Origin of the sequence: Kibdelosporangium aridum (genome assembly GCF_900176515.1) — a bacterium.
Taxonomy (GTDB): domain Bacteria; phylum Actinomycetota; class Actinomycetes; order Mycobacteriales; family Pseudonocardiaceae; genus Kibdelosporangium; species Kibdelosporangium aridum.
Map to the genome: position 1 here is coordinate 1 of NZ_FWXV01000008.1, position 57,671 is coordinate 57,671.

Below are 57,671 nucleotides of genomic sequence, written 5' to 3' on the forward strand. Positions count from 1 at the left end.
GCAAGGACTCGGCGGGGGTGAAGGCCGAGGACATGGGTGTGTCGTTCATGCAGGGCAAGCATCCGATCATGATCAGTGGCAGTTGGTGGTACGGCAGGCTGGCTTCGGGGATCAAGGATTTCCAGTGGGGGTCGTTCCTGTGGCCGGGGCTGACGGCGGGGTCCGCGGGCAACATGTGGGTGGTTCCGGCGGGGTCGAAGAACAAGGAATTGGCGTACGACTTCATTCAGATCACGATGTCGCCGCAGATTCAGGACAAGTTGCGTGATGCGGGTGGTGTGCCGCTTGTGGACACTGGTTCGGCGTCGAGTGCGGCGCCGCAGTTGAAGGAAGTGGCGGAGAATTTCAAGACGTTGGCCGCGCAGGATCGGTTGGCGTTCTATCCGGACTGGCCGGCGCCGGGTTATTACGATGTGCAGGTTTCGGCGGTGCAGAAGCTGATCACCGGCACGGCGACGCCGCATCAGGTGATGGACGAGATAGCCAAGCCCTACCAGGAGAACCTGGCGAACGTCGGCAAATGATCGCGCGGACATTCCGGGAACGCGGATCGTACCTGCTGTTCCTGATCCCCGGCGGGCTGCTGCTCGCCGGGGTGATCCTGGTGCCGTTCGTGATGAACATCGGCATCAGCTTCACCCAGTGGCAGGGCGTCGGAGATCCGAAGTGGACAGGGCTGGACAACTACACGCGGCTGTTCGGCGACGAGACGTTCTGGGCGTCGTTCCGCAACAACGTCGGGCTCGTCGTGGCGATGGCCATTCTGCCGACGATGGCTGGACTGGTCATCGCGGCCGCGTTGTTCGACGTCATCGGCAAGCGGTTCGGGTCGAGGGCGGCGAGCGTCCTGCGGGCGTGCATCTATCTGCCGCAGGTGTTGCCGATCGCGGTGGCGGGGATCGTGTGGAGCTGGATCCTGGCTCCGCAGGGCGCGTTGAACGAGTTCCTCGGCGTCGTGGGACTGGGTTCGCTGGGGCAGAACTGGCTCGGTGACCCGGATGTCGCGCTGTGGAGCGTGATGGGGGTGCTGTTGTGGATCCAGGTCGGCTATCCGGTGGTGATCTTCATGGCCGGGATGCAGCGGGCGGATCCGTCGCTGTACGAGGCGGCGGAGCTGGATGGTGCGTCCTGGTGGGGCCGGTTCTGGCACGTGACCGTGCCGCAGATCCGGCCGGAGATCTTCGTGGTGTTGCTGACGTGCACGATCGCCGCGCTGAAGGTGTTCGGGCCGATCTACGTACTGACCCGGGGCGGACCCGCCGGCGCGACCAACGTGCCGTCGTACTTCTCGTTCCAGAACTTCTTCGAGAAGACCCAGGTCGGCTACGGCGCCGCGATCGCGACTGTGCTCACCGTGCTGATCCTCATTCTCACCACGGTGTTCCTGCGAGTGCAGAACCGGGGTGAGCGCGGATGAAACGGCATGCGGTGTTCTGGTCGTTGATCGTGCTCGCGGTCGTGATGCTCGCGCCGTTCGTGATCGTGGCGATGAACGCGCTGAAATCGCCCGCGGAGTACGCGGCCGACGGGCCGCTGGCGTTGCCGAGCGACATCACCTTCCAGGGAATTGTCGACTTCTGGGAACGGGTCGACTTCGGGCAGAAGCTGCTCAACAGCCTGGTGATCAGCGGATCGGTCGCGGTGCTCGCGGTGATCATCTCGGTGTTCAACGCCTACGCGCTTGGCATCGGCCGGGTCCGGGGCAGGCTGTGGATCCTGATCGCCTTCCTCGTGGCCAACACGCTGCCGCAGGAGGCCTTGGTCTATCCGTTGTACTACCTGGCCAAGGAGACCGGGCTGTACGACACGCAGCTCAGCGTGATCATCGTCTTCACGATCATCCAGGCCGCGTTCGGCACCTATCTGCTGTCGTCGACGTTCGTCGGGTTCCCGGCCGAACTGCTGGAGGCGGCCCGGATCGACGGCGCGAACAAGTGGCAGACGCTGGTGCGGATCGTGGTTCCGGTCAGCAGGCCCACCTTGGCGGTGCTGTTCGTGTTCTTCTTCATCTGGACCTGGAACGAGTTCTTCCTCCCGCTGGTCCTGCTGATCTCCAATGACACCCAGACCGTCCCGGTGGCCTTGGGTGTCCTGCAAGGCCAACGGTTGATGGACGCGACGATGACCAGCGCGTCGGCGCTGCTCGGCGTGATCCCGGCGATCGCGTTCTTCCTGATCTTCCAACGGACATTGACACGTGGCATCACGGCGGGAGCGGTCAAATGAAGTTCAGCAACGGGTACTGGCTGCTGCGCGACGGCGTGCAGGCGGCCCATCCGGTCGAGGTGTACGACATCACCTCCGCGGCCGGGCAGATCGTCGTCCACGCGCCCACCCACCCGATCCGCCATCGAGGCGACCTGTTGAAAGGCCCGGTGGCGACGGTCCGGTTCTCCTCGCCGATGCCGGACGTGATCGGGGTGAGCCTGACGCACTTCGAAGGCGAGCGGCCGAAGCAGCCGCAGTTCGGGCTGTCGACCGTGCCGCGTGACGTGCTGCTCAGCGAGGACACCCTGACCTCCGGTGCCCTGTCGGTCCGGGTCAGCCGGGACTGGCGGATCGACTTCGTCGTCGACGGCAAGGTGCTGACCACCAGTGGTGCCAAGGGAATGGGCTTCATGAGCCTCGACGGCAAGCACTACGTCCGCGAACAGCTGAACCTGGGCGTCGGGAACGTGGCGTACGGGCTGGGCGAGCGGTTCGGGCCACTGGTGCGCAACGGCCAGGTCGTCGACATCTGGAACGCCGACGCGGGTACAAGCAGCGAGCAGGCGTACAAGAACGTCCCGTTCTACCTGACCAACGCCGGATACGGGGTGTTCGTCAACCACCCGGGACACGTGTCGTTCGAGGTCGCCTCCGAGGCAGTGTCCCGGGTGCAGTTCAGTGTCGAAGGCCAGTCGCTGGAGTACTTCGTCATCTACGGACCCAGCCCGAAGGAGATCCTGCGCAAGTACACCAAGCTCACTGGCAGGCCCGCCATTCCGCCGGCCTGGTCCTTCGGCCTATGGCTGTCGACTTCGTTCACCACCTCCTATGACGAGCGGACGGTGTCCGGCTTCATCGACGGCATGATCGAACGGGACCTGCCGTTGAGCGTGTTCCACTTCGACTGCTTCTGGATGCGCGAGTACAACTGGTGCGACTTCGAATGGGACCCGAGGACGTTCCCCGACCCGGTCGGCATGCTCGACCGGCTGAAGTCCCGCGATCTGCGGATCTCGGTGTGGATCAACCCCTATGTGGGGCAACGGTCCCCGCTGTTCGCCGAAGGTGTCGACGGCGGGTACCTGCTGCGCAAACCGAACGGTGACGTGTGGCAATGGGATCTCTGGCAGCCGGGAATGGCACTGGTCGACTTCACCAACCCGGCCGCCCGGGAGTGGTACGCGTCCAAACTGGAGGCTCTGCTCGATCAGGGCGTGGACTGCTTCAAGACCGACTTCGGCGAGCGCGTGCCCACCGACGTGGTGTACTTCGACGGCTCCGACCCCGAACGGATGCACAACTACTACACGTACCTGTACAACCAGACGGTCTTCGAAGTGCTGCGCAAGCGACGCGGCGACGGCGAGGCCGTGGTTTTCGCCCGGTCGGCCACCGCCGGATCGCAGCAGTTCCCGGTGCACTGGGGCGGGGACTGCGAATCGACCTACGAGTCCATGGCCGAGAGCCTGCGCGGCGGGCTTTCCCTTGGCATGTCCGGATTCGGGTATTGGAGCCACGACATCGGCGGCTTCGAGGGCACGCCGGATCCCGCGTTGTTCAAGCGGTGGATCGCCTTCGGCCTGCTGTCCTCGCACAGCCGCCTGCACGGCAGCTCGTCGTATCGCGTGCCGTGGCTGTTCGACGAGGAAGCCGTCGACGTGCTGCGGATCTTCGCGAAGCTCAAGGCACGGCTGATGCCGTACCTGCATCACGCGGCGCTGCAGGCCAGCACCGAGGGAACGCCGATGATGCGCGCGATGGCGCTGGAGTTCCCGGACGACCCGGCGTGCACGCACCTGGAACGGCAGTACATGCTCGGCGACAGTCTCCTTGTCGCCCCGGTGTTCTCCGACGACGGCGAAGTCTCGTTCTACGTGCCGGACGGGGTCTGGACCGACTTCTTCACCGGCACGGAGATCGAGGGCGGTCGTTGGGTCACGATGACCTGCGACTTCCGCACCGTGCCGTTGCTGGTCCGGCCGAACACGGTCCTCCCGGTCGGAGCTGTCGACAACCGCCCGGACTACGACTACGCCGAAGGTGTGACGCTGCAGGTCTACCAGCTCGCTGACGGGGCCCGGATCACCACGGAGGTCGCTGGTTCCACGTTCTACGTCCGCCGCAGCGGCAACCGGATCCACGTCGACGTGGACTCGCCGCCGTCGGCTTGGCAGGTCGCGTTCCCCGACGGTGAGGACCCGATTTCGGGGAACGACAACGGGTGCACGATCGAGGATGTCCAATGAGGATTTTGGTGGCCGTGCTCATGTTACTCGGGTTGATCGCCGCGCCTGCCGCCGCCGACCAGGCGCGCGGCCACACGGTGGCGTACGACAAGTATTCGCTCACTGTGGACGGTCGCCGGGTGGTGCTGTGGTCCGGCGAATTCCACTACTTCCGGCTGCCCAGCCCGGAGCTCTGGCGGGACGTGCTGGAGAAAATCCGGGCGGCCGGGTTCAACGGCGTCTCGCTCTACTTTCACTGGGGATACCACTCACCCGCCCCCGGTGTGTACGACTTCAGCGGTATCCGTGACGTCGAGCGGTTGCTGCGGATGACAGAAGAGCTCGGGCTGTACGTGGTCGCCAGGCCTGGGCCGTACATCAACGCCGAGACAACCGGCGGTGGCCTGCCCGCTTGGCTGAAGACCGTCGAGGGCCGGGCGCGGTCCAGCGATGCTGGGTACACCGCCGCGTACCGCGAATGGCTCAGCCGGATCAACCCGATCCTGGCGCGGCACCAAGTTACCCGCGGCGGCTCGGTGATCGCCTACAACGTGGAGAACGAGTACGCCGTCAATGTCGATCCGCTCTACATGGAACAGTTGCAGCAGAAGGCAAGGGCGGACGGGATCGACGTCCCGATCGTGCACAACAACTGCTGCAACGGGGATCTGGCGAACTGGTCGTCCGGCCAGGGAGCCGTGCAGATCCCCGGTGTGGACGACTACCCACAGGCCTTCAACTGCCAGGACCCCGGCACGTGGGGCACATGGGGAGAAGGCGTCACGCGGCGGTTGCGCGACGACGCCCCGGTCTACGCGGCGGAGTACCAGGCCGGTGCGATCGACCTGAACAACGCCGGGTACGAGAAGTGCCGGGAGTTGACCGGCCCTGACTACATGAAGGTGTACTACAAGTCGAACATCATCGGCAGCGGTGCCACGATGTACGGCTACTACATGCTCCACGGTGGAACGTCGTGGGGTTGGCTGCCGCAGCCCAACGACGTCTACACGTCGTACGACTACGGCGCCGCGATCACCGAATCCCGTGGCCTGACAACGAAGTACGACGAGTTCAAACGCCAGGGATACTTCCTCACCACGGTCAAACCCCTTGCCAAGACCGACTCCAGCCCAGCGCCCGGGCCGGCCGATCCGGCTGTGTTCACCCAGGCACGCACCAATCCGGACACGGGCACGCAGTTCGTGCTCGTCCGGCATGCGGACCGGCGGACATCGGCCGACGTGTCGACGGTCCTCGACTGGTCCACACCGGACGGTTCCTACTCGGTGCCGGTGCGGGTCAACGGCCGCGACGCCAAGATCCTGGTGGCCGGGTACGACCTCGGCGGGCAGCGTCTGGTGTGGTCTAACTCCGAGATCCTGACCCATGTCACCGTGCAGGGCCGCGATGTCGCCGTACTGTACGGGCGCGAAGGCGAGCAGGGATCCACTGTCCTGCGGTACAACTCTGCGCCGCAGGTACGAGTGCTTGAAGGCGCGGTGCGAAGTTCCTTCGACGGCAAGGACCTGCGGCTGGACTACACCCACTCCGGACTGGCGCGGGTGCTCGTCGAGGGTGGCGGACGGCCGCCGATGCTGCTGATGCTCGGCACTGACCAGACCGCCGCCCAGTTCTGGCGGCTGGACACCGCAGCCGGGCCGGTACTCGTCCGCGGCCCCTCGCTGACACGCTCGGCGGCCGTCGCCGGTGACTGGCTCGTGCTCAAGGCCGACATGGACCAGGCAGGCGAGGTGGAAACCTTCGCACCCACCCGCAGACTGGTCGTGGACGGAAAGCTCGTCCCTGCCCGCCGGACCCCGAGCGGTTCCCTCGTCGGCAGGCTTCCCGGGCCACGTCCGGTCAGTCTGTCCGCGTTGTCGTCATGGCAGTACCGGGCCGAGCCGCCCGCGTTCGGAGATTCGGGGTGGACGGTCGCCGACAAGACGACGACAGCGAGCCCGATCAAGCCGAAGACGTTACCGGTGCTGTACGCGGACGAGTACGGCTACCACTACGGGAATGTCTGGTATCGCGGCGCGTTCACCGCGGGCGGCGATGAGAAGACCGTGTCGGTCAACGCGATCACCGGCAAGCGTGGGAACTACCTCGTGTGGCTCAACGGTCACTACTTGGGGTCCGCGCTTGGCGGCACACAAGCGGACTCCGAACCGGTCAACCCCGACCCAGGGCGAGGCGACTTCACGATCCCAGAGGGCCTGCTGGTCAAGGGGAGCGCAGCCACGTTGTCCGTGCTCGTCACGAACATGGGCCACAACGACAACTGGACGGCCGACGACACCAGGTTCAAGCAACCACGCGGCCTGTTCGGTGTCACCGTGGGCGATGCGAAGATCTCGTGGCAGATCCGGGGTGCGAGCAACAGCGATGTTGAACGCGGCCCGATGAACACAGGCGGTCTGTACGGCGAGCGCGCAGGATGGCATTTGCCAGACCGGCACAGCCGATGGTCGCCCGCGCCGGCGACGATGCCTGCCGGTGTTTCGTGGTACCGCAGCACGTTCCGGCTCGATCTGCCCGCGGATCAGGACGTGCCGGTGGCGTTGCGGTTCGGTGACCAGCCGGACCGCAAGTACCGGGCGTTCGTGTTCGTCAACGGCTGGAACATGGGCCAGTACATGCCCGGGGCGCCGCAGCGTGACTTCGTGGTTCCCGCCGGGGTGCTGGGCCGGTCGAACACGGTCACGCTGGCGGTGATCGCGACCGAACCTGGCGCGCTGGCACCAGTCAGCCTGGTGGCGCTAGGCAACCACTGGACCGGTACTGCCGCGGTCGATCAACTTGGGTGACAACAGGCGGACCTCCGACTGGCCGGCCCCGCCGTTGAGCTGGCGCATCGCCATCTCCACGGCGAGGCCGCCCAGTTCCGCCGTGGGCAGCGCGATGGACGTCAGCGGCAACGCGTGTGCCTCGGCCATGTCCTCCGGGCACACGGCGAGCACCGAGATGTCCTGCGGGACCTGCTTGCCCCTGCGGCTCAGTTCCGAGAGCAGGGACCCGAGGATGGCTTCGTTGTGCACGACTAGGCCGGTGACGCCGGGATGACGCGTGAACACTTCGTCGAGCCGGGTTCGCAACTCGTCGTACGACGGTGGGCAGGGGAACGACGACGCCCGGATCTTGCGTTTCGAAGCGGCTTGCCGGAAACCACGCAGGAAGCGGCCCGCGTAGCTGGTGCCGCGTTTGTAGACGGCGGGGGAGGGGCCGATCAGGGCGATCTCCCGGTGCCCGAGCTCGGCGAGGTGTGTCACGCAGGCCGAACCGGCCGCCGTGAAGTCGAGGTCGACACACGTGAGGCCGCCCGTTTCGTCCGGAACACCGATCAGCACGACCGGCCTGTCCAGTGCCCGGAGCACGGGCAGGCGCGGCTCGTTGGCCTCCACGTCCATCACGATCAACGCGTCGGCGATGGACGACGCGGCCACCCTGCGCAGGCCCTCCGGCCCTTCGTCCTTGGTCAACAGCAGGACGTCGTGGTCGTGCTTCCTGGCCTCGGTGACCGCGGCCGCGACGAACTGCATGACCACCGGGACATTCAGGTCGGTCCGCAACGGGATCACCACCGCGAGCACGTTGCTGCGGCTGCTCGCCAACGCCCGCGCGCCGGCGTTCGGGTGGTAGCCCAGCTTCTGGATGCTGCGCTGGACCCTTCGGCGCACCTCCTCGGAGATGGGCCGCTTGCCCGAAAGCACATAGGACACAGTGCTCGGCGAAACCCCGGCCGCACGGGCGACATCCGCGATGGTGACCACTTGACGATGATAGTCGCGGCCGTGTCGCAGTGTCATGACCGCGTCATGTTCGTCCTTATCGGACAGAAAGGCGAATCATTGTCCAGAAGCGCACGTTTTGTTGCCAGAGTTGTGATAATGGTGGTCGCGCTCGTCGCGGGTCTGGCCGGGCCCGCGATCGCCCAGCCGGCCGGCTATCCGTTCCGTGACCCGGCGTTGCCGCTGCAGGCCAGGGTCGACGATCTGCTCAAGCGCCTGACGTTACCGGAGAAGGTCTCGCTGCTGCACCAGTTCCAGCCGGCGATCCCACGGCTGGGCATCGGCGAGTTCAAGACCGGTACGGAAGCCTTGCACGGCCTGGCGTGGACGACCGAGCGGACGAACGGCAACGTCGTAACGGCCAACGCAACCGTGTTCCCGCAGGCGATCGGGCTGGCCTCGACGTGGAACCCGGCGCTGATCCGGCAGGTCGGCGCGGTGGTCGGCGACGAAGCCCGTGGCTACCACTCGCAGGACCCCGGGTTCTGGGGCCTGCAGCTGTGGGCCCCGGTGGTCAACCTGTTGCGTGATCCCCGCTGGGGGCGCAACGAGGAGGGCTACTCCGAGGATCCGGCGTTGACCGGCGCGATCTCGACGGCGTACGGCAAGGGCCTCATCGGTGATCACCCGACGTACCTCAAGACTGCGCCCGTGCTCAAGCACTACCTCGCGAACAACAACGAGGTCAATCGGACCACCGCGTCGTCCAACCTGCGGCCCCGGGTGCTGCGCGAGTACGACGAACTGGCGTTCAAGCCCGCGATCTCCGCGAACGCGGCGACCGGCGTGATGTCCTCGTACAACCTCGTCAACGGGCGGCCGGCCACCGTCAACCCGGACGTCAACGACGTCGTACGGACGTGGACCGACAAGACTCTCTACAACGTCAGCGACGCCTCCGGGCCGTACAACCTGACCGGTTCGCAGAAGTACTTCGCCACCAACGAGGAAGGCTTCGCGGCCACCCTCAAGGCGGGGATGGACAGCTTCACCGTCGACGACAACCGGTCCGGCCCGACCATCCAGATCATCAACTCCGCGTTGGCCAAGGGCTTGCTCACGGAAAAGGACATCGACACCTCGGCCCGCAACGTGTTGACCATCCGGTTCCGGCTGGGTGAGTTCGATCCGGATGGTGGCCCGTACGCCAAGATCCGCAAGGACATCGTCAACAGCCCTGCCCACAAGGCACTGGCGCGCAAGACGGCGACCGAAGCCATGGTGCTGTTGAAGAACGACCGCAACGCCTTGCCGCTGGACCCGAAGCGCAGCCTCGCTGTGATCGGGCCGCTCGAGCGGACCCTGTACACGGACTGGTACTCCGGCGGGCTGCCTTACAGCGTGACTCCGTTGGACGGCATCAAGTCCCGGCAGGCCAACGCGATCGACACCGAGGCCGTCGACCGGATCGCGTTGCGCGAGGCCAGCACTGGCCGGTACGTCACCGCGGGCTCCGATGAGGACGGCGATGTGCTGAAGGCAGCGGGCGCCAATGTCGGTGCGACAGAACAGTTCGATGCCTTCGACTGGGGACAGGGTGTGCTCACGCTGCGCAGCGCAGCCAACGGCAAGTACATCGAGCGCCAGAACCAGGGCCACCCCACCAGCCCGTTCGTCAACCAGGCGCCGCAGCCGCGGGGCTGGTTCGTCCACCAGCAGTTCAAGCTGGAGGACGCCGGGGACGGTACGGTCGTGATCAGGTACGCCGGGTACGAGACGCCGAACACCTGGGACGGGCCGAACAACTACCTCACCGTCGCGGCCGACGGAACGCTGGTTCTGGGTTCGCCGGACGCGGCGGGTGCGACGAAGTTCCGCAAGGAGCTGATCAGCTCGGGCATCGACAGCGCCGTGCGGGCGGCGAAGGCAGTGGACACCGCGGTGGTCGTGGTGGGCAGCATGCCGTTCATCAACGGCCGCGAAGACCACGACCGGACCTCGATGGCCCTCGCGGAAAGCCAGTCCGCGCTCATCAAGGCGGTCCGGCAGGCGAACCCGAACACCGTGGTCGTGGTGGAGAACAGCTATCCGACCACACTGACCTGGGAGCAGGAGAACATCCCGGCGATCGTGTGGACTTCGCACGCCGGTCAGGAGACCGGCAACGCGCTGGCTGACGTGCTGTACGGCGTGGCCAACCCGGCGGGCCGGCTCACGCAGACGTGGTACCGCTCGGACGCGGACGTGCCGGACATTTTCGACTACGACATCATCAAACGCGACCGTACGTACCAGTACTTCGACGGCAAACCGCTGTACGCCTTCGGACATGGCCTGTCATACACGTCGTTCCGCTACAGCGATCTCCGGATCTCCCCGTCGGGTCGTAACGGTAGCTTCACGGCGACGGTGCAGGTGACCAACACCGGTCAGCGTGCCGGGGACGAAGTGGTCCAGCTTTACACCCATCAGCGCACTTCTCGTGACACGCAACCGAACCAGCAGTTGCGCGCGTTCCAGCGCGTGAGTCTCAATCCGGGCGAGACCCGGATGGTGCGGCTGGCCGTGCCGGATCTCAGGCACTGGGACGTCACCCGCAACAAGTGGGTGCTGGAGTCGTCGGTCCACGACGTGCTCGTCGGCACGTCCGCATCGGACATCCGGCAGCGATCCGATGTACGAGTACACGGGGAGCAGATCCCGCCACGCAACCTCGGCCGGGAGACCAGGGCGATCGACTTCGACGACTACGCGGGCGTGGATCTGGTCGACGAGAGCAAGGCACGTGGTGAGGCGGTCGAGGTGACCTCCGGCGACTGGGTGCGCTTCAGCGATGTCGAGCTCGGTCGCGGTGTGCGGACGTTCACTGCGAAGACGGCCGGCATTGCACCGGCCACTGTGGAAATCCGCCTGGACGACCCGGTGAACGGCAGGCTGGCCGGCACGGCCCAGATCCCGGCCACCGGGGACAAGTACAGCTACACGACCACCACCGGTTCTCTGTCGGGCGCGAGCGGACGGCACGACGTCTACCTCGTGTTCAGCGGGGAATCGAGGATCAGCACCTTCTCCCTGCGTTAGTTCGTGTGTCCACAGTGGTCCGTCAGGTGCGACCTGGCGGACCACTGTGGACGGACTATCGTGGAACCGTCCTGAAGGCGGCCGAACCCGATCCGGTCCGGTAGATCGAATAACCCCCTTCCGATCGGAGGAACTCGGCTCGGTCAGGCTTCACGACGGTGTGCCCATCCCTCACCGGGACCCAGATCTCGGCAGTCGAGTTCGGTGGGACGTCCACCTCCAGCCGGAACGAGTGGTTCGTCCTTGACCATTCCGACCGCACCGCACCCTGTGCGGTCCGGAAGCTGCCTCGCACGTGGGTGAGGTCGCCGACCACCTTCGGCTGGATCACCACCGATCGGGGGCCGTCGACGCGGATGCCCGCGAGGCCAGTGTGGAACCACTCCTCGATCTGGGCCAGGATCATGTGGTTCTTGGAGTCGCCGCGGTTCCAGCGTTCGCCCATGGTGGTCATCCCGCCGGGGTTGGCGGTGGTCGGCTCGAGGAAGAAGCCGTAGCTCGGCTGCTCGTTGCGCTGCACCAGAGCCCACAGGACGTCGTCACGCCCACCTGAGCTCAGTGCCCGGACGGTCGGCGCCATGCCGATGGTCCCGCCGCTGAAGTGCGGACCCTCACCGTTGGGGTGGAAGGCGTAGACGAGCTCGACGAGTGCGTTGAGGACGGCCGGGCGTTCGGTGTCGGGTACGAGTCCGGCGTCCAGCGCGAGAGCCTGGGCCGTCTGTGTCGCGCCGGTGGTTCCGGCATTGCCGTCGCTGGTGTACCGGCGTAGTTGCGTGTTGTAGAAGTTCGCGTTGAAGGCCGCCTTGATGTCCTGCGCGAGTGCCCGGTACTTCTGGGCGTCGGACTGGTGACCGGTCAGCTCGGCCATGGTGGCCAGTTTGCTGATCATGACGTAGTAGCCCCACGTGCCGGTGATCCGGCCGGATGTCTGCTCCGCGGCGACCCAGTCGGCGAGGGCCGCGTCCACGATGTGGGCGTTGGCTTTCTGGCGTTGGATGTAGTCGGCGAAGTCCACCATCTGGTCGTAGTAGCGGGCCATGGTGGTGGTGTCGCCGTAGAGCTCGTGGAGCATCGCGGGCACTAGGATGATCGCGTTGCCCCAGTTGATCTCGTCCCCGAAGCGGCCGGAGTAGCCCCAGTCGTAGACCGGGGTTTTCAGCGCCACATTGCCGAACATAGGTGTGTCCGCGATGGACTGTCCCTCGACGAGGTGGCGCATGGTCGTGCGCAGGTACGCCGAGAGGTCGTAGTTCCGGTGGATGGCGCCCATGGGCATGGTGTAGTCGGCCGGGTACGACAGCTTCTCGCGTCCTGGGCAGTCGGTGAAGACCGACATGATGTTGCCCGCGAAGGAGTATCCGGCCATCGTGTGCAGGCGGTTGATCCGCGCGTTGGAGGTGGTCACCTCACCGGCGACCGGCGTTGCCGCCTGCAGCCGCAGACCCTCGATCAAGTCCTTGGCGGGAACGTATCCCTCGGGCAGTCCAGTCACCTGGATCCACTGCATTCCGAAGTAATTGAAGTCGGGATGCCAGGTCTCGCCCGGGATTCCGGCTGTGGTGTAGGTGTTGAACAGATCGCGGCCCCGGTTGCCGCCTCCGCCCATCAATGAGGCCTGGTCGACCGTGCCGTCGGCGGCCAGCGATTCGGCGGGAGCGAGCCGGATGACGGTCCCGGCTGGTACTGCCTTGGCCAGACGCAGCCGGGGCCAGCCGACGATGTTCTGGCCGAAGTCGAACACCCAGGTACCGGGCGCTGGGTTGGTCATCGAGACCGGGGTGAACCTCTCGACCACTTCGACGCCCGGCGCGGTACGGGCTACGAGCTTGGTGGCCAGGTTCGGCGGTGGTGCGATACCTGCCGCTGTCCAGGACATGTCGGTCCCGTCACGCCGCTTGGCGGTGGGCGTCAGGTTCGATCCGGGCTGGTCCCAGCCGATCTGCTCCCTGCGGGCGTCGTAGTCGGCGCCGGAGTACCACGCATCGGTCACGAGCGCGCCCAAGGCGCTGCGCCAATTGCGATCCGACACGATGACGTCACTGGATCCGTTGGTGTAGAAGACTTCCAACCGTGCGATCATGCGCGGTGTCACAGCGGCACCGGCACTCGGGTCACTCGCCGCGATGTTGTTGCCTGATCCGGTCACCACGGCGCCCGCGAGGTGAGGCTTTGACAGCCCTGGGGTGAACGTGATCTCTGCCGAGCCGATGGCTGTGATGGTCCGCGATTCGAGGTTGTCACCGCCGTTGCCGGTGTCGATGTTGATGGTGCCGCCGACGTGGTAGTTGATGACGTTGTCGAGTTTCACAGTCGTGGCGCCGGGTCCCGAGTCCGCGGCGAGAACGCTGTTGCCCTTCAGTTGGCTTTGCCACCACGAGTAGGGCGACGTCCTGCCGACCGCCGGGTTCGTGACGCTGCGACGGACGTAGGCCGGTCCGTTGCCCAGTCGCACACCCAGTGTGTTGTCGCCTCTGCGCAGCTCATCGGTGATGTCATACGTCCGGTACTCGCTGGAGAGCTGGTAGTTCGAGTTGCCGGGCGCGAGGACTTCGTCAGTCAGGCTCCGGCCGTTGAGGGTCGGCAGTTGCAGGCCGACCCCGGAGAGGTAGAGCCGAGCACGGCCGATCTGCTTGCGGGGGTCGACAGTGAACTGGCGGGCGAAGATCGGCATCGGCTGGTTCTCAGTGCGCCCTGGATACTCGATCCAGCGTGCCTGGCCCCAGTCGCTCTGGCTGAGCAGACCCATTTCCCAGGACGACGGCGTGCTCCAGGACGACGGTGTGGAGTCGGCGTCCCAGACCCGCACCCGCCATACCGGGCGTTCGCGTGAGCCGAGTTCTCGTCCGGAATAGCGGACACCGGACTGGTCAGCCGAGACCCGGCCGGTATCCCAGATCAGCTTGCCTTTCCGCAGATCCGGCTCGGTGGCCGCGACTTGGATCTGATAGGCCGTCTGCCTGTCAGCCGGACAGCGGGAGCGACGGCACGGACGGGCTTCCGCGATCTTCCAGCCCAGGGTGGGAGCGGTGTCGTCAATACCGAGTGGCTGGTCGTCCCGGCCGTTGACCTGCAGGTCGATCACGCGGACGTGGGGTTGCCCGGCGGCGGCCGAGTCAGGTGCGGCGATCATCGGCATGATGAGGATCAATCCTGTCAGGGCTCTTCTCACCCGGCTGGTCACCATCGTCAGGCACCCGCCCGGTAGTCGGCGTCCATCGCGGCGAGCACTTTGTCCGGAGTGGACTGTCCACTGAAGACCGCCTGTAGTCCGCTGAGCATCGTCTGCTGCACCTTGGCGTTGGGCCACAGCTGGTCCATGAACGGCACGGTCCGGTCGCCGCTGATGAACTGGGAGAGCTCGGTCAGAGCGGGGTCGACGGCGTAGCCGGTGTCCGGCAGCGACGGCAGGCCGCCCTGCTTCTGCACGTACAGGTTCATGCCTTGCGGTGACATGACGAAGTTGACGAACTTCAACGCCAGGTCACGGTTCTTGGCCTTGGCGTTCACCCCGTACCCCGCGCCTGCCGCGGCGGGCATGAGTGCCTTGGCAGGGTCGTCGGTCGCCGGAAGCGCCTTGAGCATGTAGGTCCCGGCCGGATTCTTCTTCTTGAGCAGCGCCACCACCCAGTTGCCCTGGATGATGCCGAGTGTCTTGCCTGTGGCGGCGAGTTCCTGACTGGCCTCGTAGCTGGTGCCGAGCGGGTTCTGCTGGAAGCACCCGGTCTTGTCCATCTCGAGGTACTTCGCCAGCGCGGTGGTCCACGCCGAACTGGCGAACGTGGCCTGACCGGCCTGCATCTTCTTGTCGAAGTCACGGTCGTCGCCGTAGACAGTCGTGGAGACCAGGGCGTACAGGGCGACCTGAGTCACCCAGTTGTCCTGATTGCCCAACGCGAAGGCCGGTGTTCCCTTGGCGGCCGCTGCCCGGCAGAAGGCCAGCAGTTCGGTCCACGTCGCCGGTGGGGTGAGTCCGGCTTTGGCCATCGCGTCTTGGTTGTACACCGCGCCGATCCCGCTGACCCCGAAGATCGCGTTGTAGGTCTTTCCCTCGTACTGGGCAACGGTCTTGACCGATGCGGGCAGCTTCGCGGCCCACGCTTGATCAGAAAGGTCAAGCAGGTAGCCGGGTTTGGCCAAGACGTAAGTCGCGCCCGGGTTTCCGTTGCCCGGCCAGACCGACATCACGTCGGGTGCGGTGCTGGAGGACAGCTGGGTGCGGATCTGCTGCTGGTACTGGTCGGCGCCGCTGGTCGTGAAGTTCACCTTCACACCGGGGTTGGCCGCCTCGAAAGCCTTGACGACGTCTTCGACAGAGCCCTGGTCGATCGAAGCGAGGGTCAGTGTGCTGGCGTCACCGCTGGAGCCTGCTGTGGTGCCGCCGCTGCACGCGGCCAGCATGGTCAATGCTGCCGTCGCGGCTGCCAGTCTGCGTATGGTCATGGCCTCTCCTTCGCGGATGGGGGAGTCATCCTTTGAGCCCTCCGGCAAAGCCGTTGATGATGCTGCGTTGCAGTACGAAGTAGACGATCAGGATCGGCACGGTGCTGATCACCAGTGCGGCGAAGACCAGGTTCCAGTCGGTGACGTACTGGCCGACGAAGCCGGCCAGCGCGACAGGCATGGTCTGCTGGGTGGTGCCGCTCAGGTACAGCAAAGGCGTGAAGAAGTCGTTCCACACCCCGATCGCGTTCAGCACCAGCGCGGTCACGGTGATCGGCTTGAGCATCGGGAACACCACGTACCGGAAGCTTTGCAGCGGCGAGCAACCGTCGATCAGGGCGGCGTCTTCGAAGTCCGGTGGCAGGGCCCGCAGGAAACCGACATAGAGAAACGTGGTGAACGGCACCTGCAGCCCGGAGTAGAACAGGATCAGGCCCCACACGCTGCCGAGCAGACCGAGGTCACGCATCGTCTGGTACAGCGGCAAAGCCGCGAGCTGGAACGGAAGCACCAGGCCCAGCATGATCAGCAGGAACATCCCGCGTGACCAGCGCGCGGTGACCCGGGCCAACGGATAAGCGGCGAGCGACGAGACAATCAGCACGATGACGACGCTTCCGGCGGTCACCAACGCGCTGTTGACCAAAGCGCCGCCCAACGCGCCCTGTTGCCAGGCCTGAACAAAGTTGTCCACTGTGGGCGACGTGGTCGGCGCGATCGGCGACGAGGTGTCCGATGGTGCCCGGACCGCCAGGTTGACCAGGACGTACACCGGGAATCCGACGACGAGGGCGACAGCGAGCATCACCAGCTCCAGGCCGAACGTGCGCCAGCGGTAGCGGTTCATGACACCGCTTTCTCGTTGCGGGACAGGAAGAAGTACTGCCCGGTGGACGCGATCGCCACGATGATCGTGAGAATGACCGCGAGCGCGATGCTGTATCCGAACTCGCCCAACGTGAAGGCGTCCTTGTAGATCAGCGTCGACAGCGTGTCGGTGGCGTGCCCCGGCCCGCCGCCGGTCAACGCGTAAACCTGGTCGAACAGCTTGATTCCGCCGATGATCGACAGCATTAGGTTGATCGTGAGCGCCGGGGCCAGCAACGGCCTGGTCACCGACCAGAACCGGCGCACCGGCCCTGCACCGTCGATGGCGGCGGCCTCGTGGATCTCCTGGGGGATGGACTGCAGCCCGGCCAGGAAGATGACCATGGAGTAGCCGCCGAACTGCCACACGATCACCGCGACGACCGACCAGAGGGCCAACTGTGGATCGCCCAGCCAGTCCTGCCGCCACGAGTCCAGTCCGACCGCGCCGAGCAGGGTGTTGACCGCGCCGTCCGGGCCGAGCAGGTTGCGCCACAGGTACGCGGTGACGATCGGGGTGATCACCGCCGGAGCGAACAGGAAGACCCGCAACACGTTGCGCGACTTGATGATGGTGTTGACCCCGAGTGCCAGCAGCAGGCCGAACCCGTTCTGGATCACGGTGATCGCGACCGCGATCAGCAGCGTGTGCCAGATCGCCTGCGTCGCCGCGGGATCGGCGGTCATCTCGACGAAGTTGCCCAGTCCGACGAACGAGTAGGCGGGATCCAGGCCGTCCCAGTCGGTGAAGGCGTAGTACACGCCACGGACGCTCGGCACGATGACGACAAACGCGAACAGCGCCATCGCCGGCAGCGCGAACCACCACGGCGGGCCCTGTTGGCGGCGGCGTGGTGCGGCCGTGGGCTCGGACCGGGGCATGGGCGGCTTCACGAGCTGCTCACTCGGGGCGACTGTCATCGGCGCCTCTCAATTGAAACGTTTCATCGCATGGACGGCCTGATCCTGATCGCCCCGGTCTCATCGCGATCCCGCCTGGACCGCATCGCGAGCATCGTGCCGACTGTCGTCGTCGGGCGACATGGCCACTCCGCCAGATACGACACCGTGGTCGACGACGACACCGCTGGCGCCGCTCTCGTCGTCAACCACCTGGCTGACTTGGGACACAAGCGAATCGCGCACGTCGAGCACTTCGAGACCGACCCCGACCGCCTGGCGGAAATGCCGAACGCGATCCGTGCGCAAGGCTACCGGCAGGCCATGCGTGCCCGCGGCCTCGCGGACGAGATCGACGTCGTGTCCACTGCGTACACCCAGGAAGGCGGATATCTCGGCGCGAAGGAACTACTCGCCCGGCCTCGGCTGCCCACGGCCATCTTCGCCGGTGCGGACATCGCCGCCATGGGCGTTCTGCACGCGCTGGCCGAAGCAGGTCTCTCCGTCCCTGGCGACATCTCGGTCGCCGGTTACGACAACACGACGTTCGCTGCGCTGGGGTTGATCTCGCTCACCAGCGTCGACCAGGCCGGTCGGCAAACCGGCAGCAACGCCGCACGGCTGTTGTTGGACCGCATCGCCAACCCGCAGACGCCGGCTGTACAGATCAAGCTCTCACCCACGTTGATCGCCCGTGGCACCACCGCTCCACCACGCTGACGTACCAACGAAAGCGTTCATCACACGGTGATGACGACTTTGGCCTGTGCGTGTTCCTCTTCGACGTAGCGGATGGCGTCTGGCGTTCTGTGCAAGGGAAAGGTCCGGTCGATGGCGGGGACCACCTTCCCGGATTCGATGAGGTGGCGCAGTGCGGTCAGGTGCTCCTTGCCTGGAGTCACGCTGAGAACGAGCACCCGGTGGCGGATGAAGCGCGACATGATCTGAGCTCTGATGATCAGTCCCATTGGGCCGAAGAAGCTTCCTCCGTTGAACACGCCTCCGCCAGAGAGCACGAGCGTTCCCGTCGATGTCAACGTGCTTCGCAACCGCGCCAACGAATGGTTGCCCACGAGGTCGAAAACGAGGTCGTAGCGTTGTCCTGCGCGGGTGAAGTCTTCCTGCGTGTAGTCGATGACGTGGTCAGCGCCGAGCGACTGGACCAGATCGATGTTCCTCTTGCTGCACACGCCGGTCACGTGCGCACCGAGCGACTTCGCGATCTGCACGGCGAACGTGCCCACACCGCCCGAGGCGCCGTTGACGAGAACGTGCTGTTCGGCCTGTACTCCTTGCAATCCCGCCAAGGCCGTGGTGCCCGCAAGCGGTACTGCCGCAGCTTGTTCGAAGGTCAGGTTCGCGGGTTTCGCGTCCACCAAGTCGGCCGGTACGCAGACGTGTTCGGCGAAAGCCCCATTGGCGTCACTGAGATCGCCGTACACCTCGTCTCCGGGACGCACCTGTGTCACTGCCTTTCCGGCGGCCTCGACGCGGCCGGCGAAGTCTCGGCCCCGGATCCTCCTCTTTGGACCATTCAGGCCGAACCAAGCGGGGGACAGCAGGCGCATCACGTAAGGATCGCCTCGCATGACGTGCCAGTCGTACGCATTGACCGCCGCCGCATGCACTCGCACCAACACTTCGTTGTCGGCGGGTGTCGGCTTCGGCACGTCCATCAGCTTGAGGACGTCGGGGGAGCCGTACCGGTCTTGAACGATCGCTTTCATCGAATCTCCTTGACAAGTGACTTCCGGATGAGCCATTCGGCGACGGCGAGGTTGATCACCCAACCGGCGATGGCCAGCAGTGCCCGGCTGAGTTCGTCGGGCGGTCCCTCGGCGAAGCTCAAGGGCAGGAGGGTGAGTACCTGTGTGCCCGCGCCCAGCCCGATGGCGTAACCACGGATCATCCATGCCCGGTGCTGAGTGATGTCCCGCCGTCGGATCGCAGCGACGCCGAGGATCAGACACAGCGCCATGGCTGAGCCGAACACGAGCCGGGCGCCTGCGAGCACAACACTGTCCGGGATCTGGTACGACAACGTCATCCACAGTCCGGAGAGCGCGGCGACCAGTCCACAAGGGACAACCCATCGACCGGCGACCCGGTGCCAGCCGCCGCGGCGCGACTGCGGAGCGAACTGAAAGGCGCCCAGTACGCAAAACACGGTGGCGCCGACGATATGCAGCACCAGCGGCAGAGGCTCATTGAAGAACCGGGCGTTCTGCGCGGAGATCGGTCCACCGGTGCCCAGCTCGGTCAGCCGGAACGCGCCTGCGATCACGGGCACCGCGCTGAGCGCGATCAGTCCGGCGACCGCGGCCCGTCCCTGTCTGGTGATTCCCTGTGGCATGCCCGAAATCGTGCCGTCACCAGGCAGGACACATCATCGGAACTTAGGCCTGAGTTGAACCGGCCGATGGTACGGCGGCGAAGCCGTACTATCGGCGGGATCCGTTGCGCACGCGGTTGGTCTCGTAGGCCCACATGGCGATCTCGACCCGGTTGCGTGCCGACAGCTTCGCCATCAGGCTGGCGATGTGAGTCTTCACCGTGCTGAGCGTGATGTGGAACTCGTCGGCGATCTCGCTGTTCGTACGGCCCGACGCGACGGCGACGAGGATCTGCTCTTCGCGGTCGGTGAGCACGTCGATGGGTTGCACCGGTGGTGACGCGGGGTCCGGTGTCGGCGAAGGCGCCGAGCAGCCGTGCGGTGATGCTCGGCGCGATGAGGGCATCGCCGTTGGCCGCGGCGCGCACCGCCTGGGTCAGCATGGCGCGGCCGGAGTCCTTGAGCAGGAAACCCCGGGCACCGGCCCGCAGCGCGGCGTAGACGTAGTCGTCAAGGTCGAAGGTCGTGATGACGACAACGGCAAGCGGATCGTCGACAGCGGGCCCGGCGAGCGCGCGGGTGGCTTCGATGCCGTCGAGGACAGGCATCCGGATGTCGAACAGGCACACGTCGGGACGCAGACGCCGAGCGAGATCGACAGCCTGCCGTCCGTCGGCGGCCTCGCCAACGACCTCGATGTCCGGCTGTGCGTTGAGGATCATGGTCAGCCCGGTCCTGGCGATCTCCTGATCGTCGGCGACGACCACTCGGATGCTCATCGCGCCGCCGTCCGGGGCAGTACAGCCGTCACCGTCCAGCCACGGCCGGAGTTCGGGCCGGCTTGGCAGGTGCCGCCGAGCAGGTCAGCGCGCTCGATCATGCCGAGGAGGCCGTGTCCCGGCGTCACGACAGGGCTGGGCTGCCCGTCGTCGGTCACCCGCAGGGACACCGACGTGTCGTCAGCGGCTACGCGGACTTCGATGCGGGTGGCATGTCGCGCGTGTCGCCGTGCGTTGGTGACTGACTCCTGAGCTAGGCGGTAAATCGCTGTTTCGACCGAGGACGGCAGATCGTCGACCGCACCCGTGATCTCCACGTCCACATCCGGCCCTGGCCCCGCTCGGGTCGCCAGCCGCGCGACATCGCTGAGACGTGGGCTCGGCGCGACATCCGCCGGTTCGTCCTGGCGCAGGAGGCGAACCATGGTGCGCATCTCGGCGAGCGCGAGCGACGCCTCGGACTCGATCACGGTGAGCGCCTCAGTGGCCGCGCTCGGTTGCGACTCCGATGCCGCGAGACCGGCCCCGGCCCGCAGCGCCATCGCCGAGACGTGATGGGCGACCGTGTCGTGCAGGTCGCGGGCCAGCCGTTCCCGTTCAAGCAGCCTGACCTGGTCGAGCTCACGCATCCGAGCCTTGGTCCGGTAGCGCAGTGCCGCGCCCAAAGCACCGACCGAGAACAGAACGACGATCCCGGTGAGCGTTTCGGCAAGGCTGATAGTGCCGAGGACCAGCGAGAGGAGGAGCTTCGCGAGGATGATCGCCGCGCCGAACACGATCTCGCGGCCCGATCCCCACCGGACCAGCGAATACACCAGAAGCAGCAGGAACACCATCGTGTTCAGGCCGGCCTCGGCGCCGGTCAGCACGGGGACCAGGCCACTGACACCGAAGGCGATCGCGATCATCACCAACGGCCTGGTCCGCCGCCACACCAGCGTCGGCGCCAGCCCCACGGCCACGACGATCGAGACGACCCGCCACGACAGGTCCGTCCGCAGGAGGCCCTCGACCACCGCGATCGACGCGATCAGGCCGACCAGCGCCCAGTCCCGCCACGCCCTGGGCGTCGGCCGGGAGGGGCTCGGCTCGTCATAGAAAGACCGGAGAAGGCCGTACACCAACTCATAGTACGAGAGCCGGAGCCTGTTCAGATCAGCCCAAAGTACTAGGCCCGAACCCGGCGCTTTGGTAGAGGTTGGATAGCGAAGGGTAACCGGATGAAGGGTGGAGTCGTTGGGACGCAGGCGGTATGCGGTTGTGGGGACGGGGTCGCGGGCAGAACGGCACATCCGGGCGATTGCGATCGATCACAGCGAACACTGTGAGCTGGTGGCGTTCGCCGATACCAACGCCGTTCGGATGCGGGTGTACAACGAACGGCTGACGGATCTCGGACATCCCGCGGTACCCACGTACAAGGCGGACGAGTTCCTGGAGATGATCCGACGCGAGCGGGTTGACGTGGTTGTCGTGGCCACAGTGGACCAGTTTCACGCGTCCTACATCGTCCAGGCGCTTGAGGCGGGATGCGACGTCGTCACCGAGAAGCCGATGACGACTGACGTCACCGGTGCCAGAGACGTGCTGGAGGCTGTCGAACGGACCGGTCGTAAAGTGACCGTGGCCTTCAATTACCGGTACAGCCCTATTCACGAGAAGGTCCGTGAGGTGCTCGCCGACGGTGCCATCGGCGAGGTCGGGTCGGCACACTTCGAATGGCTGCTCGACGTCCGGCACGGCGCGGACTATTTCCGGCGCTGGCATCGGGACAAGGCCAACTCGGGTGGGTTGATGGTGCACAAGGCGACCCATCACTTCGACTTGGTGAACTGGTGGCTCGGCACGTCGCCCGAAACGGTGTTCGCGCAGGGAAGGCTTTTCTTCTACGGCAGGCAGAACGGCGAACGGCACGGGCACGCCCGTGACTACGAACGGGTGCACGGTTCGGCGGCCGCCAAGGACGACCCCTTCGCACTGCACATCGAGCAGAACGAGTGGCAGCGTCGGCTTTACCTGGAGGCCGAGAGCGAGGACGGCTATCGGCGGGACCAGAACCCGTTCGCGCCGGGAGTGTCCATCGAGGACGACATGGCCGTGCTGGTCCGCTATGTGTCGGGCGCGACCATGACGTACCACCTCACCGCGTACTCGCCGTGGGAAGGCTACCGGTTCATGGTCAACGGCTCCGCCGGTCGGCTGGAGCTCGAGGTGGTGGAGAACTCGTGGGTCAGCGGCCAACGGCCCGCGGTCCACGGAGACGAGGCCAACCCGGAGGAGCACTGGGCCCGGCTCACCGTTCGGCCGTTCTTCGATCGTCCCGTCGAGATCGAGCTCAAAACCGGGGAGGGCGGCCACGGCGGTGCGGACGACCGGATGACCGCGGCGCTCTACGGCGAACCGGCCGAGCCGGATCCGCTCGGGCGGCACGCCACGCATCGAGACGGCGTCATGTCGTTGCTGACCGGGTTCGCCGCGAACGAAAGTTTCGGTACGGGCCGTCCTGTCCAGGTCGACGATCTGATCAAACTCTGAGGCGACCGTCCGTTGGGGAGTACGTCCAGGTTTTGTCTGATGTGGACACCCGTGGACGTGCGTCTTTCGTAGTTCCCCTTGCGTCGGAGCTGGGAAAGCGCTTTCCTGATAGCGCGATGCCGGACGGGAATGGAGCCGACGTATGTCCCCACTGACTCGACGGACCCTGTTGGCAAGCGGTACGGCATTGCCGCTGGCGTTGTCCGCGCCGGTTGCCGGGGCGGCGCAATCCAGCGAGCCGACGGAGGTTCGTTGGCTGGAAGGTGCTGCTCCGGCCGAGATGACCGGTGTGACGTGGGGACTGCCTTGGCCGAAGGGACAGCTGCGACCCGATCAGTCGTTCAGCCTCCGAACGGCCGATGGCATCGCCGTACCTGTGCAGACTTGGCCAACCGGCTACTGGCCGGACGGCTCGCTGAAGTGGAGTGCGCACGCCATCGCCGCGGGTGCACCAAGAGCAGAGCGATACTTGCTGACTCCAGGCCCTGCCGCGGTGCCGGCGAAGGCGGTTACCGTGACGCGTCAGGCCGGTCGGATCGTGGTGGATACGGGGATACTGCGGTGCGTGATCAACACGGGCGGGAAGGTGTTGATCGACACGGTCTCGCGTGCAGGCAAGGTGGTCGCGCGGACGGGCGAGTTGGTCTGCTTGCACCAGAACGATCCCGACGAGTTCGACGAGGGCGGCCGGAAGATCGAGCGGTACACCGGTGAGGTGCAGCGGGTAACGGTCGAACAGCACGGGCCAGTGCGTGCAGTCGTGCGGATCGACGGAAAACACCGCGCCAAGCACCGCGGCCGGGACTGGCTGCCGTTCACCATCCGGCTGTACTTCCACGCGGGCGCGGAGAACTTCCGGATGGTGCACAGCTTTGTCTTCGACGGCAACGCCACGAAGGACTTCGTCCGCGGGCTCGGTGTCCGCTTCCAGGTGCCGATGAACGACGAGCCGCACAACCGGCATGTCCGGTTCGCCAGTGCCGATGGTGGCTTGTTCACCGAGGCGGTACGTGGCATCACCGGGCTGCGCCGGGATCCGGGCTCGGCTGTCCGTGCCGCACAGGTCGCGGGGCGGGCAACGCCCGACGTGTCTACTTGGGACACACGGGTGAGCTCACGGCTGCAGCTGATCCCGGCCTGGGGTGACTACACGCTCAGCCAGCTCACCGCCGACGGGTTTGTGATCCGCAAGCGGACGAAGCCGGGCCACGGCTGGATCCATGCCGCCGCAGGCACTCGAGCGGGCGGCTTCGGGTACGTCGGCGGGGCGGGCGGCGGTTTCGCCTTCGGCATGCGCGACTTCTGGCAACTGCACCCGACACAGCTCGACATCCGCGGCGCGGCCGGAGCGGCGGCCGAGGTCACCCTGTGGTTGTGGGCGCCTGACGCCAAGCCCATGGATTTGCGGTTCTACCACGACGGCATGGGCATGGACACGTATCCGGAACAACTCGAAGGGCTGGAGATCACCTACGAGGACTACGAACCAGGATTCGGCGACCCGTACGGCGTTGCCCGGACCAGTGAGCTGATGTTCTGGGCGCTGGACGCCACCCCGTCGGCAGAACGGCTTGCCGCGCAGGCCGCTGTGGTCCGCATTCCGCCTTTGCTGGTCACGACGCCGCAGCGGATGCGCGACGCGGGCGTGTTCGGCGATTGGTCACCAGTGGACAGATCCAACCCCGCCCGGGCGCGGATCGAGGACCGGCTCGACTTCCTGTTCGACTTCTACCGCAAGCAAACCGACCAGCGCCGGTGGTACGGCTTCTGGGACTACGGCGACGTGATGCACACCTACGACAACGACCGGCATGAGTGGCGTTACGACATCGGCGGTTACGCGTGGGACAACTCGGAGCTCAGCACCGACCTGTGGCTGTGGTACAGCTACTTGAGAACAGGCCGGTCGGACATTTTCCGCATGGCCGAGGCGATGACGCGGCACACCGGCGAGGTCGACGTGTACCACATCGGCAAGTACGCCGATCTTGGCACACGGCACGGCGTGCAGCACTGGGCCGACAGCGCCAAGCAGTTGCGGATCAGCACCGCTGCCAACCGCAGGTTCCTCTACTTCCTCACCGCCGACGAACGCATCGGCGACCTGCTGCACGATCTGGTTGACGCGGACAAGACGTTCCTGGCCCTCGACCCGCTGCGCAAGATTCGTACGGAGCCGTATGAACCTGATCCCAAGGCGTTGGCCGTCAGCCTGGGAACCGACTGGGGTGCGCTCGCAGCCGCATGGTTCACCGAATGGGAACGTGGCGGCGATCCCGTCGCCCGGACCAAGCTGATCAACACGTGCACCGCGATCGGCAAGCTGAAGAACGGCTTCATCACAGGGGAAGGCCGATACGACATCACGACAGGCACGTTCGCCACCGACACGGTCGCTGTTTCCGTATCGCACCTCAGTGCCGTCTTCGGCCCGGTGGAAATGTGCAGCGAGATCATCGCAGCGGCCGACCTGCCTGAGTTCGAGCGTGCATGGCTGCAGTACTGCATCCTCTACAACGCCACGGCCGCCGAACAAATCGCCGCGGTTGGCCAGTCCTTCGGCAGCCTCAACCTCAAGCAGGCACACTCGCGGCTGACCGCCTACGCCGCGGCGAAGACGAACAATCCGACCCTCGCGGCTCGCGCGTGGACAGAGTTCGAACGAGGTGAGGCCGGTTATCCCTCGAACAGCCCGTGGACGAGTACCCGGATAACAGGCCCCGTGGTCCTCAACCCCGTTGACGAAGCGACATGGGTGTCGACCAACGCGACCGCCCAATATGGACTGGCCGCGATCCAGTGCCTGGCACTCGTCGGAGACAGGATCGCCGGTTAGCCGCGGGTCAAGACAGGTCGATGTGGTCCAGTTCGGCCCACCGTGACCGGTGCTGGAACCGCATCGTGTTCCAGCCGGCGTTCAGGTTCAGCTCCGCGGTTGTCTCGGTCCAGTTGCCCCAGCCGCGGTTGGGGTATGTCAGGACGAACTGCGTCGTTGCATTGACGGTCACGGTGTGTTCGGCATCGCCGTATCCTGCTGCGTAGCTGACGTGCGCCGTATAACCACCAGCGCGCGGAGCGTAAACCGTGATGTCGACCCAGCTGTCCGCGTGGTCGATCTTGCCGACGACCGCGCTTTGCGAGGCGCCGGGCACGCCGGACCGTATTTCGGCGTGGTTGATTGTCCCGTGCTCGGCCTCGTACCGCACGCGGCTACCTCGCACCACGGGAAAGTCGTTCGCCCATCCCATCTCCGCGGTGTACATCCATCGGGCTCCGTTGACCCAGCCGTGGAAGAAGATCTGGTCGGTATGCGCGTCCGCGCCGCCTGGACCTTGGACAGCACCGTTGAGTGCGGTGGTCGTCAGCAACGCTTTGGATGCCTTGGTGTATTTACCTCTGAGCGTGGGGGAGACGGCATAGTTGGTGAAGTAGTCGCTGCCGGCGAAGGACCCGGCCGAATAGAACAGCACGTACTGTGAACCGCGGCGGATCAGCGTCGGTGCTTCGACCACTCCTGCTTCGTGTGGTTGGTCGGCGCGGATCAGTTCGGTGCGTTCGCCGGTGAACGCGATGCCGTCGGCGGCCGTCTGCTGTAGCCAGATGTTCATCGGCTTGCCGACGTCTTTGCCTTCGTTCTTGTACAAGAGGTATCGGGCGCCATCACTGTCCAGAAAGGCGGCGGGGTCGATTTGGCCGCCCTCATCCGTCCTGCACACCAAGGGATTGCTGTCCGCCTCGAACGGGCCCGTGGGACTTGTCGACGTCGCGGCGCCAATGCACATCCGGCCGCCTGCCGCGGCGTTCGGTGCGCTGAAGTACATCAGGTAGCGGCCGTCCGCGCGACGGGACACGTCGGGCGCCCAGAAACCGCCATCCGCCGCCCAGGCCGGTTTGCCCGGCAGTGCATCGCCCCGCATCGTCCAGGGCCCGGTCGGGGAAGGTGCGCTGGCCACGGGGACCCTGCCGCGTGGGCTGCTGGTCGAATACGCGAAGAAGGAGCCGTCGGCGTGCAGGACGTCCGGGTCGGCGAAGTTCTCGTTGATCACCGCAATGGGTGACACGGTGGCTGCCGTCGCCGCCGTGATGGTGACCGAACCCAGCAAGAGGGAGAACGCCAGGCCAAGCAGGAACGTCCGCATACCTCCGAATTACCCCGGTGCGGCAACCTCAGCAACACGAGCACCTTGCGCGTTCATGCCGCTGTGCGACGTAGCAGCCGGTGGGTGCGCCGGACGGCCGCCAAGCGCTCGTCGAGGTTGATCGCGAGAGCGCGGACCACTGGATCGTCGGGGCCTCGCCGTTGGTGGATCTCGGCGATCCGGTCGTCCACGGTCGTGGGATGCCCGTCCGGGCCAGTGGTCATGTCGCAGTACCACAGCGCGTCTCTGAGTCGTCCGCGATCGTCCTCGAACTCTGCGAGGTCGTCGGCAAAGCCGAGTAACTGGGCGACAGCCGCTGCGCCGGAGTGGTATGCCACGAGGCCGCACAAACGTCGGGAGACACCAGCGCGGAGCAGGTACTGCGCGCCGTCGAGCGAGTGCAATCCCGTGTTGGCCACCTCGGGGGCGTAACCGATGTCGTGCAACCATGCCGCCGCGACGAGAAGATCCTGGTCAGCCGGTGCAAGAACGCGTGCCACCTGCTCGGCGCGGCGCGCCACCCCTTCGGTGTGTGCCCATCGGCGGGGCAGGTGCTGCGCGAGTAGCCGCCTTGCGGTATTCCGCGCCCAGTTCGACAGGCACGTTCCGGTCATTCCCGGCGAATCGGCCGGAAAGTCCCGTGCGGATGCCCGCACCGCGCGTTCCACCAGCAATGGCACGAAGTCCTGCACCGGGGCGTCGCCCAGCCGTGCGTGCGCCTGCTGGACCCACTCGTGCACCAGGCTCGGCGGCACCCGGTCGTGCTCTCTGAGCAGGCGGTTTTCCAGGCGCCGGATCTGCTTGTCCGTCTGACGCCGCCGCACTGCTGCCGACATGGTCGTCAGCAACCTTTCCCGCCATTCACTGCACTACCGTAAGCCCACGCGGGTACAGAACAAGGTGTGGGGAAACCAGACAAGAGGGTGACCGTCTTCGCGCCGTCACCACAGCTGACCGTTACGGTCGAAGAAACCGATGGCACACCTGATCTGCACCTGCACCCGGGAGGGCAGGGCATCTGGCAGGCCCGGATGATCTCCGCCCTGGGCACGCCAGTCGTGTTGTGCTGCACGTTCGGCGGCGAGACAGGGTCGGTGCTGAGGCATTTGGTGGGTGGGCACGACATCGAAGTCCTCGAGCGACCGGTCGCCGCACGCAACGGAGCCTACGTCCATGATCGGCGCGATGGCGCTCGCTCCGAGATCGCGGAGATGCCTCCGGACGCCCTAACTCGGCACGAACTCGACGATCTGTACGAGATGACCGTGGTGACAGCGCTGGAGTCCGGGATCGCAGTGCTGAGCGGCGCCAGCGGTGAGCAGAACGAGCAGGTCGTACCCGCTTCGGTGTACGAGCGGCTGTCCAAGGACCTCAGCGGCAACAACTGCCAGGTCGTGGTCGACCTCGCTGGGCCTCGGCTGACCGCGGCGCTGAAAGGCGGTCCGGCCGTGGTGAAGGTCAGCCACGAAGAACTCGTGGCGGACGAACGCGCGAACAGCGACTCGGTGGATGACCTGCTCAAGGCGGCTCGCCAGATCGCGGACTCCGGCACACGGCTGGTGGTCATCTCACGTGCCGCGGAGCCTGCGTTGGTGTTGATGGACAACGAGGCGTTCACCGTGGACGCACCTTCGCTCGAGCCAGTGGACAGCCGGGGCGGCGGTGACTCCATGACCGCGGCCATCGCCGCGGGGCTGGCTCAGGAGATGGACATCATGGACGCGTTGCGGCTCGGTGCGGCCGCGGGAGCGATCAACGTGACCCGGCACGGTCTGGGAACCGGCAGCAACGAGGCCATCCGGAAACTGGCCGCGCAGGTCTCGGTCGATCGAGTGAACGGCGAGAAGGAGGACGAGTAGCGATGGCGGTGTCGCCCCGGGTGTTGATCACGAATGACGATGGCATCGATTCCCCCGGTCTTGCTGCCCTCGCACGTGTTTCGCATGAGTGCGGCTGGCACACGGTCGTCGCCGCTCCCGCCGAGGAAGCCAGCGGTACCAGCGCTGGGCTGAGTGCGGCCGCCGCGGACCGGCAGGTTGTGGTGGAACGGCGCAGCCTGCCTGACTTGCCGGATGTCGAGGCGTACGCGGTCGCGGCGCATCCCGGTTTCATCGCGTTGACGGCGTGTTTCGACGGGTTCGGCAGCAGGCCGGATGTGGTGCTGTCCGGGATAAACCGGGGCGCCAACGTGGGACGGGCGATTCTGCATTCCGGCACGGTCGGTGCCGCGATGACGGCCGGGATCAACGGCGCGCGGGCATTGGCGGTCTCCCTGGACGTCGGCTTGGGTCAAGACGCCGAACCGCACTGGGAGACCGCGGCTGAGCTGGTGCGTCGCCTCTTGCCCACAGTGGCGCGGCTCGATCAGGGCCGGGTGCTCAACCTCAACGTTCCCAACGTCCCAGCACTCAGCGAGGCGCGAGCACCGCGGTGGGCGACGGTGGCGACCTATGGCCGCGTGCAGTCAAAGGTCACTCGGGCCGGCGAGAACATCATCGAGCTCGGATCCGTCGAGGTGGACGGCGAACTGGAGCCGGGAACCGACGCGGCGCTGCTGGCCGACGGCCATCCGACCATCACCGCACTACGTTCGATCCGAGAGGACGACGACCTGATGGGGCGCAGCCTGCCCTGGCACTGAGCGCCGAAGGCATCACGAGTTGTTCAGCGTGATGACCACTTTGACATCGTCGTCCGTGGTGTCGAACGCCTCGGCGAACCGGTGCAGCGGCAGCCGACGGGTGATCAGGCCGCGCAACCAGTTCTCGTCGGCTGCCACCAGCGCGTCGGCCGCCAGTTGGTAGTGCCGCAAGTTGGCGTTGACCGACCCGATGATGGCGTCGTTCTCCAGCACCAGCTGGCGGCTGAGCGCTCCGGCGTCGATCGGGATCGTCCGTCCTTGTGGCGATACGCCGGTCAGACAGACGATGGCGAACCGTGCTGTGTGGGCTATCGCGTCGAACACCACGCGTCCTGCCCCGGTCGCTTCGATGACGATGTCCGGCTGGATCCGTGCGGCGACCGCGTCCGCGGAGTCATGATGGTAGGTCGCGCCCAGTGCGTGGGTCAGGCGTGGTTTCGGTCCGCTGGTCACCCGATCGAGCACATGCACGTCGAGGCCTTGTTGCGTCCCGAGCATCGCCGCAAGCAGCCCGATGGGGCCCGCACCTGTCACGAGCACCCGCTGCGGTTCGAACCACGCCCGTTGGCCGACACGGTGGATCTGCTCCCATGCTTTGGCCACCACAGTCGTGGGTTCCATCAGCACACCCACGTGTTCCAGACGAGGATCGAGTTTCACCGCGTAGTCGTGTTCCACGCACCAGAGTTCACTGGCGTACCCGTCGAGCTCTTTGATGCCGCGTTCGGTGTACCGGCCGTTGCGGCACATGTCGAATTCGCCTGCGCCACAAGCCCCGCACGGCACGGGATCAGGCCGCCGGACCACACCGACGACCAGGTCACCGGGGACAAATCCGCTGTCCGGCGGTGCCTGCCGGACTCGGCCAAGCGACTCGTGCCCCAGCACCAGCCGACTGCGGCCGGGTGGTGGCGAGCCGAACTCGCCGCGGACAATTTCCTTGTCAGTGCCGCAGACACCGACTGCCAACCCCTCCACCAGCAGCTCATGCTGTGCTGGCTCAGGATCGGGCAGCTCGGCCAGAGCCAGGGAGCCCGCCTGCGGCGGTTGCACGGTCAGCGCAAGCACGACTTACCCCTAACCGCCTGAACACGCGCTCCAAAAAGGTCAGCGCACGGTATCAGCCGACTGCATGGCAGGCTCGCTGATCACGGTCAAACGACGGGTTCGTTCACCCGGTGACACCCGTTGCGACGGTCGCGAGCCTCGTCGACGCTCCGGCGCTGGAAGGTTGCGATGTCATGAGCGAGCGGCTGGACCGCTGTGGACAGTGGGGTCTTCGTGAGTGGCGGCGGTGCACAGCTTGCTTCGAGTATCGGCCACGTCATGGCCACCGACGAGATCCCTGCATGGCGGGCAAAGCAGCGTCGCGGAGCAGATGGTGCTCGGATGCAGCCGATGGGCGTCGAGGGACTGATGCGGGTTCATCTGCCCGGTCCACTCGTTCACTTTTGTCGATCGTTGCGCCAAGTGGCCGAACTTTCGCTCTGGGTCACGGTTCTTTTGTTGACTTCTGACGGAAGTCGTTCTCTTCTGTGAGGGCGGGGTCCTTGCGAAGGGCCCCGTCATCGGCCCTCAAGGAGGAGGCGTCATGCCGCCAGTCGCTGCCCTGCTTGCCGCTGCCATCGCAGTGCCCTTACTTCCCATCCCAGCGTCCGCCCAGTCCGACATCCCGCCTCAGGAACCGGGCGTGACGATGCGTGTATTCGACGTGCAGGTTCCGCTGAACGACTACTGCAAGCTCAAACCAGGTCAGACGCCCAACGTCGACAAGTTGATGCCGACGATCGACTGGGTGAACAACGCGGACTTCGGGATCGCTGATCGATTTGTCACCGAAGTAAGCGCTTACCTTCACGTCGCCACGGCCGGAACCTACGACTTCCGGCTCACAAGTGACGACGGCGCCCGGTTCCTGCTCGACGGCACCCAGGTGATCGACCACCCCGGCCGCCACGGCGCCACCCCGAAGGACGGTTCGGCCCAGCTGACCGCAGGTCATCACGCGCTGCGCATCGACCACTTCGACGCCGACTTCGACCAACGGCTGAAGCTCGAGTGGCGACCGCCAGGCGCGACCGACTACGCCCTGGTGCCGAACTCGGCGCTGAGCACGGACGCCGACGTCGTCCGTGTCACCTCGCCCGGCCGCAAGCAGTGCGAGGGTGTCACGGACGCTCCCGGCGACGGCCTGCCGTTGACCGATGTGCACCCGGGCTACACGCTGACGAACCTGCGTCCGGCTGGCTTTGAGCCGCAGGTCACCGGTATGGATTGGCTGCCGGACGGACGGCTGGCCATCTCCACTTGGGGCGGCGACCGGCTGACCGTGCTCGGCGAGGTGTTCTTGCTCGACGGCGTCACCGGCAACACCGATCCGTCGAAGGTGAGCATCAAGCGGATCGCCCACGGTCTCCGGGAACCAATGGGGCTCAAGTACGTCGACGGCACCGTCTACGTGTCCGAGAAGCACCAGTTGACCGCGCTCGTCGACAACACCGGTGACGAGGTCGCCGACGAGTACCGCAGGATCGCGACCTGGCCGTTCGGCGGCAACTACCACGAGTTCGCGTTCGGTCTGCTGTACAAGGACGGGTACTTCTACGTCACCACGGGCATCGCGATGGTCCCCGGCGGCGCGACCGCCAACCCGCAGCCCGTACCCAACCGGGGCAGCACCCTCAAGATCGACAAGAACACCGGCGACGTGTCCTATGTGGCCGGTGGGCTGCGCACACCCAACGGCCTGGGTTGGGGGCCTGAGGGCGACGTCTTCGTCACCGACAACCAAGGCATGTGGGTACCGGCGTCGAAGCTGGTGCGGATCAAGCACCGCGCTTTCTACAACCACTACACGAACCCGACCGGCCCGTTCGACGCCCAGCCGGTGACCGAGCCTGTGCTTTGGTTGCCGCACAACGAGATCTCCAACTCGCCGAGCAACCCGATCGTCCTGCCCAACGGTGTGTTCGAGGGCCAGATGGTGTTCGGCGACGTGACTTATGGCGGCCTGCAACGCGCGTACCTGGAGAAGGTCGGTGGCGAGTACCAGGGCGCGGTGTTCCGCATGACACAAGGGCTTGAGTCCGGGGTGAGCCGGATCAGCCTCGGCCCGGACGGCGCGATCTACACCGGCGGCATCGGCTGGGCAGGCAACTGGGGCCAGGCGGGCAAACTCAAGCACGGCCTGCAGAAGCTCAGCCTCAACGGCGCCAGCGCGTTCGACATCCACAGCATGCGGGCCATCAACGGCGGCTTCGAACTCCAGTACACGCAGCCGCTGTCCGACGAGACCGCGAAAGACCTCGCCGCGAAGTACAAGGCTCAGCAGTGGCGGTACGTCGCGACGCCTCAGTACGGCGGACCGAAGGTCGATGAGGAGACCCTCGGCGTCACTTCGGCGACGCTGTCGGCCGACCGCAAGAAGGTGACGCTGCAGATCGCGGGCTTGAAGCCGGGCCGCGTGGTGTACCTGCGCTCGCCGCGCCCGTTCACCTCGGCATCCGGTGCGGAACTGTGGAGCACCGAGGCGTGGTACACCCTCAACCGGCTGCCCGACGGCACCACCGCCCCACAGGAGTACGAGGCGGAGTCCGCCAGGTTGACCGGCGGGACGGGGTGGAACACCAACCACACCGGCTATTCGGGCGCAGGTTTCGTCGACCGCAACTGGGAACCGGGCAGCAGCACCACGTTCGCCGTCCACCCCGCGCGGGCCGGCCGCCACGACATCGCCCTGCGGTACGCGAACGGCCCGAACCCCAGCCCCACCCCGGTCTCGAAGTCGATGAGCCTGTACGTCAACGGCAAGAGGGAGAAACAGATCTGGCTTGCCGCCACCGGAAGCTGGAGCAAGTGGGCGACACACGTGGAGACGGTGACGCTGCGCCCTGGCCCGAACACCATCTCCTACGTCTACGAGCCGACTGACACCGGCCACGTGAACCTGGACAAGATCACGATCGGGCTGACCAACCGGGTCACGTTGTTCAACGGCGCCAACCTCGACGCTTGGGAGACGACATCCGGCGCCCCCGCGACGTGGCCGGTCGCGAACGGGTTGATGGAGTCGTTCGGCGGCGACATCCGTACGAAGGAACGGTTCGGAGACTTCCGCATGCACGTCGAGTGGTACGAGCCGGACTACCCGCCGGAGGTCACCGGGCAAGCCCGCGGCAACAGTGGCGTGTACATCTACGAGAGCTACGAACTGCAGGTGCTGGAGTCCCACGGCCGACCGCCGGAGCTCAACGGCGCCGGTTCCATCTATCTGAAGAAGGCGCCTGACGTGAACGCGGCAGCGCCGACCGGTACGTGGCAGACCTACGACATCGAGTTCCGCGCCGCGCGCTTCGACACAGCGGGCAAGAAGGTGGAGAACGCGCGGATAACCGTGTGGTGGAACGGAAAGCTGGTGCACAACAACGTCGCCATCGACGGCCCGACCGGTGCGGGCAAGCCGGAAAACCCCGCCCCAGGCCAGATCAAGCTGCAGGACCACGGCGACCCCGGCGCCAACCCGCGGTTCCGCAACATCTGGATCGAACGGCGCTGACGCCTGGCTCACGCAACAGCATCCCTCGGCAACGACGGGATGCTGTTGCGTGACCCTCAGGTCAGACAATGTCGACCTGGCAGTACGGCGCGCCGCCGACCACGGTGCAGCGAACCTCGTGGTAGTCCTCGATCTTGAACCACACGTCGCCAGGAACCCAGCCGTACGAACTCACGTAGTACCTGGACACGTTCTCCACCTGGAACCCGTCGGTGTCGAAGAAGAAACCGCGGATGTCGGAGTCGCTCTTGCCGGAAGGCAGCCAGTACTCGCGACAGGTGAACGAACCCGCGTTCCTGGTCGAGCAGCGATGACTGCCGCCCACCCCGAACTCCGCGATCTTCACCGGCCAAACGGCTGGCAGGCGGTTGTCGATGTTGCCCCACGCGCCAGGATCGGCGTGCGCGGGCTGCGCAATCACGAGCGAGAGCCCGATCGTGCCTGCGACCGCCACCACAAGCGAAGTTACGCGTCGAACCACTGTGAGTTTTAAGAAACTCATTGTCTCCCCATCCCAAGGACGCAAAGAAACTCCAAGCGCCGCGCGGCACAAGCTGTTCGTTCCCGCGAGCGGCGGTGTCATATCTAGCACCTGACGGTCTTCTTGACGGCAGAATTGATCGCTGAACAAACAAAATCGGACAAAGGGCGTAGGGTCGGCGAGGTCCCCCTGTGCGGCCCGGCAGTGGCGGTCTTCCTGCACGTGGCAAAGATTTCCGCAATGTGCACGGGTTGTTCAGTGCCCGGCCCCGCGGTGGACAACTAGGTTGTCCGGTGTGACGGTTCGGTGGCCGCAGCCGATGCACAGGTCGGCGCGGCCGGGGATTTGTGCGGGCATTTGGCGGAGCATGGAAGGTGGGGGGCATGGGCAGGCGTGAGCGTCCGCTTGACCCAGATGCAGGGTCATTACAGCGTTTCGCATTCGAGCTGCGGCAGTTGCGTTCAGTGGCCGGACAACCTGGTTATCGGGAATTGTCCAGACGCGCGCACTATTCAATTACAGCGTTAGCCGAGGCCGCGGGTGGGCAGACATTGCCGTCGTTGGCCGTCACGTTGGCGTATGTGCAGGCGTGTGGCGGCGATCGGCAGGTATGGGAGACGCGTTGGCGGGAGCTGGCCGAGGAGCTGGCACTCGCCAACGCGGACCCGGCGGACCCCGACGCGTCGCCTTACCTCGGGCTGGCCGCGTTCCAGCCCGGCGACGCCGACCGGTACTTCGGCCGCGACAGCCTGGTCGATCATGTCGTCCACAAGGTCGCCCAGACACCGGTCGTCGCGGTGTTCGGAGCGTCGGGCAGCGGGAAGTCGTCGTTGATCCGCGCGGGCCTCATCCCAGCGACACGCGGACATTCCGCGTTCTCCGGGCACCCGTGGTCCTGCGTTCTGTTGACTCCCACCAGTCAGCCGCTTCGGGAACTCGCCCACGCCGTCGCCGAGGTGTGCGGCACAGAACCCGAGCGTGCCGAGCCAGGCTGGCTCGGCCGGGCACTGCGTCAGGCCGACCCCACTGGTGGCACCCGGGTTCTGCTGGTCGTCGACCAGTTCGAGGAGTTGTTCACCCTGTGCCCGGACGCGGGTGAACGGGTCGAGTTCATCGATGCCCTGCTCGACGCCGCCTGCAACACCGACGGGGTGGTGCACGTCGTGCTGGGTGTCCGCGCCGACTTCTACGGGCACTGCGCGACCCACCCTGGCCTGCTGAAGACGCTGGGCGAAGGCGCGCAGGTGCTGGTCGGTCCGATGACCCGGGACGAGCTGCGGTCCGCGATCACCGGGCCCGCCGCGATGGCCGGACTGACCGTCGAGCGGGAACTCGTCGCCACGATGATCGCCGACATTGCCGACGAACCCGGCGGGTTGCCGCTGCTGTCGCACGCACTGCTGGAAACGTGGCGGCACAGGCGGAACAACACGATGACCAGAGCGGGCTACCACGTGTGCGGCGGCGTGCACGGCGCCCTCGCGCAGACCGCCGAACGCCTGTACGCCGAATTCGATGCTGCCGAACAAGAGGTGGCTCATCGGATCTTCCTGCGTCTGACCGCGCTCGGCGACGGCACCGAAGACACTCGGCGCCGCGCACGCCACGGCGAGCTGGCCACCGTCGGCGACCCGAGCACGGTGACCCGGGTGCTGGACAAACTCGCCGCTGCCCGGCTCGTCGTCATCGGCACCGACAGCGTCGAGGTCGCGCACGAGGCGTTGATTCGCGCCTGGCCTCGGCTGCGCCGGTGGCTCACCGATGACCGCGACAGTGTGCTGCTGCACCGCCGGATCACCGACGCGACCCAGGTGTGGCAGTCCTCGGGGCGTGACCCCGGGTTGCTCTACCAGGCCACCCAACTCGACCAGGCGCTCGCGTGGGCCGGCCAGACGCACCGGGCGTCGGCTCTCAACGCCGATGAACGTGAATTTCTTGACGCCGCAACGCGGTTGCGGGAAAAGCAGGTTCGATCCCGGAGACAGCGCACGCTTCGGCTGCGGGTGGCCACGGCAGTCGTTGTGGCGGTGCTCGCCGCTGCCTCCGTCATCACCTGGCAGCAACGTAACGACGCCCGTGATCAGCATCGGGTGGCGGTCGCGCGCCAACTTGTCGCCGAGGCCACCGCGTTGCGTGAAATCGATCCGCTGCGCGCCGCACAACTGAGCCTGATCGCATGGCGGATCGCGCCGGACGTTCCGGCCACTCGGGACAGTCTGCTCAGCGTCCAGGCTTATCCGTTGCCCACTCGGCTGCTCGGGCACGCCGGTGAGGTACGCGACGTGGCGTTCAGCCCGGACGGGCGCCTTCTGGCGACGGCGGCGGGAGACTCGACCGTGCGCTTGTGGGACACCGCGTCCCGCCAACCGGTCGGCACACCATTGACCGGTCACACCGGCATGGTGAACGGTCTGGCCTTCAGTCCCGACGGGACCACCTTGGCATCAGCGTCCGCTGACCGGACCGTGCGGCTGTGGGACATCGCGCGTCACAGACCGATCGGTGATCCCATGACGGGGCACACGAACACCGTCACCAGCATCGCGTTCAGCCCCAACGAGCGCTTGCTCGTCACCGGCAGCGCCGACGGCACCGTCCGAACCTGGGACATCACCAGCCGGACCCCGGTCGGTGAGCCGATGTCCGGGCACAAAGGCCCGATCACCGCGGTCGCGCTCAGCCCGGACGGCGTCACGGCGGCCACGTCGAGCAACGACAAGACGGTGCGGCTGTGGAATGTGGTGACCCGGACCCCGATCGGTGACCCGTTGACCGGGCACACCAGCGTGACCAACGGCGTCGCGTTCAGTCCTGACGGCCAGACCCTCGCTTCGACCAGTGGCGACAAGACGGTGCGGCTGTGGAATGTGGCGACCCGGACCCCGATTGGCGATCCGTTGACCGGGCACACCAACGTCACTTACGGCGTCGCGTTCAGCCCGGACGGTCGTACGCTGGCCACCAGCAGCTGGGACAAGACGGTGCGGATCTGGGACACCACCAGCCGACGGCAGCAGGGCACCGCGCTCATCGGGTCCACGAGCAGCGTCTTCAACATCGCGTTCAGCCCGGACGGTTCCGCGCTCGCAGGCGGCGACTCAGACAGCTCGATACTCGTCTGGTCATTGCGGGGAACCCTTGTGCCCGCGCACGCTGACGCCGTCTACGCCGTGGCGCTGAGCCCCGAAGGCCGTGTCCTCGGTACCGCCGCGGACGACAGGAAGGTGCGGTTATGGGAGACCTCCACGCACAAAGAACTCGTCGCACCTCTCACCGGGCACACCGCCGAAGTCCGCGCGATGGCGTTCAGCCCGCAGGGCGGGATCCTCGCGACGGGTAGCTGGGACGGAACCCTGCGGCTGTGGGACGCCGCCAACCGCGCACCGATCGGCACGCCCCTCACCGGACATGTCGACTGGGTCCGTGGCCTGGCATTCAGTCCCGACGGGCACCTGGTCGCCACCGCGGGCATGGACATGACGGTTCGGTTGTGGAACGTGGCCACTCGCGCGCCTTTCGGGCCGCCGCTCACCGGGCACACGAACTCCGTGACCGGGATCGCGTTCAGCCCCGACGGTCGCAGCCTGGCGACCGCCGCCAACGACAAGACAATCCGTCTGTGGAACGTGCCCACCCGAAACCCAGTCGGCGAACCGTTGACAGGCCACACCAGCGTCGTGCGCGATGTCGTGTTCAGCCCTGACGGCAAGCTTCTGGCCAGCGCGGGGGACGACAAGACCGTCCGCCTATGGGATGTAGAAAGCCGCGCGCTGATCGCCACGCTCGAAGGCCACACCGGCGAAGTCCTCAAACTGGCCTTCTCCCCGGACGGGCGCGAGCTGGCCAGCACATCCCTGGACAAAACGGTCCGACTGTGGAGCACGACCGGCCGGTCGACGACGACGGTCCTCAGCGCGAGCACCGGCCTCGCGGGCGTCGCATACACCCCCGACGGCCTGGTGACCGGTGGGGTCACCGGCAACGTCCTGCTGTGGACCACCGACGTCACGCGTACAGCCGACTACGTGTGCGCGGCCACGGGTTCCGACCTGTCCGACGATGAGTGGCGCAGGTATTTGCCGACGTGGCCAAGGATGGAGGTATGTCCCGGTTAGGAGAGCACGCGGTAGGTCACGTGTGTGACCGAGGTTGCCGCTCGCGACTTCACTTGCTCGAGGTTCAGCGGCGGGACGCCCTCGAACAGCCGCGTGCCCGCCCCGAGCGTGAACGGCACGATGTGCAGCCGCAGCTCGTCGACCAGGCCGGCGGTGAGGTACTGGTTGATGGTGGTCGCGCCGCCCACGATCGTGACGTCGCCGTCGCCTGCAGCCGCCCGTGCCTGTTCCAGCGCCGACTCGATTCCGTCGGTGACGAAGTGGAACGTGGTGCCGCCGTCCATCGGCTGCGGGTCGCGCTCGTGGTGGGTGAGCACGAAAACCGGGGTGTGGAACGGCGGATTGTCGCCCCACCAGCCGTTCCACGGCCGATCCCACTCGCCACGCACGGGGCCGAACATGTTGCGCCCCATGATGAACGCGGCGGCGGCGGCCATCTGGTCGATCTCGGCCTGGTTCTCCTCGGGAGAGTCGAACATCCAGGCGTGCAGCTTGCCGCCCGTGCCGTCACTGCCGTCGTCGCCGAACGGTCGCTCCTCGGTCTGGTTGAGCCCGGCGGAGTACCCGTCGGCCGAGATCGTGATGTTGCAGTTGACCTGGCCCGTACGTGTGGTCATCGCGCTGTCCTCCTACTCGTGGCGACCTGCCGTCGCCTTCGCGCCATGCAGACTCACGAGACAGCGGAAACTCATCGCTGTGCGAACAGGCCACCGATCCGCTGGGTCCGCTCGCCGCAACGAGCGGACCCAGCGGCAGTGTTGCCGCTTAGGAGTAGGCCTCTGTTTGGTCTTCGACTCGCTGCTGGTCGTCCGAGAGCAGAGCGCCGTCGAGCGCCACGACGTCAAGCGGGTGCTCGTGCAGGAAGGTCATGAAGTCCGGGAGCCGGTAGGCGTCGGCGACGGCCTTATTGATCTTCTTCAGCATCGTGCGCTTGGCGTCGATCTTGGTGCCTTGCGGTACGTGCACGATGAACACGGGCCTGGCCGGCTCCGAGCCGAGCAGTCCGTTCTGGCTCACGCTGTCCAGCGGCCACTCCCGCAGGAAGATCCTGGTGTCGTCAGGGAAGGGGTAGGCCTCGTGCAAGGCGTCGTAGATCGCTTTCACCAGTTCTCGCTTCCTGCCGACGTCAACACCGGTGGGCACGTCGAGATATCCGACAGGCATGTCGTTCTCCGTTTCGAAGGTCGAGCCGAGCAGCTCTCGCCAGGACGAACACCACGATCGCCGGTCGACGAGACACCCTTATGTCAGTGTTTCCGGAAAGTCCTGCCACGCGTTTTGTCGGTGGGCGCGGCTAACGTCCGGAAGCGTGAACCGCACAGATCGGCTCTACGCCATCGTGGAGGAGTTGCGCGCAGTCGCGCCGCGCCGGCGCAGCGCCCGTGAGCTGGCCGCACGCTACGAGGTGAGTGTGCGCACCATCGCCCGCGACATCGACGCCCTCACACAAGCGGGCGTGCCCATCTACGCCGATGCCGGGCGGCGCGGTGGGTACACAGTGGACAGAGAAATGACCCTGCCACCGCTGAACTTCACACCCGCCGAGGTGATCGCCGCCGCGGTGGTGTTCGACCGGGCCGATGGCACGCCGTTCGCCCAGGCGGCGCGCAGCGCGATCCATAAGATCGTCGCAGCGATGTCGGCGCGCGACGCCATGGCCGCTCGCGATCTGGCCAACCGGGTCCAGTTGCTTGACCGGCCAGAGGACACGCCGCAGCCGGTCCCGTCGGTGATCCAGGACGCCATCGTCGATCGCCGGGTGTTGCGACTGACCTACCTCGACAGGGACGGCACCCGCACGGAACGCGAGGTTGAACCCGTGCTGTTCGCCACGGTGCGCGGGCGATATTGGTACGTCGTCGCCTGGTGCCGGCTGCGGCTGGCCGCGCGGGCCTTCCGCGTCGACAGGATCATCCACGCCCAGGCCACCGGGGAGCCCGCGCCGACCCACCCCTACGAGAACTTCACATTCCGAACGTGTGATCTCATCGACCGCGCCCCGGTGCTCAGTTAGTACCGCACGTGTTTGCCGCCGTCGACGATGAGCGCCTCGCCCGTGACCATGTCCATGGTGAGGACTGCGAGCACGGCTTGGGCGATGTGCTCGGGCTGGGAAGTCTGGCGGAGCGGGACGGACTCGCGTTCGGCCTCGGCGCGCTCGGCGAAGCCGGTTGTGCCGTGCAGGTCGGTCTGCCAGCGTGTTGCGACCGTGCCGGGCGCGATCGTGTTCACCCTGACCTCAGGGGCGAGGGCGACGGCGAGGTTTCGGGTCAGTTGGAGGAGTGCCGCTTTGCTTACGCCGTAGGCTATCGATGATCCGCCTGCTCGGTAGCCGGAGATCGAGGCGATGTTCACCACCGCGCCACGAGCCGCTTTCAGGTCTTGCGCGAACGCACGCACGAGACGGAACGGGCCGAGCACGTTGACATCCAGTATCCGGCCGAAGATCTCGTCGGTGAGCCCGTCGAGATCTTCGTGCGGCACCGCGTGGGTGATGGCGGCGTTGTTCACCAGGATGTCGATCCGGCCGAATCTGGACCGCACCTGTTCGGCCATGTCCCGCACTTGGCGGTCGTCGCCAACGTCGGCACGGATACCTACCGCCGTGCATCCGAGGTCGGTCAACTCGGCGACTGTCGCGGCTGCCTCCTCTGTGGACCGTGAGTGGTTCACCACGACGGCTTGGGCGCCTGCTTCGGCGAGGGCGAGCGCGATTGCGCGGCCGATGCCTGTACCGCCGCCGGTTACCACGGCCACTGTGTCCTTCAGGTGCATCCTGTTCAGATTCCCCTCAACGTTGTCAGCACGTCGTTGCGGTCGAGCCGGTGTATGGCGTCGGCGAGCAGTTCTCCGAACACGCGGGACTCCCGCAAGGCGGGGCGTGCGGCGAACAGGCAGTCGGGCGTCTCACCCTCGTGACGCAGGAATCCGGCCAACGCGAGGCAGATCATCCTCGGCTCCACACCTGACTCGATGAGTTCGGCGGCGGGGTCGAGCAGACGTTGCGGGAGCTTGCGCGCACCGTCCGTGGCGATCTGGGTCAGCCGGTGTGTGATCCGCGGATTGGCCAGGCGCGTCAGCAAAGCCTCGATGTCGACCGGAATTCCGAAGCGGGCCAGGGATGCGCCGGTCTCCTCGCGGATCAGGCGCTCGGCGTATCGGGCGAACTCCGGGCGGGTGGCCACTTCGGACGTGCTCGTGCAGCCCGCGAGCAGCCCGAGGTAGGTCAACGCCGTGTGGGTGCCGTTCACCAGCCGCAGTTTGGCCGCCTGATGGGGTGCTATGTCGGCGACCAACCGCACTCCTGCCTTGTCCCAGGCGGGACGGCCTGCGGCGAAGTCGTCCTCGATCACCCATTGCCGGTACGTCTCGCCGACGACAGCGGCCCGGTCGATGAAGCCCAGTCGTGAAGCCACCTTGGCGATGTCCTGCTCAGTCGTGGCCGGCACAATCTGATCGACCACTGTGGACGGGCATCGCACTTGTCCGGCAATCCGTTCGGCCAATTCGGGTTGCCCCGACAACACGCAGAAATCCCGCAACAGTCCCGCGACCAACCGGCCGTTGTCCGGCAGGTTGTCGCAGGACACGACCGTCAGCCCGCTGTGTTCACGTGCTTTTAGGCCACGGACCAGCTGACCGATCACTGTCCGCGGTGGTCGGCCATTGACATCAGCGCGACCTCGGGGTCGTCGGCACGCAACCGCCCGGTGGCTGGGTCGTGGCGATACCCGGCTTCGGTCACCGTGATGGTGACGATCCGGGTGGCGGGGTCGGCCAGTGCCGCAGTGACTCGGTCCGGTTGGTCGGACGCCAGCAGGACATCGCGCACGCTGTCCACCACTCGCATGTCCTCGTGCTCGGCGTCCCGCTCGGTCACCGTGAACAGGCAGTCCTGTGTGGACATTGCGTCGCGGACGGCCGGGTTGCGCTGGCCGACGGCACAGATCGCCCAGTCCCCGGGCTCGGCGAGCATTGCCTCCTGGGTGAACACCGCCTGGTGTGCCCGGTGGAAGGCGCCGAGTCCCAAGTGGACAATGCCGACACCGGCCGGGGCCACGGCCGCGGGGTACGTCGATCTGGACAACCGGGGAACCACGACACGTCACCGGGCGGTCGCGTCGATCACAGTGATGTCGACGTCCTTGCTTTCCTTGGACAACCAGAAAGCCACGAACGAGACCGCTGCCGTACCGATCATCCACAGCGCCACCAGCCAGCCCTTCCCGTCTGCCTGCGCCACCAGCGCCGCGGCGATCAAGGGGGAGAAGCCGCCCAGCGCGGCGCCGATTTCCCTGGACGCGGCGAACCCGGTGTAACGCACCCGTGCGCCGAACAGCTCCGCATAGAACGCGGGCTGCACGGCGATCATCGGTGCGAACCCCAGCGATGTCGCCAGAACCAGCGCGATCCAGATCAGCACCGGCTCTCTGGTGTCGAGCAGCAGGAAGAACGGAAACGCGAACGCCGCGGTGAACACCACGCTGAACAGGTTCAGCGGCCGCCTGCCGACACGATCGGACAACGCGCCGTACACCGGCTGTAACGCGATGACGATGACGCTGAAGATGATCACACCGGTGAGCGCGACCCATCGCGGCATGGCCAGAGTCTTGGTTATGTACGTCAGGCTGTAGGTGGCGTAGATGTACACCACGGCGGTGTCGCAGATGTGCGCACCGATGCCGACCAGGAAGTTGCGTGGATAGTGCCGCAACGCGTCCAGTACAGGCATCTTCACCGTCGTGCGCCGCTCGCTCATCTGCCGGAAGACCGGGGATTCGGCAACCCGCAGCCGTACGTACAACGCGACCGCGATCAGCACGAAACTGAACAGGAACGGGATCCGCCACGCCCAGTCCAGCACGGTCTGCCTCGGCAGCAGTTCGATCAGCAGGAACACCGTAACGCCGGACAGCAGTCCGATTTGGACTCCGGTCTGGGCGAAGGACGTGAAGAACCCACGGCGCCGCGCCGGTGCGTGCTCGGCCAGCAGCGTCGAGGCGCCGCCGAACTCCGCTCCCGCGCCGAGGCCCTGGCATATCCGTAACACGGTCAGCAGGATCGGCGCGGCGACGCCGATGCTGCCGTAGGTCGGGAGCAGCCCGATCAGCCCGGTGGACACACCCATCACGAGCGTGGTCAGCACCAGGGTGGACCGACGGCCGATCCGGTCGCCGAGGTGGCCGAACAGGAATCCGCCGAGCGGGCGGACCGCGAACCCCACACCGAACGTGGCGAAGCCGATGATGACGCCCATGGCCGGGTCGCCCATGGTGAAGAACAGTTCGTTGAACACGAGTGTGACGGCGAAGCCGTAGATGAAGAAGTCGTACCACTCCAACGCGGTGCCGACCACCGACGCACCGACCACTCGGCGCAGTTCGGTCGGTGTGGTGTCCTGACCGGCTCCGTCCTCGTTGACGGCTCTGGTCATGGTCACTCCTCCTCTGTCCTTAATAGAGCGTTGAGTTCGCGCCAGGTGTTCTCCGTGACGGGAATGCCGTCCCTGGTCCGCTCAAGCCGGATCCGCTCCTCCGGCTCGCCGGGGACCAGCACCTCGCTGGCCCCTTCGGCCAGCGGCGTCTCGGCGAGCGCCTGGCAGAACCGTTCAGTCTGGGCACGAAACTCCCGTACCGGAAGGAATGCGGCGATGTCGAAGGCGACAAGGACCGTGCCCCAGCCTTCCCGGAAGCCGGGCATGCTGCCGATGCCGATGCCCGACAGCAGCCCGCCGACGATTTCGATGAGCACACTCAGCCCGTAGCCCTTGTGCCCGCCGAACGGCAGCAGGGCGCCGCCCTGGTAGAAGTCCGCGGGTGTGGTGCTCGGCCGTCCGGCCGCGTCCAGGACCAGGCCTTCGGCCACTTGCTCGCCCCGGTCCCTGGCCACGCGCAGTTTTCCTTCGGCGATACCGGACGTGGCCCAGTCCATCACGACCGGAGGCAGACCGGGATCTCTGGGCACGGCCCAGGCCAGTGGATTGGTGCCCAGGCGTCGTTCCCGGCCGCCGTACGGCGCGACCGTCGGGTCGGCGTTGCCGAAGGCCAGCCCGATCAGGTCCTGATCGGCCAGCATGGCGACGTACTCGCCGAGTCTGCCGATGTGGTTGCACTCCCGCACGACGGCCACCCCAGACCCCTGGCGTGGCACGAGGGACTGCAGCTCACGCACCGCCCGCAGGGCGGCGAGCTGACCGAATGCGCGACGCCCGTGCACCACAACCGTTCCTGGCCGGGTGGTCTCCGCCTTCGGCTCGGCCCGCGGATCGATCAGTCCATTGTGGATCCGCGTGACGTAGTCGATGACCCTGCGTACCCCGTGCGAGTCATGGCCGAGCAGATCGGACCGCACCAGCGAACGGGCCACGGTCGCGGCGTCCGCTGTGGACGCGCCGGCGGCGACGAGGATCCGGGTGGCCAGCGCCTCCAGCTCGGCGGCTTGAACGTTCATCGTTCCGCCTCACGGAATGGCATTCCATCCTGACTCGGACATCGTGCCACGAACCGGCCACTCTTGTGAAGTGGGTCACTCTCAGTGCGCTCCGAGGGCCTTGGAGACGGCCTCGGCAGCGGCGGTGACCTGAGCGGGCAGATCCTCGACAACCGGAGCCAGATGCACCAACGCGGCCGCGGACAGCCCACCGATCACGCCGCCGGTGTGGTCGAACACCGCGGCGCCGACAGCGCGGACACCGGCCTCGTTCTCCTCGTGATCTTCCGCGTAACGACGGGTCCGGACGGCTGCGAGCTCGCCGAGCAACGTGCGCGCGTCGGTGATCGTGTTCTCGGTGCGTGCGGGCAGACCAGCACGAGCGACTATCTCGGAGACCTCGTCGTCGGACATCGTCGCGAGAATGGCCTTGCCGATCGAGGTGCAGTGCAGCTTCAGGCTCATCCCGACCCGGGAGGCGAGGTGGTACGGCTTGGTGCCCTCGACCTTGGCCACGTACACGGCCTCATCACCGGAAAGCAGCGCCAGATGCACTGTCCACCCAGTGCGTTGCTGAAGGTCACGCAGGATCGGCCGGACCTGTTCGGCGATGTCAAGGCGCTGCAGGAACCGCCCGGCGAGGCTGAGGATGCGCGGGCCGCAGACGTAGTTGCCCTGGCCGTCGGAGCGGGCGAAGCCGTGCTGCACCAGGGTTTGCAGGATCCGGTGCACAGTGGGCTTCGGCAGGCCCGCCGCGCCTGCGATGTCCGCGATCCGGGCGTGGTCGGCGAGCGCCTCCAGCACGATCAACGTTTTGTCCGCCGCTGATCGCGGACCCTTGCCAACCATGTGACCCAATGTAGCTGTCGTCGGGCACGCAACCGGGCAACCAGGACAACGGCGCCGACGAGCACCACCAAACCCAGCACCAACGGCACGGGCCCAACAGCGTCGACCCACTCGGCGAGCAGCGCCTGAACCTTGCCTGCGCCGTCCACGATCGGGTCATTCGCTGAGCCGCCAGCGTGGAACAGGCGCAGTTCGTACACGCCGTAGTAGCCGACGTACAGCCCCGCCAGCACCAGGATCGCGCCGCCGATGCGGTTGACGTACGGCAGAACGCGCCGGACTCCCTTGGTCACCGCAGTGCTCGCCAGCGCGACCGACACCGCGAGCACGCCGACGACAAGGGCCATCCCCAGCGCGTACACCAGATACGCCGCGATACCGGTGACGACCGAACCGCTGCGGAAGGTCTGGGCGGTGACGGCCAGGAACGGTCCGATCGTGCAGGACAGCGAGACCACCGCGTACGCGAGGCCGTAGCCGAACATCGAACTCAACCGCGCTGTGGGCGCGCCTTTGCGGGGCTTCGGAACGAGCAGCGTGATCTGTTTGCCCGCCAGCATCCACGCCCCGAGCCCCACCATGACGACGCCGATCACCACGGTCACCGCAGGCAGGTACTCCTGCACGGAGGACCCCAGCGGCGCCACGACCAGGCCGAACGCGCCAAAGACGGTCAGGAAACCCAACGCCATCAGGCCGGTGACGGCCAACGCCCGCCATACCGCGGACATCGTCGGACGCGACTCGCCCGCGACGACGAACGTCAAATACGCGGGCAGCATCGCGAACCCGCACGGGTTGACCGTGGCGATCATGCCGGCGGCCAGCGCGAAACCAAGAATGTCGAGGTTCATCTCACGCCGCGGTCAGTGCGTTGACCCGTTCGGTCAGCGCGGACTCCGACAGTTGCTGCTTGACCACGTCGATCTTGCCGTCTGGACCGATGAACGCGTACGCGGGCTGTTGGGTGACCCCGAACCGGGTCCAGATCGCGGCGTCCAGATCGGCGAGGTGGGTGAAGCCGCTGACCTTGTAGTCGGTGACGAACTTCTTCATCGCGGGCAGCGCGTCCTGGGCGGCGACCCCGACGAACGTCACCTTGCCGCTGGTGGCCTGCGCGGCAGCCGCCACTCGTGGTGCCTCCGCCCGGCACTTCGGGCACCACGGAGCCCAGAACCACAACACGGCTTTCTTACCGGCCAGGCTGTCTCCTGAGAAGCTCTGCCCGTCCACGGTTTGCGCGGTGAACTTCAACTGGTCTGGGACTGAAGGGCTGGTCTGCGTGCTTGTCGTTGACGTCCCGGTGCTCGTCGTCTGAGGCGGCGCGGGCGTTTCGCCGCCAGGCGCCGTCGAACTCGTGTCCGCGCCGCACGCGGCGAGTGCGGTTGTGAGAATCGCGGCGAGCGCGGCTCCTGCGATTCGACGACGAAGCATGGGGCGACCTCCTTGGTGGCAGAGAGTCGATCCTTGCGCACCTGGCGGCCCGCGGCGACATGCTCGGGTATTACGGAGTTGTGACAGACCCGGCCGTTTATCCAATGCAGACAGTGGATGGAAGTGGGCTGGCGCTGCGCAACGGGCGGGGAGACCGTCGCGCAGCGCGCCACGCCGACCTGGGTGAGGCGGCCCTGCCCCGCCTCACCCGGCGGCCATAGAGTTCTTCGCGTTGCTGCCCGCCGTCTGACGCGGGCTCACTCGGATGGCCGAGTAGATACCGCATCGACTTCACAGCACCGTGTGGCCAGGATGTCCCGGTCATCCGCTGTCTGCGACGCCCGTGTCATTGCATTGGAGGTAGAACGGTAATACCATTTGCCCCTGTCGATCCTGGCTCGAGGAAGAGCACGGATGCCGCATCCGCGCCGCCTGGTCGTGCTCGTCGAGGTCAATCGGAGGATGAGTTGGGTAAGAGCGGACGCGTGTTCGTGCGTGGACTGACGTCGGAGACCTACGGACTCGGAGAATTCCGCCAGCGGCAACTGGCCGCGGAGCGGGTCCGGGACGACTCCGTGGTCGTCGACGACGCCAAGGTCGCGCACTCGGGCGACAGTGCCAAGAGCCGCACCTGGTGGCGGATCGGGCCGGGGGACGAGGACTTCCTCACCCAGACGATCCAGGTCCACTTCGTCGAGTTGCCCGCGGACTCCTCGAACCACGGGCACGGTCACCAGAACGAGGCTGCCTTCTACATCCTCGAGGGTCGCGGCTACGAGATCCACGACGACAAGCGGTACGACTGGGCCAAGGACGATCTCGTCTTCGTGCACACCGATTCCGTGCACCGGCACTTCAACCCGTACGACGAGAAGGCCGTGGCGTTGGTGGTGAAGGCCAAGAGCACCTTCATGTTCATGGGCCTCATCCAGCAGGGCCGCTCCGGCCCGGTCGAGCGCGAGACCGAGTTCGGGCCCCGCGAGGACTGGTCGCGGGTGTGGACGCCGGGTGTCCTTGACCGCAAGAAGGTCATCTCGCCGTCGGACACCGTCTGGGAGGACACCCCGCTCGGCCGGGTGCGTGTCATGTCCTCGCCCGCACGGACCGACGCGCGCATTTTCAGCGTCGACGCCTTCGAGCTCGACATCCCCGCGGGTGGCAAGAGCGGCAAGTACTGGAAGATGGCCGACGAGGTCTACTACGTCCTCGACGGCGGCGGCTATGCCCTGCAATGGGAGGTCGAGGCCGAGATCGCCGAGAAGTACTACGCGCGCATCGCCCTTGAGCCCAAGCGTTACGAGATCACCAAGGGCGACACGCTTTACGTCCCGCAGAACCACGTGTGCCAGTTGTTCGCCGCGGATGGCACGCCGCTGCGGCTGTTCAACGCGCAGAACCGGGTCTTCAAACACCTCGGTTACGACGCTGTCCACTACTTCGAGTCCGCGTCCGAGAGCACGCCAGCGGGGCAGCTCACCGAATCCAACGCCTGACGGCGCCTCGTGCGGCCGTCGCGTGATCAGGCCGCGTCAGCGGGAGGCGCGGCGCTCTTCTCCTGTTCCCTTGGCATAGCGAGCGTCGCGCTCCCGCTGCTGGCCCTCCGGGCCGGCTACTCGGTCGCGGAGGTCGGTTTTCTCACGGCCGTGTCCGCGATCGCGCAGATGGCCACGCGGCTCGTACTCGGCTGGGTCATGCGACGGGTCGGCGACTGGGTGCTGATCGTCGGTGCCGGTCTGACCCTCGGGTTGTCGTCGGGCCTCGTGGTCATTTCCGCGGCTGTTGTCCCGTTCACGATCGCGCAGCTGCTGCAGGGAGTGGCGCGTGCGTGCTTCTGGACCGGCAGCCAGACGCACGTCGTGCGGGGCGACCGCCGCCCTGTCGGTGCGCTCGCGGCGATCAACTTCGTGTCCAGCTTCGGCCTGCTTGTCGGGCCGGTGCTGGCCGGGGTGCTGATTGAGACGTCCGCGCAACTGGCGCTCGTTGTCGGGACCGTGGTGGCGTGTGTCGCGATGGTGCCCGCGTTGCTGCTTGACCGATTGCCGCCCTTCGCGCCACCGGCCGAGCGTCCGCCAGGTGGGATCTGGCGGCGGCCAGGCGTGGACGTCGGGTGCTGGGCGGGCGTCAGCGCGGGTGCATGGCGTGGCCTGTTGTCCAGTTTCGTGCCGGTGGCGCTCGACTCGGCGGGACAGTCGGCGTCGACGGTCGGCGCGCTCGTCACCGTCGCGAACGGCTCGGCGCTTGTCGGCGCCGCGCTTGTCGGGCGGGTGAACGAGCCGTGGATCGGTCGCTCGTTCGTCCTCGGCACGATCGCCGCCGGTGGCGGCATCGGGCTTGTGGTGCCTGCCGCGGAGTTATGGCTGCTCGCCGCCGTCCTGCTGGGGATCTCCGGACTGGGTGCCGGTGCGCTGCAGACGATCGGGCCCGCGATCGCCACAGTCGCCGTCCACCCGGAGGAACGCGGGGAGGCGATCGCCGCCGCGGGCACCTTCCGTGCGGCGGCGCTGTTCGGGGGACCGCTCGCGGTGTCCGGCGTGGTGCTGGCGTTCCCGTTGACCGCGGCCATGGGCGCGGTCGGGGTGCTGATCGCGGCGACCGCGGCGATTGTGCGCGGCCGAGGGGCCGTACTCGTTCAACCTGGCTGAGGAGATACCAAGTGACCACGCGGACCACAACAGGCGTCAGCCACTACCACGTACAGAAGACCAGGCGCGCCAAGTTCATTGAGGACTGGCGCGCCAACCACCGTGACGTCGTCGCCGCCGAGGACGTCGTGATGCACAAGACCGAGCGCGGTCACCGCGTGGGCGTCTACGTCGGTGAGGACGGCGATCGGCCGACCCGCACGATGGACGCGTTGGCGCACGAGTTCGACCCCGGTACGACGACCACGATCCACCGCCACTCGTGGGACGCCATGGTGCTCGTTGTCGCTGGCTGGGGGTGGACCGAGATCGACGGCGAGCGCATCGATTGGGGGCCAGGCGATTCACTGCACATCCCCGCGTGGGCGTGGCACCGCTCCGGCAACGAGGGCACGGATGTCGCGCGGTACCTGACATTCTCCAGCGAACCGATGCTCGCGACCATGGGCATGAACGTGCTCGAAGACGCCGGCCACACCCCGGTCGCGGAGCTGCCCGGGCGACCGGCGTTCAGCACCCACCTCGACGGCGACGACCCGTACGCACGCCGTATCCGCCGCGTTGGCCGTGAGCAGACCAACCGGCGCGCCGGTCGGCTGCACACCAACTGGGACGACCTGGAGCTGGTCAACACCCCGCGCGGCACGAGGACGACGTTCCTGCTCGACCGTGCCATCGGCTATCAGGCATCCGGCATCACGATGGCGATGTTCGAGATCGGGCCCGGCCGCGGCCAGTCGATGCACCGTCACCCAGGTGAGGCGTGGCTGTACGTGCTGGAAGGGGAGGGCCATACCTACTTGGGTACAGAGCCGGAGGGCGGCACGACGCACCGCTGGAAGAAGGGCGACATCATCGTCGTCGACCATTTCCTCTGGCACCAGCATTTCAACGACCACCCGGAGAACACCGCGAAAGTCGTGCGTATTCACATGTTCGACAGCTTGCTGGAGACCATGCGCGCGTTGTGCGACCCGTTGGTGTTGTTCGAGGAGCCGCCGAACGCGATCCGGGACAAGCAGGCAGGGGATCCGACGACGATCGAGTGGCCCACGCTCGAACGGCCGACCTGGCCATGAACCTCCCGCACGGCGTCAGCGGGATTCACGTCCTGCCTGCCGACCACCATGACGGGCCGTGGGAGTCGATCATCGTGCCGCCGGGCACGAAAGAGCGCCTCCTCGGCACGGCGGTCCTCGTTCTGCGGCACGGCAGGGCGCTGCAGTCGTTGTCTGGCCCGCCGCATGGCCTCGTCGTGCTCGCCGGTCCGCCCGGCACCGGCAAGACGACGTTGTGCCAAGGACTGGCGCAGGCTGCGGCAATGGCGGTGGCCAATCGCGGGGCGACAACGTTCGTTGAGGTGGACCCGCACGCGTTCCCCAGCGAGATGCTCGGCGAGAGCCAGCGCGCCGTGCGCAGGCTCTTCGCCGAGACGCTGCCGGAGCTCGCGGCGCGCCGGCCACACACTGTCGTGCTGGTCGACGAGGTAGAGGCGTTGGCAGTGCGGCGTAGCGCCGCGTCGTTCGAGACCAACCCGGTGGATGTGCACCGTGCGACGGACGCAGTGCTGTCCGGTTTGGACGCGCTGCGGGCGGCGTGCCCGCACCTGTTGCTGCTTGCCACGACCAACTTCACCGAGGGCGTCGACGAGGCGTTCCTGTCTCGGGCCGATCTGGTGCTACGGCTGGACTTGCCGGACGTGGACGTGCTGGCGCGGATCATCCGGTCCTCGCTGGCGGAGTTGGCGACCCTGTGGCCGACGCTGCGTGGGCTGGCGCAGGATGAGGCGCTGCACGCGAAGCTGGCTGGCCTGTGTGAGGGGTTCGACGGCAGGCGGACCCGTAAGGCGGTGTTGGCCGCGGTGGCTGGGTGCCCGGAGTTGGCGGAGAACCCCGAGCGGCTGACCGCGGACGACTTGTCCGCCGCGGTCGAGGCCGCTCAGGCCCTGTCCTCGGTGACCACTCCGCTGTAAGAGCGAACTACGTTGTCGCGCAACGAGAACGAGGCCGCGACACTGATCGTCGCCAACGCTCCCACACTCAGCGCGACCACCGGTCCCACCAAACCCGCGAACGCCCCGACCACAACGTCACCGAGTGCGGGTCCGCCTCGCGACGCCATCTGGTAGAACGCGGTCACCCGGCCGCGGATCTCGTCCGGTGTGTCGATCTGCACGGCGGCGTGCCGGATTGTCGTTGCCATGGCGTCGAAACCGCCGAGCAGCAACGCCGCGATGACGGCGAGTGCGAACACGGGGGAGAACGCCAGCAGGATCGCGGCGATCCCGTAGAGCATTGTGGACAACAACAACACCTTGCCCTGCCGGGTACTTCGCTGAACCGTGCGGAACACCGAGTACGTCGCCAGCAAAGCCCCGGCCGAGGGTGCGGCGGACAGGATGCCGTACCCCGTCGACCCGACGTGCAGCACATCGAGGGCAAGTGCGGGCAACAGCACCCGGTAGGCGCTGAACACGGTCGCCGACAGGTCCAAACCCATCAGGGTGTAGATCAACGGCCGGCGCCCGATGTACCTCGCACCCTCCATAATGGAGTGAACAACACTGCGTTTTTCTGCAGGCAGAGGGAGTGGAGGTGTTCGCACGACTGCGAGGATGGCCACGAGCAGGGCGTACGTGCCCGCGTCCACGGCGTACATCAGTCCCGGCCCGGAGACCGAGATCAGCACACCGGCCAGCAGCGGGCCGACAAGCACCGCGATCTCACGCGACGGGTTGAGCAGCGCGATGGCCTCCGCGATCTGGCTGCGCGGCACCAGCGCGGGAATGAGTGCCTGACGGGCCGGCTGATCGAACGTCGCGGCAGCAGTGGTGAGTACAACGGACAACACAACGTGCCATGCCGCCGCGTGGCCGGACAGCGTCAACCACGCGAGCAACCCAGCCACCAGCAGGGCGACGGCCTGCGCGCCCTGCAGGAGGCGGCGCCGGTCGACTCGGTCGGCGAGGGCACCGCCGAGCGGGCTGAGGACGACCAGCGCCACCGCCTGCGCCGCACCGACCAGACCCGTGTACGCGATCGAGCCGGTGAGGTCGTAGACCTGGTACAAGTTGGCGGCCACGGTGCCGCGGGTGCCGATCTGCGAGGCCACCACGCCGGCCCAGTACAGGTTGAAGTCGCGGTTGCGCAGAACCGCTGGGACCGCCACGTGTTCAGTCCACCGGTACGAGCGTCAGCTTGGCCGGGTCCATCCGCACGAACACGTCGGTGCCCGGCTGGATGGACACGGACGGGTTGCCTCTTGCCCGGATCTCGTGCTCGCCGACGCGGATCACGTGGTCGACCGCCTCACCGAGGAACGCCCGGTTCACCACCGTTCCCTTCCACTCGTTGGGCACCTCGCCCGCCCGGCTCTCAAGGTGGACCTCCACGGCTTCCGGCCGGATCGACACGACGGCCTCCTGGTTGAGCGGGACGTCCACCACCGAGTCCAGGCGCAGCGGGCCGTCGGTGGTCAGCACGGTGTACCGCTGGCCGTCCTTCGCGTCCACGGAACCGGACAACATGTTCGTCGTGCCGATGAACTCCGCGACGAACCTGCAGTTGGGGTTCTCGTAGATCTCGCGCGGACGACCCAGTTGGACGATGTTGCCGTTCTTCATCACCGCCACCGTGTTGCTCAGCACGAGCGCCTCGGTCTGGTCGTGGGTCACGTAGATCGACGTGATCCCGAGCTCGCGCTGCAGCCGCTTCAGCTCGTAGCGCAACGACTCCCGCAGCTTCGCGTCCAAGTTGGACAACGGCTCGTCGAGCAGCAGCAACGACGGTTCGACCACGAGCGCACGGGCCAGGGCGAGCCGTTGCTGCTGCCCGCCGGAGAGCTTGGTCGCCGCGCGGGACGCCAGTTCCTCCAGTTCCATCGTGGCGAGCACCTTGTGCACCTGCTCGGCGATCTTGGCCTTGCTCGGCCGCTCGCCGCGTTTCTTGACCTGCAAGGGAAACGCCACGTTGTTGAACACCGACATGTGCGGCCAGATCGCGTACGACTGGAACACCATCCCGAGCTTGCGCTCGTTGGCCGGGACGCTGTGCGGCTTGTGCCCGTCCCGTCCTTCGAACAACACCCGGCCGTCGACCTCGATCACACCCGAGTCGGGGTGTTCCAGGCCTGCGATGGAACGCAGGGTGGTCGTCTTCCCGCAGCCCGACGGCCCGAGGAGAGTGAACATCTCGCCCTCGCGCACGTCGAAGCTGATGCCGTTGACAGCGAACACCCGGTTGGTGCCGGTGCCTTTCTTCGCCCTGCGCCGCAGCTGTTCGCCGTCGAACGTCTTGGCAAGGTTCTCCACGCGAAGCACAGGGACCTCCTAGTCCTGCCGCAGACCGATCTTGGCGCCGAGCTTGTACGCCACCGTGACGAGCACGACGAGCGTCAGCACCATGACCACGCCGAGCGCTGAGAGAACGGTGAACTCGCCGTTCTCGTACTGTTCGAAGATGAGGATGGACAGGACCTCGTTCCCGGGGCTGTACAGCAGGATCGAGCTGGACAGTTCCCGGAAGGAGACCACGAGGATGTAGATCCAGCCGGCCATCAGGCCGGGAGCCAACAGCGGCAGCAGCACCTTGCGGAACGTCTGCCACCAACTCGCCCCGCTGACCTGGGCGGACTCCTCGAGTTCCGCCGAGATCTGCTGCATCGACGTGACCGCGTAGCGCATCCCGTACGGCATGTAGCGGGTCACGTAGGCGATCAGCAGGATGAAGATGGTGCCGTAGATGGGAATCGGGCTACGCAGGTACACAAAGGACAGTGCGAGGCCGAGAACGAGACCGGGTACCACGAGCGGCAGGAACGACAACTGGTCCACAATCGCCCGGCCGGGCACCTTGGACCGGACCACGACCCAGGCCGCAATCGCCATACCCGCCATCACGACCGTCGCCGTGCCCACGCCGAGGAACAGCGAGTTCTGCAGTGCCGTCATCGCTTTCGGCAGGTTCAGCAGGCTGGCGTAATTGTCGAGCGACATCGACGCGAACGCCGCGCCGGACGGGGCCTGGTAGAACTTCAGTAGTGACGTGTACAGCAGCACCAGCAGCGGGAGCGCCACGGTGAGCAGGAAGTACACGATGATCGCGGCACCCATCACCGGACGCCACTTGCCAAGGCGCATCGGGCGCGGGCGGAAACCCTTGCCGGTCACCGTCTGGTAGTTCTTCGCCGCGCGCCCGGCGAAGTTGGAGATCGCGACACCGATCATCGCGAGCACCAACAGCCCGACCGCCAGCGCACCGGCCGCCGCGAGGTCCGGCGGGTAGGAGCGCAGCACGAAGTAGATACGGCTGGTGAACACGTAGATGCCGTTCTGCAGCCCCAGCAGGGCGGGCACTTCGAAGCTCTCCAGGCCGCGCACGGTCATGATCAGCACGGCCGCGCCGATGGCGGGCCGGATCAACGGGACGGTGATCCGCCGGAACACCTGGATCCTGCTCGCGCCACTCATCAACGCGGACTCCTCCAGCGAGGGGTCCATCGAGCGGAACGCCGCGACCATCAGCAGGAACACGATGGGGGACAGGTGCAGTCCCTCCACCCAGATCATCCCCCACACCGTGAAGATGTCGACCGCGGCGGAGCCGAAGACCGGTTCGAGCATCTTGTTGAGCAGTCCGATGTCCGGGCTGGCGAGGAAGATCCAGGCGATCGTGTACAGGATGCCGGGGATGATCAACGGGATGATCGACGCGGCGAAGAACAGTGCCTTGAACGGCACGTCCGTGCGCACCTGCAGGTAGGCCAGTGACGTGCCGACCGCGAGGGACAGCACGGCCGATCCGACGGCGAACCAGAGCGAGTTGCCGATCAGACTGCCGATCCGCTCGTCGCCGTACGCGCGGGCGAAGCCGCCGAACGTGAACCCGTTGGCGTCGAAGAAGGTTCCCCAGACCAGGTAGTACAGCGGGACGATCGCCAGGTAGCCGATCGCGGCCACCACCGCGAGGGTGATGAGCAGTTTGGGGGTCGGCCACCACCGGCGCCGCCGGGGGAGTGGCGCCGGTTGGTCATCCGTGGTGACCGGTGGTCGTGGAGGCGCTGCCGTGGTCATCGCCTAACCTTTCGGTCTAGTTGGAGACCTGCTCGCCGCCCGCGACGACTTTGTCGTACTTCTTCTGCCACTCGTCGCCGTGCTCGACCATCGTCTTGACGTCGATCGGGACGATCTCCACGCCCTTGAGCGGGTCCTCGCCCGTGACGACGGCTGGTGTCAGCCCGTCCTTGACCAGCACCTGCTGTCCCTCTTCGAGCAGCCAGTCGGTGAACAACATCGCCGCGGCGGGATGCGGGGCGCTCTTCATCAGCCCGACCCCGTTGGGCCGTGCGATCACGGGCTGGGCGAACGGCAGGAAGTCGACCGGAGCGCCCTTGGCCTTCGCGCGGTCCACAATGTACGAGTAGTTGGACGCGACGAGCGAGAACTGGCCCGCCGACAACAGTTCACCCTGGACGGTGTGCCCCTTGACGATCTTGGCGCCCTTGGCCATGTCCGCGAACAGCTTGTCGATCTCGGCCTCGCTCTTGCCCTTGGTCTTCCAGTAGCCGTAGAGCGTGAGATACCAGTCGTAGTCGCCGATCTCCATGGACAGCTTGCCGTCCCACTTCGGATCGGCGAGATCCTCCCACCGCTTGGGCTCCTGGCCCTTTCCCACCAGCGTGGTGTTCCAGCTCGGAGCGAACAGGTTGAACCGCGACGCGGTCCATCCGTCGAACTGGCCCGCCTTCGGCACGAGGTCACGCCGCTCGCCCTTGTACTCGGCGAGCATGCGTTCGGTGTTGAGGGCGAAGAGCTCGTTGGCGTTGGTCTCGATGACGTCGTTGCCCGCGAACTTCGCCGACTGCTCCTGCAACACGCGCTGCAGCACGGTTTCCGAGCCCGCGCGGTAGAGCTGTACGTCGATGCCGAACTTGTCGCTGAACGCCTTCGTGATGCTGTCAGCGATGTCGCTCGTCATCGAGGTGTAGAGGTTGAGCGTTTTCTCCTGCTTGGCCCGCTCGACGAGCTTGTCCCGCCGCGCCTGTCCTTTGAGGCCGGCCATTTCCGCGTAGAACTTCTCCGCTGCCGTCGGCTCTCCGCCGCCGGTGCCGGGGCCGCTCGCTGTCGGTGAGGCACCGCAGCCCGTCGCGACCAGCACGGCCGCAAGTCCGAACGCACCTAACCGCGCCTTTGCGGTGTTCATCACTTGATCTCCTGTCCGGACTTGACGATGTCCGCGTAGAGCTGGTCCCACTTCTTGGGGTCCGCGAGCAGTTCCTGCTCCGGCGG

At 66.5% G+C, this 57,671-nt stretch carries 45 protein-coding genes and 1 pseudogene (1 of these 46 running past the window's edge); 18 read left to right on the forward strand and 28 right to left on the reverse strand.

Annotation, left to right across the window (positions count from 1 at the left end):
* The 5 genes from B9C43_RS36165 to B9C43_RS36185 form a co-directional block, all read left to right on the forward strand.
* Positions 1 to 524 (forward strand): extracellular solute-binding protein (locus B9C43_RS36165; protein ID WP_143446845.1); only part of this gene is annotated, 524 nt, incomplete at its 5' end.
* The gene (locus tag B9C43_RS36170; RefSeq protein ID WP_033390914.1) at positions 521 to 1,417 is read left to right on the forward strand and encodes a carbohydrate ABC transporter permease; all 897 of its coding nucleotides are present in this window, start codon (positions 521 to 523) and stop codon (positions 1,415 to 1,417) included. The genes B9C43_RS36165 and B9C43_RS36170, both read left to right, overlap by 4 nt.
* Positions 1,414 to 2,226, forward strand: a complete 813-nt coding sequence (locus B9C43_RS36175; protein ID WP_084431242.1) for a carbohydrate ABC transporter permease — start codon at positions 1,414 to 1,416, stop codon at positions 2,224 to 2,226. Before B9C43_RS36170 ends, B9C43_RS36175 begins: the two co-directional genes overlap by 4 nt.
* Positions 2,223 to 4,454: an alpha-xylosidase gene (gene yicI / locus B9C43_RS36180; protein WP_084431244.1), complete on the forward strand. Its 2,232-nt coding sequence runs from the start codon at positions 2,223 to 2,225 to the stop codon at positions 4,452 to 4,454. Before B9C43_RS36175 ends, yicI begins: the two co-directional genes overlap by 4 nt.
* Complete coding sequence (locus tag B9C43_RS36185; protein WP_084431246.1) at positions 4,451 to 7,243, forward strand: beta-galactosidase; 2,793 nt, start codon at positions 4,451 to 4,453, stop codon at positions 7,241 to 7,243. Before yicI ends, B9C43_RS36185 begins: the two co-directional genes overlap by 4 nt.
* Here the strand turns inward: B9C43_RS36185 and B9C43_RS36190 are convergent.
* On the reverse strand, positions 7,196 to 8,206 hold the full coding sequence (locus B9C43_RS36190; RefSeq protein ID WP_033390909.1) for a LacI family DNA-binding transcriptional regulator: 1,011 nt from the start codon (positions 8,204 to 8,206) through the stop codon (positions 7,196 to 7,198). The two genes, B9C43_RS36185 and B9C43_RS36190, sit on opposite strands and share 48 nt — an antisense overlap.
* Before the next feature lie 117 nt (positions 8,207 to 8,323).
* Between B9C43_RS36190 and B9C43_RS36195 the strand changes: the two genes are divergently transcribed.
* Complete coding sequence (locus B9C43_RS36195; RefSeq protein WP_084431248.1) at positions 8,324 to 11,245, forward strand: glycoside hydrolase family 3 C-terminal domain-containing protein; 2,922 nt, start codon at positions 8,324 to 8,326, stop codon at positions 11,243 to 11,245.
* A 55-nt stretch (positions 11,246 to 11,300) separates the two neighbouring features.
* Here the strand turns inward: B9C43_RS36195 and B9C43_RS36200 are convergent, their stop codons facing one another.
* Genes B9C43_RS36200 through B9C43_RS36215 form a run of 4 tightly spaced genes read right to left on the reverse strand, consistent with a single transcriptional unit; the run spans position 11,301 to position 17,473 of the window.
* Positions 11,301 to 14,414: an alpha-L-rhamnosidase gene (locus B9C43_RS36200; protein WP_200825851.1), complete on the reverse strand. Its 3,114-nt coding sequence runs from the start codon at positions 14,412 to 14,414 to the stop codon at positions 11,301 to 11,303.
* Between the two features lie 17 nt (positions 14,415 to 14,431).
* Complete coding sequence (locus B9C43_RS36205) at positions 14,432 to 15,685, reverse strand: ABC transporter substrate-binding protein (protein WP_084431252.1); 1,254 nt, start codon at positions 15,683 to 15,685, stop codon at positions 14,432 to 14,434.
* A gap of 25 nt (positions 15,686 to 15,710) precedes the next feature.
* Complete coding sequence (locus B9C43_RS36210) at positions 15,711 to 16,532, reverse strand: carbohydrate ABC transporter permease (RefSeq protein WP_084431254.1); 822 nt, start codon at positions 16,530 to 16,532, stop codon at positions 15,711 to 15,713.
* On the reverse strand, positions 16,529 to 17,473 hold the full coding sequence (locus tag B9C43_RS36215) for a carbohydrate ABC transporter permease (protein WP_084431256.1): 945 nt from the start codon (positions 17,471 to 17,473) through the stop codon (positions 16,529 to 16,531). The genes B9C43_RS36210 and B9C43_RS36215 overlap by 4 nt, the downstream gene beginning before the upstream one ends.
* Before the next feature lie 30 nt (positions 17,474 to 17,503).
* Between B9C43_RS36215 and B9C43_RS36220 the strand changes: the two genes are divergently transcribed.
* Entirely contained in the window at positions 17,504 to 18,172 is a 669-nt protein-coding gene (locus B9C43_RS36220) for a LacI family DNA-binding transcriptional regulator (protein WP_084431258.1), read from the forward strand.
* A gap of 20 nt (positions 18,173 to 18,192) precedes the next feature.
* On the opposite strand, the gene B9C43_RS36225 is transcribed toward B9C43_RS36220, so the two are convergent.
* The 4 genes and pseudogenes from B9C43_RS36225 to B9C43_RS36240 all read right to left on the reverse strand — a co-directional run bounded on the left by B9C43_RS36225 (position 18,193) and on the right by B9C43_RS36240 (position 21,684).
* Positions 18,193 to 19,179: an NAD(P)-dependent alcohol dehydrogenase gene (locus B9C43_RS36225; protein WP_084431260.1), complete on the reverse strand. Its 987-nt coding sequence runs from the start codon at positions 19,177 to 19,179 to the stop codon at positions 18,193 to 18,195.
* Positions 19,176 to 19,805 carry a DUF2306 domain-containing protein gene (locus B9C43_RS36230; RefSeq protein WP_084431262.1) on the reverse strand — a complete coding sequence of 210 codons (630 nt, stop codon included), beginning with the start codon at positions 19,803 to 19,805 and terminating at the stop codon, positions 19,176 to 19,178. Before B9C43_RS36230 ends, B9C43_RS36225 begins: the two co-directional genes overlap by 4 nt.
* Positions 19,806 to 19,893: 88 nt before the next feature.
* Positions 19,894 to 20,563: pseudogene (locus tag B9C43_RS36235) on the reverse strand (response regulator).
* Positions 20,560 to 21,684, reverse strand: a complete 1,125-nt coding sequence (locus B9C43_RS36240; protein ID WP_143446846.1) for a sensor histidine kinase — start codon at positions 21,682 to 21,684, stop codon at positions 20,560 to 20,562. The pseudogene B9C43_RS36235 and the gene B9C43_RS36240 overlap by 4 nt, the downstream one beginning before the upstream one ends.
* 139 nt (positions 21,685 to 21,823) lie before the next feature.
* Between B9C43_RS36240 and B9C43_RS36245 the strand changes: the two genes are divergently transcribed.
* Together B9C43_RS36245 and B9C43_RS36250 are read left to right on the forward strand one after the other, a co-directional pair.
* Positions 21,824 to 23,098, forward strand: a complete 1,275-nt coding sequence (locus B9C43_RS36245; protein ID WP_235039084.1) for a Gfo/Idh/MocA family oxidoreductase — start codon at positions 21,824 to 21,826, stop codon at positions 23,096 to 23,098.
* A gap of 142 nt (positions 23,099 to 23,240) precedes the next feature.
* The gene (locus B9C43_RS36250; protein ID WP_084431266.1) at positions 23,241 to 25,934 is read left to right on the forward strand and encodes an exo-rhamnogalacturonan lyase family protein; all 2,694 of its coding nucleotides are present in this window, start codon (positions 23,241 to 23,243) and stop codon (positions 25,932 to 25,934) included.
* A gap of 7 nt (positions 25,935 to 25,941) precedes the next feature.
* Here the strand turns inward: B9C43_RS36250 and B9C43_RS36255 are convergent, their stop codons facing one another.
* Together B9C43_RS36255 and B9C43_RS36260 are read right to left on the reverse strand one after the other, a co-directional pair.
* The gene (locus B9C43_RS36255; protein ID WP_084431268.1) at positions 25,942 to 27,237 is read right to left on the reverse strand and encodes a family 43 glycosylhydrolase; all 1,296 of its coding nucleotides are present in this window, start codon (positions 27,235 to 27,237) and stop codon (positions 25,942 to 25,944) included.
* A 53-nt stretch (positions 27,238 to 27,290) separates the two neighbouring features.
* On the reverse strand, positions 27,291 to 28,073 hold the full coding sequence (locus B9C43_RS36260; RefSeq protein WP_084431270.1) for a three-helix bundle dimerization domain-containing protein: 783 nt from the start codon (positions 28,071 to 28,073) through the stop codon (positions 27,291 to 27,293).
* Between the two features lie 66 nt (positions 28,074 to 28,139).
* Between B9C43_RS36260 and B9C43_RS36265 the strand changes: the two genes are divergently transcribed.
* Positions 28,140 to 29,096 (forward strand): 1-phosphofructokinase family hexose kinase, encoded by a 957-nt coding sequence (locus tag B9C43_RS36265; RefSeq protein WP_235039063.1) that lies wholly within the window; start codon positions 28,140 to 28,142, stop codon positions 29,094 to 29,096.
* 2 nt (positions 29,097 to 29,098) lie between these two features.
* Positions 29,099 to 29,878 carry a 5'/3'-nucleotidase SurE gene (surE, locus tag B9C43_RS36270; RefSeq protein WP_084431274.1) on the forward strand — a complete coding sequence of 260 codons (780 nt, stop codon included), beginning with the start codon at positions 29,099 to 29,101 and terminating at the stop codon, positions 29,876 to 29,878.
* Positions 29,879 to 29,890: 12 nt separating this feature from the next.
* On the opposite strand, the gene B9C43_RS36275 is transcribed toward surE, so the two are convergent.
* On the reverse strand, positions 29,891 to 30,946 hold the full coding sequence (locus B9C43_RS36275; protein ID WP_033390887.1) for a glucose 1-dehydrogenase: 1,056 nt from the start codon (positions 30,944 to 30,946) through the stop codon (positions 29,891 to 29,893).
* 523 nt (positions 30,947 to 31,469) lie between these two features.
* Here B9C43_RS36275 and B9C43_RS36280 point away from each other — a divergent pair.
* Positions 31,470 to 34,433, forward strand: a complete 2,964-nt coding sequence (locus tag B9C43_RS36280; protein WP_084431276.1) for a 3-keto-alpha-glucoside-1,2-lyase-like domain-containing protein — start codon at positions 31,470 to 31,472, stop codon at positions 34,431 to 34,433.
* A gap of 61 nt (positions 34,434 to 34,494) precedes the next feature.
* Here the strand turns inward: B9C43_RS36280 and B9C43_RS36285 are convergent, their stop codons facing one another.
* A complete protein-coding gene (locus tag B9C43_RS36285; protein ID WP_143446847.1) occupies positions 34,495 to 34,887 on the reverse strand; it encodes a hypothetical protein in 393 nt (130 codons plus the stop codon).
* A 587-nt stretch (positions 34,888 to 35,474) separates the two neighbouring features.
* On the opposite strand from B9C43_RS36285, the gene B9C43_RS36290 reads away from it, so the two are divergent.
* On the forward strand, positions 35,475 to 39,029 hold the full coding sequence (locus B9C43_RS36290) for an nSTAND1 domain-containing NTPase (RefSeq protein WP_143446848.1): 3,555 nt from the start codon (positions 35,475 to 35,477) through the stop codon (positions 39,027 to 39,029).
* Here B9C43_RS36290 and B9C43_RS36295 read toward each other — a convergent pair.
* Positions 39,026 to 39,646, reverse strand: a complete 621-nt coding sequence (locus tag B9C43_RS36295) for a dihydrofolate reductase family protein (RefSeq protein WP_084431282.1) — start codon at positions 39,644 to 39,646, stop codon at positions 39,026 to 39,028. The two genes, B9C43_RS36290 and B9C43_RS36295, sit on opposite strands and share 4 nt — an antisense overlap.
* A 148-nt stretch (positions 39,647 to 39,794) precedes the next feature.
* A complete protein-coding gene (locus tag B9C43_RS36300) occupies positions 39,795 to 40,193 on the reverse strand; it encodes a tautomerase family protein (RefSeq protein ID WP_084431284.1) in 399 nt (132 codons plus the stop codon).
* A gap of 145 nt (positions 40,194 to 40,338) precedes the next feature.
* Here B9C43_RS36300 and B9C43_RS36305 point away from each other — a divergent pair, with 145 nt between their 5' ends.
* Positions 40,339 to 41,043, forward strand: coding sequence for a helix-turn-helix transcriptional regulator (locus tag B9C43_RS36305; protein WP_084431286.1), 705 nt, complete (start codon positions 40,339 to 40,341; stop codon positions 41,041 to 41,043).
* Here the strand turns inward: B9C43_RS36305 and B9C43_RS36310 are convergent.
* The 8 genes from B9C43_RS36310 to B9C43_RS36340 form a co-directional block, all read right to left on the reverse strand.
* Positions 41,040 to 41,804, reverse strand: a complete 765-nt coding sequence (locus tag B9C43_RS36310; RefSeq protein ID WP_033390882.1) for an SDR family NAD(P)-dependent oxidoreductase — start codon at positions 41,802 to 41,804, stop codon at positions 41,040 to 41,042. The genes B9C43_RS36305 and B9C43_RS36310 overlap by 4 nt on opposite strands.
* Positions 41,805 to 41,809: 5 nt before the next feature.
* The gene (locus B9C43_RS55930) at positions 41,810 to 42,676 is read right to left on the reverse strand and encodes a mannitol dehydrogenase family protein (RefSeq protein ID WP_143446850.1); all 867 of its coding nucleotides are present in this window, start codon (positions 42,674 to 42,676) and stop codon (positions 41,810 to 41,812) included.
* Positions 42,673 to 43,116 carry a mannitol dehydrogenase family protein gene (locus tag B9C43_RS55935; protein WP_160096923.1) on the reverse strand — a complete coding sequence of 148 codons (444 nt, stop codon included), beginning with the start codon at positions 43,114 to 43,116 and terminating at the stop codon, positions 42,673 to 42,675. The genes B9C43_RS55930 and B9C43_RS55935 overlap by 4 nt, the downstream gene beginning before the upstream one ends.
* 18 nt (positions 43,117 to 43,134) lie before the next feature.
* The gene (locus B9C43_RS36320) at positions 43,135 to 44,466 is read right to left on the reverse strand and encodes an MFS transporter (RefSeq protein WP_084431288.1); all 1,332 of its coding nucleotides are present in this window, start codon (positions 44,464 to 44,466) and stop codon (positions 43,135 to 43,137) included.
* A gap of 2 nt (positions 44,467 to 44,468) precedes the next feature.
* Positions 44,469 to 45,482 carry an Ldh family oxidoreductase gene (locus B9C43_RS36325; protein WP_084431290.1) on the reverse strand — a complete coding sequence of 338 codons (1,014 nt, stop codon included), beginning with the start codon at positions 45,480 to 45,482 and terminating at the stop codon, positions 44,469 to 44,471.
* An 81-nt stretch (positions 45,483 to 45,563) separates the two neighbouring features.
* Entirely contained in the window at positions 45,564 to 46,310 is a 747-nt protein-coding gene (locus B9C43_RS36330; RefSeq protein ID WP_084431292.1) for an IclR family transcriptional regulator, read from the reverse strand.
* Complete coding sequence (locus tag B9C43_RS36335; protein ID WP_084431294.1) at positions 46,268 to 47,164, reverse strand: cytochrome c biogenesis CcdA family protein; 897 nt, start codon at positions 47,162 to 47,164, stop codon at positions 46,268 to 46,270. Before B9C43_RS36335 ends, B9C43_RS36330 begins: the two co-directional genes overlap by 43 nt.
* Position 47,165: 1 nt before the next feature.
* Positions 47,166 to 47,744: a redoxin domain-containing protein gene (locus B9C43_RS36340; RefSeq protein ID WP_084431296.1), complete on the reverse strand. Its 579-nt coding sequence runs from the start codon at positions 47,742 to 47,744 to the stop codon at positions 47,166 to 47,168.
* A gap of 467 nt (positions 47,745 to 48,211) precedes the next feature.
* Between B9C43_RS36340 and B9C43_RS36345 the strand changes: the two genes are divergently transcribed.
* Genes B9C43_RS36345 through B9C43_RS36360 form a run of 4 tightly spaced genes read left to right on the forward strand, consistent with a single transcriptional unit; the run spans position 48,212 to position 52,358 of the window.
* Entirely contained in the window at positions 48,212 to 49,237 is a 1,026-nt protein-coding gene (locus B9C43_RS36345) for a cupin domain-containing protein (RefSeq protein ID WP_033390876.1), read from the forward strand.
* A gap of 9 nt (positions 49,238 to 49,246) precedes the next feature.
* Positions 49,247 to 50,386 (forward strand): MFS transporter, encoded by a 1,140-nt coding sequence (locus B9C43_RS36350; protein ID WP_084431298.1) that lies wholly within the window; start codon positions 49,247 to 49,249, stop codon positions 50,384 to 50,386.
* Between the two features lie 11 nt (positions 50,387 to 50,397).
* The gene (locus tag B9C43_RS36355) at positions 50,398 to 51,465 is read left to right on the forward strand and encodes a cupin domain-containing protein (protein WP_084431300.1); all 1,068 of its coding nucleotides are present in this window, start codon (positions 50,398 to 50,400) and stop codon (positions 51,463 to 51,465) included.
* Positions 51,432 to 52,358, forward strand: coding sequence for an AAA family ATPase (locus B9C43_RS36360; RefSeq protein WP_200825853.1), 927 nt, complete (start codon positions 51,432 to 51,434; stop codon positions 52,356 to 52,358). The genes B9C43_RS36355 and B9C43_RS36360 overlap by 34 nt, the downstream gene beginning before the upstream one ends.
* Here the strand turns inward: B9C43_RS36360 and B9C43_RS36365 are convergent.
* The 5 genes in view from B9C43_RS36365 to B9C43_RS36385 are tightly spaced (at most 16 nt apart) and all read right to left on the reverse strand, a layout consistent with a single transcriptional unit that may run on beyond the window.
* Complete coding sequence (locus tag B9C43_RS36365; protein ID WP_084431302.1) at positions 52,325 to 53,554, reverse strand: MFS transporter; 1,230 nt, start codon at positions 53,552 to 53,554, stop codon at positions 52,325 to 52,327. The two genes, B9C43_RS36360 and B9C43_RS36365, sit on opposite strands and share 34 nt — an antisense overlap.
* A gap of 4 nt (positions 53,555 to 53,558) precedes the next feature.
* A complete protein-coding gene (locus tag B9C43_RS36370; protein WP_084431305.1) occupies positions 53,559 to 54,704 on the reverse strand; it encodes an ABC transporter ATP-binding protein in 1,146 nt (381 codons plus the stop codon).
* A gap of 9 nt (positions 54,705 to 54,713) precedes the next feature.
* Positions 54,714 to 56,456 (reverse strand): ABC transporter permease, encoded by a 1,743-nt coding sequence (locus B9C43_RS36375; protein WP_084431306.1) that lies wholly within the window; start codon positions 56,454 to 56,456, stop codon positions 54,714 to 54,716.
* Positions 56,457 to 56,472: 16 nt separating this feature from the next.
* Complete coding sequence (locus tag B9C43_RS36380) at positions 56,473 to 57,585, reverse strand: ABC transporter substrate-binding protein (RefSeq protein ID WP_084431308.1); 1,113 nt, start codon at positions 57,583 to 57,585, stop codon at positions 56,473 to 56,475.
* Positions 57,585 to 57,671, reverse strand: the 3' portion of a protein-coding gene (locus B9C43_RS36385; protein WP_200825854.1) for an ABC transporter substrate-binding protein. The gene runs 993 nt beyond the window's last position; the window shows 87 of its 1,080 coding nt (coding positions 994-1,080); its start codon lies off the right edge, out of view — the gene reads right to left on this strand; its stop codon occupies positions 57,585 to 57,587. Before B9C43_RS36385 ends, B9C43_RS36380 begins: the two co-directional genes overlap by 1 nt.

Excerpts from the sequence above, each read along its gene's own strand:
- B9C43_RS36170 (WP_033390914.1), top strand. The coding sequence starts at position 521 with ATGATCGCGCGGACATTCCGGGAACGCGGATCGTACCTGCTGTTCCTG.
- B9C43_RS36175 (WP_084431242.1), top strand. The coding sequence starts at position 1,414 with ATGAAACGGCATGCGGTGTTCTGGTCGTTGATCGTGCTCGCGGTCGTG.
- yicI (WP_084431244.1), top strand. The coding sequence starts at position 2,223 with ATGAAGTTCAGCAACGGGTACTGGCTGCTGCGCGACGGCGTGCAGGCG.
- B9C43_RS36185 (WP_084431246.1), top strand. The coding sequence starts at position 4,451 with ATGAGGATTTTGGTGGCCGTGCTCATGTTACTCGGGTTGATCGCCGCG.
- B9C43_RS36195 (WP_084431248.1), top strand. The coding sequence starts at position 8,324 with ATGGTGGTCGCGCTCGTCGCGGGTCTGGCCGGGCCCGCGATCGCCCAG.
- B9C43_RS36205 (WP_084431252.1), bottom strand. The coding sequence starts at position 15,685 with ATGACCATACGCAGACTGGCAGCCGCGACGGCAGCATTGACCATGCTG.
- B9C43_RS36210 (WP_084431254.1), bottom strand. The coding sequence starts at position 16,532 with ATGAACCGCTACCGCTGGCGCACGTTCGGCCTGGAGCTGGTGATGCTC.
- B9C43_RS36215 (WP_084431256.1), bottom strand. The coding sequence starts at position 17,473 with ATGACAGTCGCCCCGAGTGAGCAGCTCGTGAAGCCGCCCATGCCCCGG.
- B9C43_RS36220 (WP_084431258.1), top strand. The coding sequence starts at position 17,504 with ATGGACGGCCTGATCCTGATCGCCCCGGTCTCATCGCGATCCCGCCTG.
- B9C43_RS36225 (WP_084431260.1), bottom strand. The coding sequence starts at position 19,179 with ATGAAAGCGATCGTTCAAGACCGGTACGGCTCCCCCGACGTCCTCAAG.
- B9C43_RS36230 (WP_084431262.1), bottom strand. The coding sequence starts at position 19,805 with ATGCCACAGGGAATCACCAGACAGGGACGGGCCGCGGTCGCCGGACTG.
- B9C43_RS36250 (WP_084431266.1), top strand. The coding sequence starts at position 23,241 with ATGTCCCCACTGACTCGACGGACCCTGTTGGCAAGCGGTACGGCATTG.
- B9C43_RS36255 (WP_084431268.1), bottom strand. The coding sequence starts at position 27,237 with ATGCGGACGTTCCTGCTTGGCCTGGCGTTCTCCCTCTTGCTGGGTTCG.
- B9C43_RS36260 (WP_084431270.1), bottom strand. The coding sequence starts at position 28,073 with ATGTCGGCAGCAGTGCGGCGGCGTCAGACGGACAAGCAGATCCGGCGC.
- surE (WP_084431274.1), top strand. The coding sequence starts at position 29,099 with ATGGCGGTGTCGCCCCGGGTGTTGATCACGAATGACGATGGCATCGAT.
- B9C43_RS36280 (WP_084431276.1), top strand. The coding sequence starts at position 31,470 with ATGCCGCCAGTCGCTGCCCTGCTTGCCGCTGCCATCGCAGTGCCCTTA.
- B9C43_RS36295 (WP_084431282.1), bottom strand. The coding sequence starts at position 39,646 with ATGACCACACGTACGGGCCAGGTCAACTGCAACATCACGATCTCGGCC.
- B9C43_RS36300 (WP_084431284.1), bottom strand. The coding sequence starts at position 40,193 with ATGCCTGTCGGATATCTCGACGTGCCCACCGGTGTTGACGTCGGCAGG.
- B9C43_RS36310 (WP_033390882.1), bottom strand. The coding sequence starts at position 41,804 with ATGCACCTGAAGGACACAGTGGCCGTGGTAACCGGCGGCGGTACAGGC.
- B9C43_RS36320 (WP_084431288.1), bottom strand. The coding sequence starts at position 44,466 with ATGACCAGAGCCGTCAACGAGGACGGAGCCGGTCAGGACACCACACCG.
- B9C43_RS36325 (WP_084431290.1), bottom strand. The coding sequence starts at position 45,482 with ATGAACGTTCAAGCCGCCGAGCTGGAGGCGCTGGCCACCCGGATCCTC.
- B9C43_RS36330 (WP_084431292.1), bottom strand. The coding sequence starts at position 46,310 with ATGGTTGGCAAGGGTCCGCGATCAGCGGCGGACAAAACGTTGATCGTG.
- B9C43_RS36335 (WP_084431294.1), bottom strand. The coding sequence starts at position 47,164 with ATGAACCTCGACATTCTTGGTTTCGCGCTGGCCGCCGGCATGATCGCC.
- B9C43_RS36340 (WP_084431296.1), bottom strand. The coding sequence starts at position 47,744 with ATGCTTCGTCGTCGAATCGCAGGAGCCGCGCTCGCCGCGATTCTCACA.
- B9C43_RS36375 (WP_084431306.1), bottom strand. The coding sequence starts at position 56,456 with ATGACCACGGCAGCGCCTCCACGACCACCGGTCACCACGGATGACCAA.
- B9C43_RS36380 (WP_084431308.1), bottom strand. The coding sequence starts at position 57,585 with ATGAACACCGCAAAGGCGCGGTTAGGTGCGTTCGGACTTGCGGCCGTG.